This window comes from Blautia sp. NSJ-175 (assembly GCF_022867815.1).
Lineage (GTDB): Bacteria > Bacillota > Clostridia > Lachnospirales > Lachnospiraceae > Blautia > Blautia celeris.
In genome coordinates, this window is the sequence record NZ_JALIFQ010000018.1 from 1 (window position 1) to 57,671 (window position 57,671).

Genomic DNA, 57,671 nt, shown 5'->3' on the forward strand with positions numbered 1-57,671 from the left:
TGTTTAATAATCAGGGAGCAATTAGTGTGATTGTCCAGCTTTAGGGAAGCACCTGGAAGAGGCGTCTAAAATGAAGGGACTACACTAATTCGATTGTCCACTGTTATGGGTACATTATAATTCGGGAGAAAAAGGTGGAAATTGGACGGGGTGGGGGGCATAGGATAGGTAATAAGGGTGAATTTTGGTGGGATTATGCGGGTTTGTGATTTGAGGCAGAAGGAAGTTATTAATATCTGTACTTGTAAGAGTCTGGGGTGTCCTTTGGATGTGGAGTTTGATCCTAAGACGGGGTGTCTGACGGCGATCATTGTGCCGGTGCCGGGGAAGCTTTGCGGACTGTTTGGGCCGGCCAGTGAGTATGTGATTCCATGGCAGTGTATTAAGCAGATTGGGGAGGATATCATTCTGGTGGAGATCAAGGAGGATAAGTTTCTAAAGAAAGAATAAGAATTTACGCGGAGGTGGTTCCTTGACACGCTTTTTCTGTTGAAGTATGATAGAGGGCAGTAATAAGGAGGGGAACCAATGAAGGGATTTTTGGTGAAGTATAAGAGAGCGTTTCTGTTCTCACTGGTGTTTTCTCTTGTTTGTTTTGGGTTTATGCTGACGCATTTTACCATAACGATCGATGAGGAGACTTGGATTCTGGCAAATCAGCCGTCGCTTTTGTGGCTTTTGCAGGGGAGATTTTCAGTCTGGCTGTTTGATCTGGTTTTTACAAGGGAAGGGAATTTTGCTCCGTTTCTCTGGGATTTCCTTTCGGTGGTGTGCTGGCATTTTTCAGGGGTTGTATTTGTCTATGCGCTGCTGGGTAAGGAAAAGGTCAAAGAGTGGCAGATGTTTATCTTTACGGCCTATTATGCTTCACTGCCGTTTGTGGTGGGAGAGATTCTTTCTTTTTCCATGTTCAATCTGCAGGTGTGTACAGCAATGGTGGCTGTGGCTTTTGGGTTTGTGTACAGTATCCGGTTTGTGGAGGGCAGGGGGAAAAAGGATGCAGGTCTTGCATTTTTGCTGCTGCTGTACAGTTTTGCTATTTATCAGGCATTGATCTGTGTGTATGTGACAGGGGTGGTGGCTTATTGTCTTCTAAAATTTGTGAAGAGGGAAGAGAAGGGGCTGCTGCGGTTTATTGTGACCTGTGCGGTGCTCTGCGCTGCGGCTGCTGCGGTATATTATGGGATTGATATGATCATCTGGCATTTTTCAGGGACTGCCGGGTATCTGGAGGAGAATTATATCGGCTGGTTCAGTGAGAACTGGAAGGCAATGTTCGCGGCTTCCGTTTTCAATGTGGGCAGGGTCTCTTTTTCCATTCCCTATGAGGGAGAATATATTTACGGCGGAGAGGTGATCCGCTGTGTGACAGTGCTCTTTGTAATCTATGCTGTCTGGCTGCTTTTTAGGCGCAGAGGGGCAAAGGATAAGCTTGGGGTATTTTTCTATACGGTTGCTCTTTGTATTGCACCCTTTGTTATGTATCTGCTTTTGGCAACCTACAAGACCCATGGCAGGATGCTTCTGGCAATTCCCCTGGCGGGTGCTGTGCAGATTTATCTTATATTCAGTGCGATCAGGAGAAATGTGGTAAAGAAGGCCATGATTGTGCTTGTGTCTTATCTGCTGTTTCTGAACGCGCGGAATATGAATATGATCTATTATTATGGAAGTATTGCCTATCAGAGGGATGTGACCACAGCGTCCCAGCTCATGTATGACATCCAGAGAGCAGGCATGGACTACCACGCAAAGCCCATAGCTTTTGTGGGGATGGTACAGCCGGACGAGCTGCCTGTTCAGAAGTCGGATACACTGGGCGGCTCCATTTTCGCCTGGGATGAGGGAAATGTATCCAGAATGAAGGACTTTCTCCGAACACAGGGGTACGCAGTGACAGCGGCATCTGCAGAGATGATCGGAAGAGCCGCAGCGGAGGCGGAATCCATGACCTCATGGCCGCAGGAGGGCAGTATCCGGGAAGTGGATGACATGATCATTGTAAAATTCTCACAGCCCACGGAAAAATGGTACAGTGTAAATAATGTAGTGACAGAATAATGCGGATGACCGCAGTGTGAAGAACAAACGCACTGCGGTCATTTTTTTCGGAAATGATTAAAAAACAAATTGTATTGAAGTGCATACAAGTGATACTCTATAGGTAAGAACTTTACGAGGAAAAGGAGCATTCAGGATGACAAAACTGGTGATTAACCCAAAGGTAAAAAAAAGTAAAATACATAAGGAGATTTACGGACATTTCTCTGAACATCTGGGAAGGTGTATCTATGAGGGGCTGTATGTGGGAGAGGACTCCCCCATCCCAAATGTGAACGGTATGCGGACGGATGTAGTGGAAGCCCTGAAGGAAATGAAGATTCCGGTGCTGCGCTGGCCGGGAGGATGTTTTGCGGATGAGTATCACTGGAAGGACGGAATCGGGCCGAAAGAGAGCAGAAAGAAAATAATCAATACCCACTGGGGCGGTGTTGTGGAGGACAACAGCTTTGGAACCCATGAGTTTTTTGAACTATGCCGCCAGCTTGGCTGTGAAGCCTATGTAAACGGAAATGTGGGGAGCGGGACTGTGCAGGAAATGTCAGAGTGGGTGGAGTATATGACCTTTGACGGTGTTTCTCCCATGGCAGACCTGAGAAAGGAAAACGGACATGAGGAGTCCTGGGACGTGGCGTTCTTCGGTGTGGGAAATGAAAACTGGGGCTGCGGCGGAAATATGACGCCGGAGTATTACGGCAATGAATACCGCCGTTACCAGACTTATGTGAGGGATTATAAGGCAGATAAAAAGATTTACAAAATTGCCTGCGGAGCAAATGTGGATGATTATGAGTGGACAGAGGGTGTGATGCATACCTGTTTCCGCCACAGCCAGCCTTTCCAGCATGGATTTATGGATGGCCTTTCCCTGCATTATTACACGCATCCGGAGGGATGGGACATCAAGGGAAGCGCTACGGATTTTGACGATAAGGCGTGGTACAAGACGCTGAGCAAAACACTTTATATGGAAGAGCTGATCAACCGTCACGGTGCCATTATGGACAAGTATGACCCGGAGAAGAAGATTGGAATGATCGTGGATGAGTGGGGGACCTGGTTTACCGTGGAGCCCGGCACAAATCCGGGATTCCTTTACCAGCAGAACACCATGAGGGATGCGCTGGTGGCAGGCATCAACCTGAATATTTTCAACAAACACAGTGACCGTGTCCATATGGCAAATCTGGCCCAGCTTGTGAATGTTCTCCAGTCTGTGATCCTGACAGAAGGGGAGAAGATGCTGCTGACACCGACCTACCATGTATTTCATATGTATAAATACCATCAGGATGCGGATCTTCTGGAAAGCCGTATCGACACAAAGACCATAGGAGCGGAGGCGGAGTATCAGGTGCCGAACCTGACAGAGTCCGTATCAGTGGATGCGGAGGGAGTGATGCATATAACAATCACAAACCTTTCCCTGGATGAGGATTACGATGTGGATGCACTGATCCTGGAAAAACCTGTGACAGAGGTTAGAGGAGAGATCCTGGCGGAAGAGATGCATGCCATGAATACTTTTGAGGAGCCGGAAACTGTTAAGGTGAAAGAGTTTAGAGATGTGAAGATCACGGACAAAGGAATTGCGTTTACCATACCTGCGTGCAGCGTGCTGCATCTGGCAGTAAAATAAGAGAAAAACAGGGCGTTTTCCATGGGGAAAGCGCCCTGTCTGCGTCATCCAAGGAAGGCAAAATAGAGGATGACGATCATGCCGAGTATGATACGGTAGACACCGAATATTTTAAAGTCATGTTTTCTGATGTAGCCCAGAAGCATGCGGATGGCAAAAATGGATACGATAAAGGAGACAAAGGTTCCGATTATCAGGAGAATCCATTCTTCACCGGAAAACATGCCTGTTTTCAGGAAATATTTCAGCAGCTTCAGACCGCTGGCGCCGGCCATGACCGGTATGGCAAGAAAGAAGGAAAATTCACTGGCTACATAACGGGAGCAGCCCAGAATGACAGCGCCCAGGATGGTTGCGCCGCTTCTGGAGGTTCCGGGAATTGCCGCCAGCACCTGGAAACAGCCGATGAAAAAGGCTGCCTGATAGGTAAGTGCCTCCAGAGAATCCATTGTCGGCTGTTTTTTTCTGCTCTCAATGACAAGAAAGGCAATACCGTACAGGATCAGGGTTGCAGCGATTATGTATACACTGGACAGATAGTCCTCCAGAACCGTATCAAGGGGCAGTCCCGCAATCACGATGGGAATACATCCCACAGCCACCTTTTTCCACAGTGTGTAGGTCTCCTGTTTTTCAGCGGTACTTTTCTTTGGAGAAAAGGGGTTCAGCTTATGGAAAAACAGGACCAGAACAGCCAGTATGGAGCCGAACTGGATCACCACTTTGAAGACTTCAAAAAATTCCGGTGTGGAGGTCATGGGCCAGATATTGTCAAACAAGATCAAATGCCCTGTGCTGCTGATGGGCAGCCATTCTGTGATACCCTGTATGATACCGAGAATGACCGCCTTTAAGATTTCAATAAAATCCATGAATATTTTTCCTTTCTGTGATGCCCGTCGTGAGTCGTGAGATTACTGGTTGTTTGGTGTTTCGATGCGGCGGATTTCCTTTGTGCGGATTTCCTTGCAGAGAGCATCAATGAAATCATCCAGGGATTTCTGGCCTTCATCACCAAGGAAACGGCTTCTGACTGCCACTTTTCCTTCTGCTTCTTCCTTTTCGCCCACAACGATCATGTAAGGAACTTTTGCGAGCCTTGCCTCACGGATCTTGTAGCCAATCTTTTCGGAACGCTCGTCTATGGTGCAGAGGATACCGTTTTTCTTTAACTCGCTTTCTACTCTGACCGCGTAATCCTGGTATTTTTCAGAGATGGGAAGGATGCGGACCTGTTCCGGGCAGAGCCAGGTGGGGAACATGCCGGCATATTTTTCAATGAGCCATGCCAGAGTCCTCTCATAGCAGCCGATGGAGGTTCTGTGGATAATGTACGGGCGGACTTTTTCTCCGTTCTGGTCAATATAGTACATGTCAAACTGTTCAGCCAGCAGTGCATCCCACTGTATGGTGATCATGGTATCCTCTTTGCCGTATACATTTTTGGCATTGATATCTACCTTGGGGCCGTAGAAGGCGGCTTCTCCCACATCCTCCACAAATGGAACATCCAGTTCCACTAAAATGCTGCGGATATGCTGTTCCGTCTGTTCCCATACCTCGGCATCGCCGATATACTTTTCTGTATTTTCCGGGTCCCATTTGGATAAATGATAAGTCACATCATCCTGAAGGCCCAGTGTGGTCAGGCATTTCTTGGCAAGCGCCAGACAGCCTTTGAATTCTTCCACCATCTGATCCGGGCGGACGATCAGGTGGCCCTCCGAGATGGTGAACTGGCGGACACGTGTCAGGCCGTGCATTTCGCCGGAATCCTCGTTTCTGAACAGTGTGGAGGTCTCGCTGTAGCGAAGAGGCAGGTCGCGGTAGGAGCGCTGTCTGGATTTATATACATAATACTGGAAGGGGCAGGTCATGGGACGCAGAGCAAACACTTCTTTGTCCGTCTCCTCATCTCCCAGAACAAACATGCCGTCTTTGTAGTGGTCCCAGTGACCGGATATCTTGTATAAGTCACTTTTGGCCATGAGGGGTGTCTTGGTACGGATATAGCCCCAATTGTTGTCCTCCTCATCCTCGATCCATCTCTGGAGTGTCTGGATGATCTTAGCGCCTTTTGGCATCAGCAGGGGAAGGCCCTGTCCGATCACATCAACGGTGGTGAATAATTCCATTTCACGTCCAAGCTTGTTGTGGTCACGTTTTTTGATCTCTTCCAAGTGCTGGAGATATTCGTTCAGCTCATCCTTTGTGGAAAAGGCGCTGCCGTATATTCTCTGCAGCATGGGTTTGCTGGAATCCCCTCTCCAGTAAGCACCTGAGGAGGAGGTCAGTTTAAACGCTTTGATGCCTTTTGTGTTCATAAGATGAGGTCCTGCGCACAGATCAACGAAATCTCCCTGGGAGTAGAAGGAAATCTCAGCATCTGCGGGAAGGTCTGTGATCAGTTCCACTTTGTAGGGTTCTTCTTTTTCTGTCATGAGGCGGATGGCCTCCTCTCTTGGGAGAGTGAAGCGTTCAAGTTTGTTTCCTTTCTTGATGATCCGTTTCATCTCTTTTTCCAGTTGGTCAAGGTCCTCTCTGGAAAATGGTTCTGCCTCAAAGTCATAGTAGAAGCCGGTGTCGATTGCCGGCCCGATTGCCAGTTTGGCATTGGGAAACAGATGTCTGACAGCTTCAGCCAGTACATGAGAGCAGGTATGGCGGACAACACGAAGTCCTTCCGGATCTCTGGCTGTGAGAATGTTCAGGCTGCAGTCCTTGTGGATGACAGTTCTTAAATCCACAATCTGACCGTCCACCTGGCCTGCGCAGGCAGCCCGTGCCAGTCCTTCGCTTATGTCAAAGGCAATGTCAATGACTGATTTGGACTCCGTATATTCTTTTACGGAGCCGTCTTTTAATGTGATCTTCATTCTTTTTTCCTCCATGAGTAATTGATTAAATAAAAAAACCCTGAACAATCCTAAGACTGTTCAGGGACGATAAACAAGATACCGCGGTTCCACCCTTTTTGCAAATACCACTCATTCAGACGATAACGGTGTCGGCCGGACTTTATTAAAGCCGCTCCAGGGTGGTCTTCAAATGTTTCCCCATAGAATGCTCACACCGTATGCATTCCTCTCTGCATGGATAGACATTTTACTCTTCCTGTCTACGCGTTGGATCATATGGCAGAATGCAGCGGCAGACCTGTTGAAAGGCTGCGGATACATTCTGAATTGGTGTTTAGCATATCATCTATGGGCGTGAATGTCAAGTCAGGAGCGTGAGGATTTTCAGGGACGGAGATAGTTTTTCATGTTTTTCAGCGCGTGCTTTTCCAGACGGCTGACCTGAGCCTGGGAGATGCCGATTTCCCGGGCAACCTCCATCTGGGTTTTTCCTTCGTAGAAACGCATTTCGATAATGTGTTTTTCCCTGTCATCCAGGCGTTTCATGGCCTCCTTCAGGGACAGATCCTCAATCCAGTTTTCCTCTCTGTTCTTTTTATCACTGATCTGATCCATAACATACAGGGTATCCCCGCCCTCTGTGTATACAGGTTCGTAGAGGCTGACCGGGCTTTGGATGGCATCCAGGGCATAGACAATGTCTTCTTTTTCAATGCCAATCTCCTCGGCAATCTCATTGATGGTAGGCTCTTTGAGATTTTTCTTGACGTAATTTTCTTTGGCATAGATGGCTTTGTACGCTGTGTCCCGGAGAGAACGGCTGACCCGGATAGAGTTGTTGTCGCGCAGATACCTGCGGATCTCACCGATGATCATGGGAACCGCATAAGTAGAAAATTTCACGTTCAGTGTCGTGTCGAAATTGTCAATGGCCTTCATCAGCCCAATGCAGCCAATCTGGAAGAGATCATCTACATTTTCGTTGCTGGCGGAGAAGCGTTTGATGATACTGAGCACCAGCCTCAAATTTCCCTTGATATATAATTCTCTGGCTTCCGTATCTCCCTTTTTGATCCGCTCGAACAGAATGTCTTTCTCTTCATTGGTAAGTACAGGGAGTTTGGAAGTGTTCACACCGCATATTTCAACTTTATTAAGTGCCATTGCAAGAATCCTCCTGGAAATTTTAATGTCTAGTAAAATGATTCTCACCTGGTGCGGACAATATACGACAACCTGGAAAATTTAATAAAGTTTTAGCCCTTGACAATTCAGAAAAACAGATATAAAAACCCCTTGTTTTCAACAAAATTGTTTGGAAAACAAGGGGTTTGGGTTATGGTTAAAGCTGTTCAAACCGGGGAATGGTAATCACTTCCCCGCCTTTCATGGCGGATTCATGTGCACAGATTCCGGTGCCGGTCCAGTAGGCGCCCATGATATCATCGATGGCGGGTTTTCGGTCTTCCAGGATGGAACGGACGAATTCATGTACCAGGTGGGGGTGAGAACCACCGTGTCCGCCGCCTTGCTTAAAAGAGAGGTGTGTATTTTCATTGTTGTAAACCGTATTGGTGGTGAAGGATGCAATCTCATCAGGTAGAAGGTGAGCATAATCAGGTATCCTGACCCGTTCCTCCAGAATTTCTCCGCCTCTGCTGGATTCTTCTTTTTCTTCATTCAGGATATCCACTTTCTGCAGTGCTCCTGTTCTGGTGTAGATGACAGGATCTTCCTCTGCAAGCTGCTGCCACTCAAAGCTTTTATTCTCCCCATATACACGGAAACACTCAGAATAACTTCTGGCAACTCCGTATAAAAAGCGCTCCATCTCAATTGTGATATCACTGTCCTGAAGGGTGATAAAGGCTGCTTCAAAAGCGTAAGGGCATCCATACGGTTCTTCCAGTTCGCGGCGGACTTTACCTGAACCTCTGGCGTATACTTTTTCCGGCAGATGTCCCGCAAGCATCAGACACGGTGCAACCGCATGGGTGGGATGCATAAGGGGAGGAAAACCTTTCCAGTAATCAGGCCAGCCTTCCATATCCTGATAGTGGGCGCATGTCATGTACTGCAGACGACCAAGTTCCCCTTTCTCATACAGTTCTTTCAGATAGAGAAATTCCCTCTGGAAGATGGTGGTTTCCATGAACATATAATTCTTGCCTGCGGCCTTTCTTGCGGCAATAACCTGTTTTAATTCCTCCAGGCTCATGCCCATGGGGATTGTGCAGCCGCAGTGTTTTCCTGCATTCAGCACCCGTACAGAAAACGGTGCGTGTGTGGAAGGCGGCGTCACCAGATGGACGGCATCGATCTCGGGTATATCCAGTACATCCTGCAAGTCAGTGAAGCACTGGCTTTGGGGGATGCTGTACCGTTCTCTGGCAAGGTCCAGAAGTTTTTGATTTTTGTCTACAACATAGACCTTATCCACATCGGGATGCCTGCAGTAGATGGCAACGAATTCCAGTCCAAAGCTCAGCCCAACCAGGGCTACATTTAATTTTTTCATATTCAAAGTCCTCCTTTTCTTCTGTACATAAGATTTTAGTCCAGATACACGTATCAGGGAATGAAGATAACTTTTGAATCAGAGCGAAATAATCGAAAAAACAGACAGGTTTTTTTGCGGATCAGTACATATTTTATTTTTAAGCCGTAAAAAACTTAAAAATACAACAGGTGGAAAAAAGATAAGGAATTTGAAAATTTTTTAAGAAGGAACGGTAAAAAGTCAAATAATATATTTATTCTAAAAATAACAGGGATATGTTTTAATGTGTTTATAGCAATTCCGAAACAGCCGGCGTTTTGAAAATGCAAAGAAGGGTACAGTAAACCGTTAAAAAATTGTAAGGAAAAGAAGGTATGAAGGTATGAAAAGAAAAAAAGTGACAGCCGTACTGATGGCGGCAGCAATGATATTAGGGACCACAGCGTGCGGTAGTTCCGACAGTGGTCAGGAGAACAAGAAAGAAGAAAGCACCGAGAATGAAAAAAAGGAAGACAGCCGGGAGAACAGTGATAAGGGAGATTCTGCAGAGATTACACTTCTTATGACAAATGACTGGGTTGATGAATCCACGGACCTTGGCGGGGAGTTTACAAAGACTATCAGGTATTATGAGGAGGAACATCCCGGTACAAAAATCACGCTGCAGGGAGCTTCCCAGCAGGATATTAAGGAATCTTTTCAGACAGCGGCCCTGGCAGGCGGCGGTGCAGATATTGTGATTATGGATAATTCAGGACATGCCATTGATTTGGCGGCAATGGGTCTTCTATATCCTTTGAGTGAACTGGCCACGCCGGAGGATCTGGTTTCCCAGTATCAGGAAGGGCCGCTGAATTCCGGTAAGTTCCAGGGAGAATATTACTCGGTTCCCTGGTACATGGACTGCTGCGGTCTGTACTATAACAAGGAACGTCTGGATGAACTGGGACTCTCAGTTCCCACAAACTGGGAAGAGCTTTCCGATGCCCTTGAAAAAGTGAAGGAGGCCGGATACGGCGGAATCATCACCTATCAGAGTGCATATGCGTTTTATTCCTTCTTCTATCAGAATGAATGCCCGGTCATTGATACCAGCGGTGAGACACCATCTGTGGTGATCGATAATGAACAGGGGAAAGAAGCCTGGGACTATATCTGCAGCATGATTGAAAACGGAGGGCTGGTAGAATCATTTAAAGAGGCCACAACATGGGATAAGGTTTATGAAAGCTTTGCCAATGGAGAGGCCACCTTCCTTCTGGGCGGGGACTGGTGTGCAAACGGTGTTGACGGCATCAATCCTGATCTGGATTATGGGATCACCACCATGGTGGAAGGAAAGACACAGGCAACCGTACTGGGAGGCTGGACCTGGAATATCAACGCTAACAGTAAGAACCCGGAATTGGCATATGATCTGATCCAGTACATCAATTCCGAAAAAGGAGATCCGATTCTGGCAGTCCAGGGAAAGATTTCCGCACGTAAGGATTTTGATTATGCAAAAGCGCTGGAGGGAAAAGAACGCCTGAAGGTATTTACAGATGAGTTCCCATATACCTGTGCCCGTCCGGCTGTTATCAATGAAAAGGCCATCGACGAACTGATCACCAATGCAATCCTGGAGGTGGATTACGGAAAGGCAACAGCAGAGGAAGCGCTTAAGTCCCTGACGCAGAAATTAAACGAGAACATTGCATCTAACTATAAGTAGACAAGAAAGCGGGTTATCGTCTCTCCGGCGCAGCCGGGGAGAGCTGCCCGTCCTGAGGTGGGATTATGGGAAGAAAACAAAAAAGGGCGGGACTGGAACTGAAGAAAAACTGGCCTGGGTATCTGCTTCTGGCACCGGCAGTTGCGGCAGTCCTGACCCTCTCAATCTATCCGCTGTTCCGCGGTATTTATCTTAGTTTTGTCAATTACAATCTGGTTCGTCCAAAGGACAGTATCTTCAATACCTTTGCAGGACTGGAAAATTATAAGAATATATTTGCCAACAAGATTTTTCTGCAGTCTATCGGAAATACAGTAAAATGGACACTGGTGAATCTTGTGATACAGCTTGTGGCAGCCATGCTGCTGGCGCTGGCACTGAATATGAAACTGAAAGGAAGGTCTGTATACCGCACTTTGATTCTGGTGCCCTGGGCTGTTCCGCACGCGATTGCGGCAATGACATTTACCTTTTTATATAATGCAAATGTGGGAATCATCAACATACTTGCCGTAAAGTTAGGAGCTATCACGGAATCCATCTCCTGGCTTGGAAATATCGGCTCTGCCTTCTGGTGTGTGGTTCTTGTGGCAATCTGGAAGGGGATTCCGTTTCAGATGATATTTATTCTGGCTGCGCTGCAGGGCATTCCCGGTGATGTATATGAGAGCGCTGAAATTGACGGGGCCAGCCGTTTCCAATGCTTTTGGAGAATCACGCTGCCTATCATCAAGGAACCGCTGGCAATAGCCACAATCCTGAATCTTATAGGTATTGTGTCCTGCTTTAACACCATCTGGCTGATGACCGGCGGCGGCCCCCTGTACAGTACGGAGATACTTTACACCTTTGCCTACCGTGAGGCCTTCATCAACCATAACTTCGGTACAGCAGCGGCGGCGTCTGTGATCTTATTTATTTTCATGGCAGTATTTTCCGGGATATATCTGCGCATGGTAAGTGAGAAAGAGTAGAGGAGGGGCAAATGCTGAATAAAAAACAGAAAAAGAATATCAGAATGGCAGGTGCTTATATCTTTACAGTTCTGATGGTATTTATTGCTGTGGCGCCGTTTGTGTACGTTGTGCTGACAGCGCTGAAAACACAGGAGCAGATATATGATCCAAAGCAGATTATTCCTACATATGTGACATTTGAAAATTTCCGCCATGTGATTTTTGAATCAAATTTTGTCAGATATTTTATGAACAGTATATTTATTACGGCAGTGACAACGGTTATTTGTATGGTATTGTCTGTCATGGCTGCATATGGGCTGACAAGGTACCGCATTTTGGGCGCCGGGAAAATCAAGATGGCAGTACTGATGACGAGAATGTTTCCGGGAATCCTGCTGTGTATACCGTATTATATTATCATGAAACATTTTCAGCTCATTGACAGTTATGTGGGGCTGATACTGATGTACTGTTCCTTTACTCTTCCTTTTGCCATCTGGAATACCTGTGCATTTTTTTCCACGATTCCGTGGGAACTGGAGGAGTCAGCCATGATCGACGGATGCAGCAGATTACGTTCCTTTTTCTCCGTTATCTTTTACGTGGCAAAACCGGGACTGTTTGTGACAGCGCTTTTCTGTTTCATGTCATCCTGGGATGAATATATGTATGCATCCATTTTCATCAATACAACACTAAAAAAGACCATTCAGGTGGGAATGCAGGATTTTATCGGACAATACTCTGTGGACTGGGGATTATTGATGTCAGCAGTGGTTATCAGCCTTGTTCCCATATTGCTGTTCTTCGCATTAGTGCAGAAGAACCTTGTGGAAGGACTGTCTGCCGGAGCTGTGAAGGGGTAGCTTTAAGGGTTGGCGCACAAAATGTGCGGCAGCCCTGTTTTGCTGAGTAGGAATTGCGGAGAACGCCATATAGCTCAGACAAGCTTCGCGATGGGCCGGACTGGAAAGTAATGGGAACACAAGGCGAAAAGTTGACAAAAAGATTTAAGATATTAGAATGAAGGATAAAAGAGGGCGGATACCGTATGGAGAGGGAAAGAAGCAGACATTTCAGTCTGAAAAACAAAAGTATCAGGACACAGCTCATTGTGTACATGGGGTGTTTTGTGGTCCTGCCGTTGTGTCTGGCACTTATGTTTCTGAACATTTATTTACAGAGGGTTACAACAGAAAATATGACCAGTTATGATTCAACACTTCTGTCTCAGATCAAAGCAAACGGAGATCAGATGATTGAAGTGACCAACTACTCTACCAGTATGATGATGACCAGCAAAAGTGTATTGGAGAATCTGCGCACGATGGCTCGTTCCGGGGACAGTTATGATCTGTATCGGGCTAAGACGGAGCTGTCAGCAAGGCTGTCCGAGATGGAAAGCTCAGTTCTGAATGCAGTGGGGGGCAAAATTGCCATTTTGACAAACTCCGGATATCTGATCGGTGCACACAATCTGAGCCGTACTTCCGTAGATTATGAAGGACAGGACTGGTATCAGCAGATTGTATCCAATGGACGAAAAACCACTTTCTGCACAGAACTGCAGGATTTTTTTGCAGAGATGACCACATATCCTATACGGGAATACCGCTATCTCTACATCGGCAGAAGTGTGTTGGATTATTCCGGCGAGAAGCTGGGGGTTCTTCTCATTCAGCTCTCCGGTACAAAAATATGGGGGAAATTCACGCAGGCCATGGTGCCCCTGGACGAGGGGACTTTTTATATTTTTGACGGCAGCAGGGAAATGCAGATGGAATATAATGGGGAAAAAGATGGGCTGGTGCAGTTACTCATAAAAGAGGAACCTGTGTGGAGGAAAGAAGCTGATACCATTATCCAGGGAGTTTTGAAAAATGGTTATAAGTACATGGCAGTTTCTATGGAGCACGGCGGGAATACTTTGGTGTACGCCGTTCCGGGCAGGGTCTATCTGGAGGGAAATCTTAGGATTTCCAGAAATATTCTCGGAATGGTTCTGCTTTTAATTGCCGCCACCATAATCACCATGATTTATTTTTCCAGGAAACTGTCAAGGCCACTTACGAATCTGGTGGAGAATCTGGAAAACTCTGAGAACGGAATCCTGAAGATTCAGGAGCCGGAACAGTCATTTCTGGAAATACATAAATTTATTGCAAGCTACAACAGGGCGGGACTGAGGATAGAAGAACTGATTGAAAAGGTGAAGACAGAAAGCCATCTGAAAGAGAAGGCTCATTATGAGATGTTGATGTCGCAGATCTCTCCGCATTTTATATTCAACACCGTGAATTCTATCCGAATCATGGCCAGGGAGGAGCAGGATGTGAGGACCTCCCGTGCATTGGAATCCCTGGGGGAGATCCTGCACGGTGTCTATGACAACAGAAACGGCATGACAACAGTGGGACAGGAGACAGCGCTTTTAGAGGCCTATGTGGATATTATGAAATTCAGATTCGGAAATTCTTTTCAGTATTATAATGTGATCCCCACGGATTTATATTTCTATGAGATCCCTGCATTTACCATGCAGCCTATTGTGGAAAATGCTATTCTGCACGGCGTAAAAGATGTGACGGCGGGGCAGATCATTGTCTCAGCAGTGGAATATGAGCATGATTTTCTGATTTCCATATTTAACAACGGAAATTCTGCAGATAAGGATATGGTGGAGGAGATGCTGAAAAGTCCGCACAGGAATCAAAGGACATTTACCGGTATGGGGCTTTACAATGTGAACTCCCGTTTAAAAATGCTGTACGGGGACAATTATGGGCTGATATTCAATGAACAGGTAAAAGCGGGATTTGAAATATGGATTCGGATTCCAAAGAAAACGGAATTTCAGGCACATTCACGGGCAGAAAGGAAAGGGTATGAAGAATAAGGTATTGATCATAGAAGATGAGATATTGGCCAGAGTCGGCCTGCATCAGCTCCTTGATTGGGAGGCTCTTGGATTTATTCTGCTGGAGGATGCAAAGGATGGACAGGAAGCAATCCAATCCATAGAAAATAATCATCCGGACATTCTGCTTCTTGACCTGAATATACCGAAAGTGAACGGACTGCAGATTCTGGAATATTTAAATAAAAATAATCTGGACTGTAAAGTTATTGTTATAAGCTGTAATGAAGAATTTGAGATGGTAAAAGAGGCTATGAAGCTGGGGGCATATGATTATCTGCGGAAACTGAATCTCTCTTCCCAGGAGCTGAAGGAAATTCTTTTGAAATGCAGGGCAGAAAAGCAGCCGTTTTTCCGTGTCCGGGAAATACGGTATGAGGAGATTATCAGCCACACAGGAAAAGACATCTTTCAGGATGTGGGGACTTACCGGACGCTTCTGTGTATTCTGCCCCATAAAGAAAAACAGGATGGGATATTTTCTGTTACCGAGCAGTGCAGAGCGTGGTTTCAGAAGCGCGGGCAGGAATATCTGCAGATTCACAAAGGGGCGCAGTGCTGTTATTTTGTGTTTGACAGCCGGTTTCCGGGAGAATTTTATGAGGAGCTTTACCAGATATTGATGCAGCGCTGTCTGATAAAGTTATATTTGGGAATCTATGAGGGTGTCATGAAGGAAGAGACGGACATTAACCGGGCCATTGCCCTTGCAGAGCAGATTCAGATGATGAGCTATTATGATGAAGAGCAGAGAATACATTATTTTACAGAAAAAATACCGGCGAAAGAACATAGTCCAAATAGAATGACGCATATGCAGGCAGAGCTGAAGAAGGCGGTAAGTGAATTGGACAGGGAGGAGATAAAAAAGACTATAACACATATTTTCACGGCTGTATATGAAGAACGGTATATAAATATGAATGTGCTGCGGCGTATTTTTATGGATATGCTTGGGGTATTCTCTATGACTGCCCAGGGATTAAACGGGGCTATTGAGGAAATTGAAGTGCGCGGTGATAATTGTCATTATCAGTCACTGATGATGAGCAGCAGTTTGTCAGAAATAGAAAAATGGTTTTTGAAATTTACAGATGCTTTTTATGAGCGGTTTTTGATTGATTATAAATGCAGCCGTTCTGAGATTCTCTGCAGTGTTTTTCGTTATATTGATACGCATCTGCGGACACAGATACATCAGTCAGAAGCAGCCAGAGAAATCGGTGTTTCCAGTGCCTATCTGAGTACAGTATTTAAAAAGGAGATGGGGCAGAATTTTATTGAATATGTGAATATGAGGAAGGTGGAGCTGGCAAAGGAAATGTTGGAGAAGGGTTATCTCGTATATGAAATTTCTGACGTATTGGGATTTGAGAACTGTACATATTTTTCAAAAGTGTTCAAAAAATATACGGAAATGTCGCCGGATACGTTCAGGAAAGAGAGAGGAAATAAAAAGTTGTAAATGACAATATATAGATTGCAAATGCAAAATGAATATGATATCATAAAAATTGAGGAACAACCGTGTGAAAGGGTGGCTTGACCTTCATTCTATAGAGAATGGAGGTGGTGCACATGAAGAACAAATTCAGTTTTAATGATCTGATGCAGTTCGGAATTTTTCTGATCGCACTACTGACTTTCATTTACTTGATGAGTCATTAGTTTACATAGAAAAACCACCCTTAAACTTTGACGAGCGGGGGTGGATTTTCTACTTTTGCATAGGTCAAACCACTTTGGACGGTTGTTCCTTTTCTATTTACAATATATCATATTAGCAGGTGAAATTCAATAGGTTTTGAAAATTTAATTCATGAATAAAACGATTAAATAATTTGTTTATATCAAGATATAGATTGCAAATATAAATATAGGTATACAAAACAGACCACAGACAAGCATAAATAATAAGCGGTCATGTCCTGTCAATGAATGCATGGATCAATACAGGAAGTTTGCAGTAAACAGTATTGCTAGGGGTAAAAATACAAGAATGTATTATAAGATTTGTGTAAAGTGTCTTAGAACGGCGGGTGGGTCAAATATGCAAAATCGCAAAAGGGAATATAGAACTATGATTTAAGATTAAAAACGGAAAACCCGTTGATAAATTTAAAATGAGGTGATATACTACAATTATCTGAAAAAATATAAACACCAAAATCGTGTATAAATTTGGAGGTAATTATGAAGCTTCTTCGTATTACAGCGGAAGGATTACCGCTTTTTAAGGAAAAATTGGATTTGAGCTTTTATGCACAGCAGAGAGTTGTAGAAGAACATAAGAACATTTTGTGTCCATTATTTTCAAATATTTATTTGAATTCTGCAAATGGATTCATTGGTATTAATGCCTCAGGAAAGACTTCTGTACTGAAGGTGATTTTGCTTGTATTGGAAATGATCAATAATGAACCAATCAACCACATTGAGACCAGAGATATTTTGGGGGATGCACAAGAAGTTAAATTGAATTCGTATTTCTTTTCGAGAAAGACTAAAGAGATTTGTCGATTGGAAACGATTATTACGTCTCGTAAGAGCAAGTCGGAAGGGGCAAGTTACAGTATTGTTTCAGAGTCTTTATGGACAAAGAATGTAGATGAGGTAACTACCCGTAAAGCAATGTTAGATTTTGATGGAAGAGAGCCGGCAATAATCAGAAGTGGTCAGGAGGCATTTTTATCTGATGATGTAAGTATAATGATTGCCAAAAATAAAAAGACAAAGGAACATGTGCGTATTGTCAATCTCTTGAAATATACGAATGTGAATGTGCTTCCGTTCTCGGAAGATATACCTGCAGAGGTTATCACGTTCCTAGATCCAACAATTGAGAGCCTGCATTTTGATGAAAAGGACCAAAAGCCCTTAATCCATCTGAAATTTAAGGGAAAAGAAGAAATCCTGTTTCATAACCCTGTAGAATTGAACAACTACCTTTCCTCTGGTACTGTAAAAGGAATGATAACTTTTACCTTGGCTCAGGAAGTACTGCAAAACGGTGGATATATTGTTGTAGATGAAATTGAGAATCATTTTAACAAAGAAATTGTTACAACGCTGATGCGTTTCTTTATGGATAGCAAGCTGAATAAGAATGGTGGTACACTTGTTTTTTCTACACATTATCCGGAACTACTGGATGAATATGATCGCAATGACAGCATATTTATTACCAGAAATCGCAATGGTATTACGGTAGAGAATTTATCTAATATACTGAAACGAAATGATATCAAGAAGAGTGATGCATACCAGAGCGGTTTCCTTGAAGGTACAACTCCAACATATGAGGCTTATATGCAGCTAAAGAAAAGTATAGCAGCAGCCCTTATATAGGAGGTGCCTATGGAATTAGCAGAATATAAGGCGTGTATCTGTGAGGGTTCAGCTGAAAATGCAATCATGGATATACTCTTGGATCATGAACTTTTAATCTTTTCCAGAGAAGAGATGATTGAAGAGGAAGTGATCCGTTGCAGAGAAGGCAAGAAGTTTGAGGAAAAGTACTTGAGAAAAGGATTTATGAATAAGATTTCTGTTATAAGGATTCTTGACTCAAGGCGTGAAAACTTTAAGCTTAGTAAGGCATATGCCAATAAGGTGGATGTCATAAATGTGATTACGGCTCCGGAAATTGAAATGCTAATCATTTTTAATGAGGATAAGTACAAGGAATTTAAGAAATCCGGGAAGAAACCAAGTGGTTTTTGTAAAGAAGATTTGAAGATGGCAGAGGTAAAGTCCTATGATTTTGTGAAGGATTACTTCAGCAATCCGACAGTTCTTGTGGCAGCTATAAAAAAGTATCATGAATTGTCGAAAGTTCAAAAGGGTGAATATACTTTATTGGACTTGTTGCGATAGTAATAATCAAAATGTTGAAAGGCGCTTGCAGAGGTGCAGGCGCTTTTCTTATGCTAAAAATCAGGAAGGAGGGATCCCGATGGCAGTAAGCATCAAAGAGCCGGTTCCGGCAAAGGGAATGCCCGATTGCCCGGAATGGATTTTAAAGGAGTTACAGATTGTTTCCGAACATCCCCCTATGCTATAATCTATTTGTAAGACATTATACAGTAAGACTAAGGTAACTGACAACGATGTTTGTAATAAACAGGCAGGGGGAAAAAATATGGAGAAAAATTGTATATCTAAAATAAAAAACGAACCAAAGATCAAGAATAAACTCATCCAGGCTGTCAGAGGACAGCTTGAACAGCGTGCAGCGTGGCTGTATCTTCTTTGTGATGAAGCCGGAAAAAGAGGGCTTGACTGGGAAGATTTCGGAAGCGCGGCAATCCGCCGCTGTGGCCTGGGGCAGGGGGCGGAGTTAGTAAAACAAGGAGGGACCAATAGTCTGAAAGGTCTCAGAAAACAGTTATTTACAAAACCTGCCCAGTGGGTATTTGAAATGAAGATCAGAAAAAGCACAGACAAAGAGCTGGCTATTGATTTTCATTACTGTCCGTTAGTAAAAGCCTGGCAGAAAGCCGGCTGTACAGACGAAGAAATATCGAAACTCTGTGACATAGCCATGTGCGGCGACCACGGCATTGGAGAGGCTTACGGCGGCCGTCTGAAACTTCTGAGATCCATAGCCAAAGGTGATGATGTATGCCGTTTATATTATCATAAAAAGTAATACCTGTGACGGTTCACAGTCCTGCCTTGGGGCAGCAAGGTGAACCGCAGTCATGCCGCACCGTATCAAACATAAGGAGAATACATGAATATTGTCAATTTTACACGTGAACATATTGCAAACGCAAAGAAACTTGCCCTGTCATGCTACCAAGAGGAGCAGAACAGGGTACCGGATCTTCCGGGTGCCAAGGAACTAACCGACTTAACATATTTTGCTGACAACGGCCTGGGAGCAGCAGCATACGAAGGCAATACGATGACAGGCTTTCTGTGCTGTACAGAACCGTTTGACCATGCGTTTGGATCAACAGATGCCAAAGGGATATTCTCTCCTATGGGCACTCATGCAGCAGTGAGGCAGAACAGAGCAGACATATACGCTGCCATGTACCGGTTTGCCGCACGGAAATGGGTCAGAGCCGGTGCGGTCAGCCACGGCATCTGCTTATATGCTCACGATGAAACGGCGCAGCAGCAGTTTTTTCGCTATGGTTTTGGCATGCGGTGTATCGATGCTGTCCGAACCATGGAGCCGATAACCTGTATCCGAAATGAAAACTATGAAATCGAGGAGCTTACCCCGGAAACAATTTCTCTGGCGTATCCGCTGGAACTTATGCTGATGCGTCACTATTACAGCAGCCCGTTTTTCATGAACCGTGCCGCAGCGGCACAGGAAGACTTCTGCAGCACATTTACAGCAGAAGAAGAACGATGTTTTATATCCAGGTATAAAGGTCAGCCATGCGCATACCTGAAAATTTCCCAGTCCGGTGAAACCTGTATTACCGAAATTCCGGAGTATCTGCACATAACAGCAGCATACTGCCTTTCGGAACACCGGGGCAAAGGCGTATTTCAGAACCTTCTTAATTATGCGGTTGATTTATTAAAAAAAGAAGGCTATGCGTATCTGGGTGTAGACTATGAGAGTCTTAACCCGACCGCATATGCCTTCTGGCAGAAATATTTTTCAGCGTATACCCACGGTCTTGTCCGTCGTATTGATGAACATATTCTGCAGGTATCAGAGCGTATCTAAGCTCTTTATGTAGTAATCGGACTGAAAAGCGCAGATTCGGGGTTATCCAAGATATCCTTTCAGCAGTAAAAAGGTATTTTTCATTCCCTCCACGTGGCTTCTCTCATATCCATGGGAAGCATATACGCCTGCGCCGATCAGTCCATGCCGCACGTCATATCCCGCGGTCAGCGCCACATCCGCATCTGACCCGTAATGGGGATACACATCCACCGCATAAGCAAGTCCCATATCCCGGGCGGTCTTCACTAAAGATGTAACCAGGTCATAGTGATAAGGCCCCCTGCTGTCCTTGGCACAGATGGATACCTGCCGTTCCGTACAGCTAAGGCTGTTGCCGACACATCCCATATCTACGGAGATCACATCCTTTACCCCATCCGGGACAGAAGCGGCCCCGCCGTGGCCAACTTCCTCAAAGACGGTCATGTGCTGATAGACCCTGTTTTTCAGGGAGACATTTTCATCTTTTACATATTTTGCGTACCCCAGCAAAATGGCAGCGCTGAGTTTGTCATCCAGAAAACGGCTCTTGATATATCCTGATCTTGTTATCACAGTCCTGGGTTCAAAACATACATAATCCCCTGTAGAAATACCAAGCGCAGCCACGGACTCTTTATCGGTGACCGGTTCGTCCAGCACAATTTCCACAGTATCGAATGATCTTCCGGTCTTGTCATATTCCCCGTTTACATGAATGGAAGCATTGACAAGCTGACAGGTGCCCTCATAAATGCCGTCAAAGCGTGTGACGATCCGGCAGTTTTCCGCTTCCGCGTTATTAGCATTCATCCCGCCGATGGGTGTAATCTTCAGCCGTCCGTTTTCCTTGATCTCAGAGACCATGGCCCCAAGCGTGTCCACATGTGCCTCCAGGAGAACACCGTGTTTTACGTCGCCGCTTTCCAGATCCACCAGCACACCGCCCTTGAAGGTTTTCTGCGGATGGTATCCCAGCCGTTCATACTCTGCCATCAGGTAATTGGCAGCCTTTTGGGTGTATCCGGAGGGACTGTCAATTGCCAGCAGATTTTTCATTTGCTCCAGAATATAATCCAGATATTTGTCCATAATGATATCCCTTTTCTTTTTTTGTCACATTTCCATCTTTTTTATGTTTTATCCGCCGGGCCATATATACAAACGGTGTATCAAGCAGACTGGTAAATACAAAAATCACATAACTGGATACACAGATGCGCAGAAGCACCGGAAACTGATACATGCCCCAAAACGCGCCAAAAGTATACAGAACAGTATTTAAAAGCTGTGACACCAATGTGGAACCATTGTTGCGGAGCCATAAAAATCCCTCTGCGTTTCCAAAACGTTTTGTTGTAAATGCCCACCATTTATGGTAAGCCCAGACATCAAATTTCTGGGAGACCGCATAGACCAGCAGACTTGCAAACAGCAGGCGCGGCGTATTGGAAAATATGGTATGGAACGCAGGACTTGCCCAGTCACTGGCAGAGGGGGTGTATAAAAGCCACATCTGGGAGATCAATATAAAACAGCAGGAAGTACAGATTCCCAGATTGACCGCCTTCTGGGCCTGCTTCTTGCCGCCAATCTCACTGATGATGTCCGTCACAAGAAAAGACGAGGCAAAGAGCACGTTTCCAAGCGTCTGCTCCATGCCAAAAGCACGCACCATGAGCAAGACCTCAATATTGGCTGTGATAGTACAAAAAACAGTCCATCCATACAGACCGGAAATATCAAAAAAGTAATACGCCAGCAGTACAAAACTATAAATCAGTACCAGGGATAAAATCAATAAAATCTCATTGCTCATACTTGTCACCTACCCCGAATTCCGTATTTTCCATTAAGATATCCACCCGGTCATTTCCTATATAAACAGGATAGAGATTTTCGGCAAAAAGCCGGATCACATCCCGGTCCGGTTTCATTTTCGTGGAATTTTCCACCATAATATTGATACAGACCCTCTCAAACAAAGCCAGGCCGGTCTCAATATCTTTTTTCATGGAATCGAGCGTCTGACCTGTCAGCCCGAACAAAAGACACACCTCATCCGCATACTTTGCAATCTCCTGTGGTGATTCGGCAGTAATGCCCTTTTTGAGCCCTTTTTCGCGAAAATCAAAATCAAAGGTTTCCACTCCCATTTTAATCTTCAGGCGGATACCCTTCTCAGCAAAAAACTCCCGTGCCTTTGGAATCTCATCCTTGTGCATCCAGTGACATTCAAAATGCAGTTCATGGATTTCTTTTTCCTCGCAGACACAGCGTATCCGTTCCAGAGTCTTTTTATCCAGGTCACAAAAACTTCCCGAATTGATCACTTCCAGTTTCTTAAAACATCCTGTGACTTTTGCAAGCTCCCTTTCGTTTAAAAGGAAATTGGCCTCCTCATCCCTGGAAAAATCCAGATGATAGTCACAGAAGGAGCAGCGGCGCCATTTGCACCCGTTTCCCCGAAGGAGTAAAATCTCCCTGGGATTTTTTTCCCGTATCACACTGTAACGGTTACTTGGTTCTTGAATACTCATTTTTTCCTCCTTAGTTTTATTTATAGACAGGATGGTTACGAACTGTCTTTGGCAGTTCAGCTTATCTGAACTGTTGCCATTCTAGCAGAAAACATACAAAAATACAAGTGAAAATCATTGACGTAAGACGTCCATATGTACTATACTTACCCATAGGTAACTTTACATAACATAAGTTCAAGGAGGACCTTTACATGAAATGTCCATTTTGCAATCAAGACAACACCCGCGTCATAGATTCCAGACCGGTTCCAGATAATAATTCCATCCGAAGGAGAAGACAGTGTGACGAGTGCGGCAAGCGCTTTACCACTTACGAGAAAATAGAGACGATCCCACTGGTTGTTATCAAAAAAGACCAGAGCCGCGAACAATACGACCGCACCAAGATCCAGGACGGCATCATGCGTGCCTGCTACAAACGCCCCATCTCCGTAGAGCAGATTGAAAAAATTATAGATGAGATCGAAACCGAGATCTTCAACAAAGAAGACCGCGAAATCCCCAGCACCGAAATCGGCGAAATCGTCATGGACAAACTAAAAGACCTTGACGCCGTAACCTACGTCCGCTTCGCCTCCGTCTATCGTGAGTTCAAAGACGTAAACACCTTCATGGACGAATTGAAAAAAATCCTGAATTGATAGGTTTCGTGGAGCGGCGGGCAGATCCAGCCTTGGCCATGTCTCCAAAATAATACTTGCAATCCCCCCACCATTCCGCTACAATAACCATGACAATTAAATAATGAGGGAACTTCAAATGTTTAAAGGAGAAACCATGAAAAGAGCAAGATTAATACCAACACTTCTCTTTGCACTTACCCTGACTATTGTACTCGGCGGCTGCCAAGACAAAAAGGAAAGCGGTAAAGAGTCCAAAAACAACGAAAGTTCCACAGAAACAAAAGCGGAACCAACCATGGGAGGTTCCATTGTAGTAGGAATTCCTCAGGATATTGAGGATAGTCTTGACCCACACAAATCGGTAGCGGCAGGAACAAAAGAAGTCCTATTCAACATTTATGAAGGCTTAGTAAAGCCTGATGAAAAAGGCAATTACATCGATGCAGTAGCCCAGTCGCATACCATTTCAGAGGACGGCAAGACTTACACCTTTACACTTCGTGAGGGCGTAAAATTCCACAATGGAGCGGACGTTACCGTAGACGATGTGAAATATTCGATCGAGCGATGCGCCGGTATCACGGAAGGAACAGAACCGTTGATAGCGGCGTTTTCTAATGTGGAAAACGTCGAAACCCCCGATGACAAAACCATTGTCATCCATTTAAAAGAAGCTGACACAGAATTTCTGGCCTACCTCATTGTGGCTGTCATTCCCAAAGATGCCCAGGATCTGGCGACCAACCCTGTGGGCACAGGTCCCTTTATGTATGCATCCCGGTCTCCCCAGGAGAATATTAAGATCAAAAAATTCGCAGACTACTGGGATACGGAAAACCAGGCATATCTGGATGAGGTCACCTTCAAGGTGGTAAGTGACAGCAATGCTATTGTGACCGGATTAAAGGGCGGCTCTCTGGATATGGTAGCACGCATTGATTCCAACCAGTCTGCCCAGCTTAAAGGTGAGGATTTTACCATCTATGAAGGCGGCATGAATCTGGTGCAGGCATTATACCTGAACAATGGAGAGGCACCCTTTGACAACGTAAAAGTACGTCAGGCACTCTGCTATGCAGTGAACCGCCAGGATGTGCTTGATATGATCGCGGACGGAAAGGGAACCATAATCGGCAGCAGCATGTTCCCTGCATTTGACAAATACTACATGCCGGAGCTGGCAGACAAATATCCGCAGGATGCAGGTAAAGCCAAAGCCCTGCTTGCGGAAGCCGGATACCCGGACGGATTTGACATGACGATCACAGTGCCATCCAACTATCAGCAGCATGTGGACACTGCCCAGATACTGGTGGAGCAGTTAAAACAGATTGGTGTCAATGCCAAGATCCAGCTTGTGGAATGGGACAGCTGGCTCAGCGATGTTTACGGCGACAGGAAATTCCAGTCTACAGTAGTCGGTGTGGACGCAGCTTATTTAAGCGGCCGTGCTCTGCTGGAGCGTTTTACCTCTGATTCTTCTAAAAATTTCATTAACTTTCATAATGAAGAGTATGATAAACTCTATCAGCAGGTAAAGAAAAGCACAGACGATAAAGAACAGACAGAACTCTACAAGAAGATGGAAACCATTCTTGCAGATGACGCGGCAAATGTCTACATTCAGGATATGGCTTCAGAGGTTGCTCTCAGAAAGTCATACAGTGGTTTTGAATTCTATCCGCTGTACGTTCTGGATCTGGCAAAAATCTACAAAGTAAAATAAAGCCCGGCCGGATGTACCGGGGAAACATACACGGAAAAGGAGAAAGACAGAATGAAATATATTGTGAAAAAAACAGGAACTCTCATTATAACATTGTTAATTGTCTCTTTTCTGTCCTTTATGGCTTTTTCCGTGATCCCTGGTGATGCGGCTAAATCAAAACTGGGAACAGAGGCCACAAAGGAACAGGTAGAGGCACTGCAGCATGAGATGGGCCTGGATAAACCGGTTCTGGTCCGCTACGGCCTGTGGCTGAAAGATTTTGTAACAGGAGACATGGGTGAGTCCTACAGTTATTCCATGCCGGTGCAGGAGATGATCGCGGATAAAATACCTGTCAATCTTACCATGGTACTCATGGGATTTTTTATCATCCTGCTGTTTTCCATACCTCTCGGCATTTTTACTGCCAGCCATGAGGGCGGGATGCTTGACCGTTTTCTCATGACCTGTAATCAGGTGGTCATGTCGGTTCCCGGGTTTTTTCTGGGTATTTTGATCACATATGTATTCGGACTGGTGCTTAAATGGTTTACACCTGGAGCCTATGTCTCCCCATCCGAAAATTTTGGCGGATTTTTGTCCTACCTCATAGCGCCCAGCATAGCCATCGCTCTTCCAAAAAGTGCAATGGCGGTGAAAATGCTGCGCAGTTCCGTGATCACCCAGCTTCATATGGATTATGTGCGCACTGCTTACAGCCGCGGAAACAGGACAGGGCGTGTCCTCGGCAGGCATGTGCTGAAAAATGCACTGATTCCGGTGCTCACGTTCTGGGCTATGACCATTGCGGATATTATGGCAAACAGCATTATTCTGGAGCAGGTGTTTACCATTCCCGGCATGGGCAGCCTGCTGATCACCTCCATTTCCAACAGGGATTATCCTGTCGTTCAGGGAATCATTGTGCTGATCGCAGCAATGGTGGTGCTCATCAATTTTACGGTTGACATTTTATACGGAAAAATAGACCCGCGGATACGCATGGATGCTTAGACAGGAGGAGAGAAGATGAGAAAAGACAGAAAAAACAAGTCGGTCAATCTGATCATCGGTGCCTCTCTGGCAGGATTCATGCTGTTATTTCTGCTGATTGGCCTTTTGTACACGCCTTATGATCCTGACGCCATGAGCGGCGGCGCTAAATTCGCGGCACCTTCCCTGGCGCACTTATTTGGATGCGATCAGTTTGGGCGTGATATTTTAAGCCGTGTCATGAAAGGAACAGGTACCACCTTTTTTGTGGGCGCAGCGACCGTTATGATCGGGGGCGGAATCGGCCTTTTGGTGGGGGCGTTTACCGGATATTTTGGTGGATGGCTGGATGAGATTCTTATGCGTTTTAATGATGCGGTTGTCTCTTTTCCAAGTATTTTGCTGGCCCTGGTATTCATCAGTATCTTAGGACCTGGAAAATACAATGTGATCCTGGCCCTTGGTGTTGTGTTCATTCCCAGCTTTGCCAGGATGACGAGAAGTGAATTTATATCCCAGAGGGAAATGGATTATGTGAAAAGTGCAAGGCTTATGGGAGCTTCTCATCTGCGGATCATGTTTATACACATCCTTCCCAATACCCTGCCAACTGTTCTGGCTACGGCTGCCATTGGATTTAACAACGCGGTGCTGGCTGAGGCGGGTATGAGTTATCTGGGAATCGGTGTGCAGCCTCCGGATGCCAGTCTTGGAAGAATGCTGTCTGAGTCCCAGGCATATCTGGCAACAGCGCCCTGGTGCGCTCTTTTTCCCGGAGTGGCGGTTATCCTCCTGGCACTGGGATTTTCCCTGTTAAGTGACGGGCTGCAGAAGAAAGGCGGGAAGTAATATGGCATTACTGGAAATAAAAAATCTGGCAATTGAATTTCATGATACCGTACCGCCCACAAAAATTGTGGAGAACATTTCTTTTTCCATGGAGGAAGGGGAAATACTGGGAATCGTAGGGGAATCCGGTTCAGGCAAAACGCAGACGGCCCTTTCTGTCATGGGTCTTTTGGGCGAACATGCCAAAATGCCCAGAGGAGAGATTTTGTTTCAGGGCAGAGATATTCTGAAGATGCAAAAAGAAGAGTTGTGGAAAATACGGGGCAGAGAGATCGGCATTATTTTCCAGGAACCCATGACATCCCTGAATCCGGTCATGACAATCGGAGAGCAGGTGGAGGAAGCCATGCGGATTCACAGCCATTTCAGTGCCCGGGAACGAAAAGAAAAGGCACTGCAGATGATGAAAAACGTGGAGCTTCCCAATCCGGAGCTTCTGTATGACAAATATCCCCATCAGCTCTCAGGCGGCATGCGTCAGCGTGTCATGATCGCGGCAGCTCTTGTGATGGGGCCCAAGCTTCTGATTGCGGATGAGCCCACCACAGCACTGGATGTGACCATACAGGCCCAGATCTTAAAGCTCCTTCAGAAAATCAACAGGGAACAGGGAACCGCAATTCTCTTTATCTCCCATGACCTGGGTGTTATCCGTCATCTATGCAGCCGTGTTATTGTCATGAACCGGGGAAAAGCTGTGGAACAGGGAAGTGTGCAGGAGATATTTGAGCATCCTTCCATGGAATATACAAAAAAACTCCTGGCAGCCATACCAACCAGAAGAACTTCTTTCAGAAGGCGGTCAGCAGCAAAACAGGAAAGGGGCGGGGCATAATGGAACCTGTACTGGAAGTAAAACACGTAAGTGCATCTTACCGTGAAGGCAAAAAAGAACAGCAGGTGCTGAAGGACATTGATTTTACGGTCCATAAAAACGAGATCCTGGGTCTGGTCGGAGAGAGCGGATGCGGAAAAACCACACTCTCCAAAGCAATCCTGGGATTTGTAAAAGTGCAGGATGGTGAGATCATACATCACACCGGGAATCCCCAGATGATCTTCCAGGACCCCTATTCCTCCCTCAACCCTTCAAAACGTGTGGCATGGATCCTGGAGGAGCCGCTGCGCATGCAGAAAATACCAAAAGAGGAGCGGCGCAGGAAAGTCCTTGCCATGGCAGAAAAGACAGGGCTTTCCAAAGAACACCTGAAACGCCGTCCCCGGGAATTATCCGGCGGCCAGCGGCAGAGAGTGAGTATCGCGGTTTCTCTTCTCCAGGGATCACAGTTCATCATTGCGGATGAGCCGGTGTCAGCCCTGGATGTTACCATTCAGCGGCAGATCATGGAACTGATCATAAAACTACAGGAAGAGATGAAGTTTTCCGTTCTTTTCATCTCTCATGATCTGAATGTGATCTATCAGATGTGTGACAGGGTTATGGTGATGAGAGATGGCAAGATTGTGGAAGAAGGGAATGTGGAGGAGGTATTTGCCAGTCCGAAGGCTGATTATACAAAGGAGCTGATGGCGGCAACATTGGATGTGGAGGTATAACGGCATTTGGCGGACGCCGGGTCTGGTCATAAGCTTCCCTGTACGGACGGGAGCAGAGAACTTCCGAGCTAACACGCAACCCGCACTAAGTTCATCGCCTTAGGGCTCTTCACTAAGTGCTTGCTAGCGTGTGGATCTCGTAAGATTCTCTAAGCGCTCCTAAACGTCCGTACAGGGAAGCTTATGACCAGACCCGCCTGTTTTTCAATATGGGAATATACCTCCAGAATAACTGTGCCACGAAATAGATTATAAACTGCATGAAAAAGAAATTTCCTGTATTTACCTATAAGTTCAATAGAAATATCAGGGCTATATGTAATAATAAAGAGGTTTTGACAAGAATTATAATAATTTACCCATAATTTTTGTCTTAAGTAAAAAAATCATATGCAATATCTGGAATTACATTTTAAAAGTCTCTTATATTTACCTATAATTTCTTAAATGATAAACTCATTTATTTGTAGCAGCTTAAATTCGCCATTAAAATGATTCCGAATTTACATACCATATCATATCGAAATACCAAACTTATATGAAGTCATAAAAAAGAATGAGCATTATTCTGTCCTGTTATCAGGAATTTATCCGGCAGGATCTCCAATGCAGTTCGCAACATTTTTCGTGTTCCAATTATTTCCCACTTATCAACTGTTCCACATACAAAGTCAGCCGAACCTGGCCGCAGGCTTCCCCGCACGGGCGTTTAGGAGCGTCCAGAGAAGCTTACAAGATCCATGCGTTAGCAAGCACTTAGTGAAGAGCCCTAAGGCGATGAACTTAGTGCGGCTTACGCATTAGCTTGTAAGTTCTCTGCTCCCGTCCGTGCGGGGAAGCCTGCGGCCAGGTTCGGCGTCCGGGTATATATCCTCTCCAACCAGAAGTTAACACAGCACTATTTACCACATAAAAAGCATCATGCCGCTTGCGTTTTCCACGGCGAAGTGATAAAATTTTCAACAATAACATCTGCAGTGCAATATAACATAAATCACGATCCCACTGGAATAGAATGGGAAAAGCGGAGAGGAGAATAACATGAGAACTTTTGATAAATCTTCAAAATTAGACAACGTCTGCTATGATGTCCGGGGACCGGTGCTGGATGAGGCCAACCGGATGCAGGAGAGCGGCATTGATGTGCTGAAATTAAACATAGGAAATCCGGCACCCTTTGGTTTCAAAGCACCGGAGGAAGTGATACTGGATATGATCTACACACTCCGGGACTCTCAGGGATATTCAGATTCCCATGGGATATTTGCTGCCAGAAAAGCGATCATGCAGTACTGTCAGATTAAGAACATAAAAGACGTGGCCCTGGAAGACATCTATACAGGGAATGGTGTCAGCGAGCTTATCAACATGGTGACTCAGGGGCTTATTGATGACGGGGATGAGATTCTGGTACCTTCCCCGGATTACCCGCTGTGGACCGGCTGTGTGACGCTGGCAGGAGGAAAGGCTGTGCATTATATCTGTGATGAACAGGCAGACTGGTATCCGGATATTGAGGATATGCGCAGCAAGATTACGGATAAGACAAAAGCCATTGTGATCATCAATCCAAACAATCCGACGGGAGCTGTCTATCCCAAGGAAGTGCTGGAGGAGATCGCTGCGCTGGCAAGAGAGCATGATCTGATGATTTTCTCTGATGAAATCTATGACCGCCTGACCATGGACGGGGTGGTGCATCATTCCATCGCTGCCCTGGCACCGGACGTGTTCTGTGTTACCATGAACGGCCTTTCAAAATCCCACATGGTGGCCGGATTCCGCTGCGGCTGGATGGTCTTAAGCGGGCCGAAAGAGAGGGCAAAGGGATATATCGAAGGGCTGAATATGCTGTCCAACATGCGTCTCTGCTCCAATGTTCCGGCACAGTCCATTGTACAGACAGCCCTGGGCGGTTTTCAGAGTGTACAGGAATACCTGCAGCCGGGAGGGCGCATCTATGAGCAGAGGGAATATATTTACAAGGCAGTCAATGATATTCCCGGTCTGTCGGCTGTGAAGCCAAAAGCGGCTTTCTATATTTTCCCAAAAATAGATACAAAGCGTTTTCATATTCTGGATGATGAGAAGTTTGTCCTGGACTTTTTGAAAGAGAAGAAGGTGCTTCTGACTCATGGAAAAGGATTTAACTGGGGAGAGCCGGATCATTTCCGTATTGTGTATCTGCCGAATCTGGAACAACTGAAAAGTGCAGCCAATAAACTGGCTGATTTCCTGGACGGTTATCATCAGAAACTCTGAAAGAGGCAGATAGAATGAAACAGAGACAAAAGGGAATTCTCTGCATTCTCATGGCAGCCTTCTGTTTTGCGCTGATGAACACCTTTGTGCGTCTGTCAGGGGACCTGCCGTCTGTGCAGAAGAGTTTTTTCAGGAATCTGGTGGCAGCAGCCTTTGCAGGTTCCATACTGATAAAAAATAAAGCCTGGTATTCAGGAAAAAAAGGAAATATGAAATATCTGCTGTGCCGTGCGGTTTTCGGCACAGCAGGTATTTTATGTAATTTTTACGCGGTGGATCATCTGGTGCTGGCAGATGCCTCCATGCTCAATAAGATGTCCCCGTTTTTTGCCATAATCTTCAGTCTGTTCCTGCTGAAAGAAAAACCGAATAAACTGCAGGTGGGAGCTGTGATCCTGGCCTTTGCGGGAAGTCTTATGATCGTTAAGCCTACGGGGACGGGAATGAGCTTTCTGCCTGCCCTTATTGGACTTGCAGGGGGAATGGCGGCAGGGTTGGCTTATACTATGGTGCGCGTGCTGGGAGGCAGGGGAGAGAAAGGGCCGTTTATTGTGTTTTTCTTTTCCTGTTTTTCCTGTCTGGTGACGCTTCCGTATCTGCTTTTCTTCTACCATCCCATGAGCCATATGCAGCTTTTGTATCTGCTTCTGGCGGGAGCAGCGGCGGCAGGGGGGCAGTTCTCCATTACAGCCGCTTATTGTTTTGCGCCTGCCAAGGAGATTTCGGTTTATGATTATTCTCAGGTTATTTTTTCGGCAGTTCTGGGCTTTATCCTGTTTTCACAGGTGCCGGACGTGCTCAGTATCCTGGGATATTTGATCATCTGTGCCATGGCAGTCTGGATGTATCTGTATAATACGGGAAAGCTGGGAAACGCAGGGGCTATGGGCCGTTCCCGGTGAAAGGAAGTGTAGGAAAGAATGCAATGGATAAAAAAACTGCATGAGGCACATAATGAGGAGCATGATTTTTCCCGGGGCAGTATCCCCGGGAATATTTTAAGACTTTCTCTGCCGCTTATGGTGGGGCAGTTCATCAACGTGCTCTATAGTATTGTAGACCGAATGTACATAGGACGTATCCCGGGGGCGGATTCCTCGGCGCTGACCGGTGTGGGGGTTTCCTTTCCGATCATTACGGTTGTCATGGCATTTGCCTTTCTGATCGGAACCGGCGGGCCGCCGCTCTGCTCCATTGCGAGAGGAAAACAGGAGGATGACAAAGCGGAAGTGATCATGGGCAATGCGTTTGCCCTGGTGGTCATTGCCGGTATCCTTATTATTATCCTGGGGCTTGCGGTAAAACGGCCTCTTCTATATGCGCTGGGCGCAAGTGAGGCTACTTTCCCATATGCGGACGATTACATCAGTATATATCTGCTGGGCAGTGTATTTGTCATGATCAGTATGGGGATGAATGGATTTATCAACTGTCAGGGATTTGCCAGGATCGGTATGCTGACCGTGCTGATCGGCGCTGTGATCAATATTGTGCTGGACCCTGTGTTCATTTTTTTATTCCACATGGGCGTGCGCGGGGCGGCAATCGCCACGGTCATCTCCCAGGCGGTGTCAGCTCTGTGGATCGTTCGTTTCCTGACCGGACCAAGGACACTTCTTCGTCTCAGGGCAGGATGTATGAGACTGAAATTGTCCTATGTAAAGGACATTCTGGCTCTTGGGCTGTCCGGCTTTATCATGCAGGCTACCAACTGTATGGTGCAGATCGTCTGCAATGTCACCCTGCAGAATTTTGGCGGGGATATCTATGTTGGAGTTATGACCATTATCAATTCCGTGAGGGAGGTCTTAAGCGTCCCGGTCAATGGATTTACCCAGGGGGCTCAGCCCGTAATAGGCTTTAATTACGGCGCGGGAAAATACAGCCGGGTGAAGCAGGGAATCAAATTCATGTCCGTGATCTGTATCGGCTATACCACGGTGGTCTGGATCCTCACCATGCTGGTGCCCGGCGCCTTTATTGCTATTTTCAATGGAAGCGGGGAGCTGATGGAGGCAGGTGTCCATGCCATGAGGATTTATTTCTTTGGATTCTGCTTCATGTCCCTGCAGTTTTCCGGTCAGACTGTCTTTACCGGGCTTGGAAAGGCAAAGCAGGCAATCTTCTTTTCCCTGCTCAGGAAGGCAGTGATCGTGGTGCCCCTCACCCTCATTCTGCCCCACGTGGCAGACCTTGGGGTGAACGGTGTATTTTTAGCGGAACCCATCTCTAATTTTATCGGCGGTACTGCCTGTTTTGTTACTATGCTGTGTATTATGTGGCCTGCGCTTTCCAGAGAAAAAGCATGACGAAGAAAAGAGTGGCATTTACAAAAGTGCATCGTGCGATTGACGAAAAAGTCATCCGCACGGTGCCTTTTTTCGGCTTTTTTTAATTCTCCGGTGTAACAAAAAGATTAGCCGGCTAATAAAATAAGATAAAGAAATTATAAAAAAAGGATAAAATATAAAGCTTTATATTGAAAAATGATAAATGTTGGGATAAACTAAGTTAGTCGACTAACTAATGAGAAGGGAGGCGGAAGAAATGATGTGTGGTAATGAAGACAGCCTGCAGAGTCTGTTTATAAAAACAACCCATATGTATTTTGGCAGGGCCTATGAGGCGCTGCGGGAGATGGATGTGCATCCCAGGCAGGTGCCGATGCTTCATCTGCTGGGAAAAAAAGAAGGATTGAGCCAGCGGCAGATTTCGGAGGAGATGAAGATAAAACCTCCGACTGTGGCAGTCTCCATTAAAAGGATGGAGAAGTCAGGGCTTATTATCCGCAGGGCGGATGAGAAGGACCAGCGCATGAGCCGCATTTATCTCAGCCCCAAGGGACGTGAACTCAATGAAAATGTTCAGAAAATGGTGGAAGACAGCGAAAATGCCATTTTCCGCGGCTTTTCAGAGAGCGAGATTTGTCTTATGAAACGGTTTTTCAAGCAGATGATCGAGAATCTGGAACAAACCAAATAAACTAAAAGGAGTGACACCATGATAAAAATGTTTCATTACATGAAAGAGCGCTGGTACTATATTGTGCTGATCATTGCTCTTTTATTCCTTCAGGCGAATTGTGACCTGGCTCTGCCGGATTACACATCTAAGATCGTCAACATAGGTATCCAGCAGAAGGGAATTGAAGACGGCGTTCCGGAAAAAATCCGGGAGGAGTCCATGGATAAACTCTTTCTGTTCATGGAAGAGAAAGATGTGGAGACAGTCAAAGATGCCTATACCTTAAAAGGTGATATTTACGAATTAAAAGAAATTGACGCAGATAAGAGAGAAAAGCTGAACAGCATTTTCGGTATGCCCATGATGGCTGTGGAAGGTCTGGAAGAGGGCGGGGACCAGGTAAAGCAGATCAGGGAAAAAATGCAGCTTCCCGAGGATGCGGACCTGTTCCAGGTATTTTCGCAGATGCCGAAAGAACAGCTTCTGAAAATGATGGATGCCATGACCTCAGGTATGAAAGATATGCCGGATTCCATTGTGACACAGGCGGCTGTACAGTATGTAGAACTGGAGTACGAAGGCCAGGGAATCGATGTGGACCAGATGCAGATCCGCTACATTCTGATGTCAGGCCTTAAAATGCTGGGGCTGGCGCTTGTCATAATGATAGCTGCCATTTCCGTTACATTTTTGTCAGCCAGGGTGGCGGCAATACTGGGACGGAATTTGAGAAACGGTGTGTACCGCAAGGTCATATCCTTTTCCGGTGAGGAGCTGAATCATTTCTCCACAGCTTCTCTGATCACCAGAAGTACAAACGATATACAGCAGGTGCAGCAGGTGTTTGCTATGATATTCAGGATCGTACTCTATGCGCCGATCTTGGGCATCGGCGGTGTGTTAAAGGTACTGCAGACAGACGCATCCATGACCTGGATCCTCGGTGTGGCAGTAGCGGCGATCATGGTTCTGGTGGGGCTGCTCTTTAAGATCGCTATGCCAAAGTTTACAAAACTGCAGTATCTGATCGATGAGCTGAACCTGGTTTCCAGGGAAATCCTGACAGGTATTCCGGTTATCCGGGCCTTCAGCCGTGAGAAACACGAGGAGGAGCGTTTTGAAAAGGCCAATGACAGGCTTACGAAGACAAACCTGTTTGTCAATCGCTGTATGACATTTATGATGCCTGCCATGATGCTTATTATGAACGGTATCACCATTCTCATTGTCTATAACGGAGCCCATGCGGTGGACAACGGAACCATGCAGGTGGGAAATATGATGGCGTTTATGCAGTATGCCATGCAGATCATCATGTCATTCCTGATGATCACCATGATGTCCATTATGCTGCCAAGGGCAAGCGTTGCGGCAAAACGTATCAATGAGGTGATGGACACCAAGGTTTCCATCCTGGACGGCGATGCAGGAGCACTGCCGGACAAAGGGGCAAAAGGTGAGGTGCGTTTCGAGCATGTGGGATTCTCATATCCGGGTGCTGATGAGGAGACGCTTACTGATATTGATTTTTCAGCCCATAAGGGGGAAACAGTGGCATTTATCGGAAGTACAGGAAGCGGCAAGAGTACGCTGGTGAACCTCATACCGCGATTCTTTGACGTGACATCAGGCCGGATTCTGGTGGATGGCGTGGATGTGCGTGATATGAAACTCACAGAGCTGCGTGACCGCATCGGTTATGTGCCGCAGAAGGGTGTGCTCTTCTCAGGTACCATTGATTCCAACATCCGCTACGGAAAAGAGGATGCTTCGGAAGCAGAGGTTCAGCGTGCAGCAGAAGTGGCTCAGGCTTGGGATTTCATACAGGAAAAAGAGGAGAAGATGGAATCAGAGATTGCCCAGGGCGGTACCAATGTATCCGGCGGACAGAAACAGCGTCTCTCCATTGCCAGGGCCATTGCCAAACGGCCGGAGATTTACATTTTTGACGACAGTTTTTCTGCCCTTGACTATAAGACCGATGTGGTGCTTCGACGCGCACTGAAGAAAGAGACAAAAGATGCCACGACTCTCATCGTTGCACAGCGTATCAGTACCATTTTACATGCAGACCGGATCCTCGTTCTGGATGAGGGACGCGTGGTCGGTCAGGGAACCCATAAAGAGCTTTTGAAATCCTGTGAGGTATATCGTCAGATTGCCATGTCACAGCTGTCGGAGGAGGAATTGGCTAATGAGTAATACTGCGAGAAGACCGAGAGGGCCGATGGGTGGTCACGGAAAAGGAATGCCGGGCGAGAAGGCAAAAGATTTTAAAGGCGCCATGAAACGCCTGGTGAAATACATGGAGCGGTATAAGTTCCGCCTGATGCTGATGATCCTGTTTGCTGTGGGCGGTACGGTATTTAATATTGTGGGGCCGAAGATTTTAGGAAAGGCTACCACGGAACTGTTTAACGGACTGGTGTCCAAGATAAACGGCGGCAGCGGAATTAATTTCGATAAAATTGTCCAGATCCTTTTGGGATGTCTCTGCCTGTACCTGGTAAGTGCCCTGTTGTCCTTTATCCAGGGATTTATTATGACGGGAATCTCAAATGATGTAACTTATAACCTGAGAAAAGATATTTCCGAGAAGATCAACAGAATTCCCATGAAATATTTTGAGAGCAGGACCCACGGAGAGATCCTTTCCAGGATCACCAACGATGTGGATACCCTGCAGATGGGTATCAACCAGAGCGTGACCCAGCTCATCACGTCCTGCACCACCTTGGTCGGTGTGCTGGTGATGATGCTGAGCATCAATGTGTGGATGACGCTGGCAGCCCTGCTGATCCTGCCTGTTTCCATGGCGATCATCAGCAAGGTCATGAAACATTCACAGAAATATTTCCAGGCGCAGCAGAAGTACCTGGGTGAAGTAAACGGGCAGGTGGAGGAGATCTACGGCGGACATAACGTTGTGAAAGCCTTCAACAAAGAGGAATCCGTGATCAATGAATTTGAGAAGACCAATGAGAAGCTGTACAGCTCTGCATGGCGCTCCCAGTTTTTCTCCGGCATGATGATGCCTATCATGCAGTTTGTGGGAAATCTGGGATATGTGATGGTTGCCCTTTTGGGCGGATTCATGGTTATTAAGAACAGGATTGAAGTGGGCGATGTGCAGGCATTTTTCCAGTACATCAGAAACTTTACCCAGCCCATCCAGCAGATTGCCCAGGTGACGAATATGCTGCAGTCTTCAGCCGCCGCATCCGAGAGGGTCTTTGAATTTCTGGATGTCCCGGAGGAAGAGCAGATTGTGGAAAACCCTGCAGATGTAAGCCATATTGACGGCAATGTGGAAATCTGCCACACTTCCTTTGGATATGATCCGAACAAAATCATTATCCATGATTTCTCCGCATCTGTAAAAGCGGGGCAGAAGGTGGCAATCGTCGGCCCGACAGGTGCCGGCAAGACGACCATGATCAAACTGCTGATGCGGTTCTACGACGTCAATTCCGGTGAGATCCTGATCGACGGCCATAATATCAAAGACTTTAACAGAAGTGAACTGCGGGAACTGTTCGGCATGGTGCTGCAGGATACCTGGCTGTTCCACGGAACGATCATGGAAAATATCCGTTACGGCAGGCTGGACGCCACGGATGAGGAGGTTATCGCTGCGGCGAAAGCGGCGCATGCCCACCACTTCATCATGTCACAGCCCGGCGGCTACCAGATGGTGCTGAATGAGGAGACAAACAACATTTCCCAGGGACAGAAGCAGCTTCTGACCATAGCAAGGGCAATTCTGGCGGACAACCGGATACTGATCCTGGATGAGGCTACATCCTCTGTGGATACCAGGACAGAGGAGCGTATACAGAAGGCTATGGATAACCTGATGAAGGGCAGAACCAGCTTTGTGATCGCGCACCGGCTTTCTACCATACGTGACGCGGATTTGATCCTTGTGATGAAAGACGGAGATATCATTGAGCAGGGAACCCATGAATCGCTGCTGGCAGCAGACGGATTTTATGCGAATCTGTACAACAGCCAGTTTGAGAGAGCTGAGGCAATGTAAAACGCTGATTTTTATGAGCGGTCCCGGCGGTGGGAGGACTCCTGGCAGGAACGGAAAGAGCCGTTCCCTGCCAGGGGTTCTTTTATTTTCGGGCTGCGCTTGCAATTTAAACCGTTACACTTTAAATTGATAAAATAATCTGATATAAAATGATTGACAAAGCAGCCGCCGGGTAGTATTATTGGGAATAACAAAGTGAGATAGAGGTTTTATTATGACAGCAGAAATGAACGTTTGGACAAAAGCATATTATTTTGGCTTTCTGGGTTATTTTTATAACGCAGGTTCATTTTGCTACGGTAAAACATCTGTTTCATAAAGTCTTTTAAAATATTGAAAGATAGTGGAATCAGACCGGTGTTTGCGCGTAGCAGACATCGGTTTTTTGTGTTCATTGGGAAATGATTTTCCGGAACAGGAGTCAGATATCTGAAGAGAAGAAATGGAGGAAATGCATTATGATCATTGTACTGAAAAAGGGCGCGGACGAGAGAAAGGTGGAGGAGCTGAAGAAAAACCTCCTTGATAGAGGACTGAAGCTTCACATGTCCGAAGGGCTGGATACCACACTGATCGGCCTGATCGGTGATACCACAGAACTGCAGGAGGACCAGTTTCAGGCGCTGGAAGTGGTGGAGTCGGTAAAAAGAATTAAGGAGCCGTACAAGAAAGCCAACAGAAGCATGCACCCGGATGACACGGTGATCGATGTGTGCGGAAGAAAGATTGGCAGCGGGAATTTCCAGGTCATTGCAGGGCCGTGTTCTGTGGAAACCAGGGAGCAGATGATCGAGGTGGCCGAGGATGTGAAAAAATCAGGTGCAGGACTCTTAAGAGGCGGCGCATTTAAGCCCAGAACCTCCCCCTACTCTTTCCAGGGACTGGGAGACGAGGGATTGAGGCTGCTTTTAGAAGCCAAGAAACAGACCGGACTTCCCATTGTCACGGAGATCATGCGTCTGGGCCATCTGGAATTATTTGAGGATGTGGATGTGATCCAGGTGGGCACCAGAAATATGCAGAACTTTGAGCTTCTGAAAGAGCTCGGAAAGTTGAAAAAGCCCATTCTCCTCAAACGCGGCATGGCGAATACCCTGGATGAACTGCTCATGAGCGCAGAATACATTATGGCAGGAGGCAATGAGAATGTGATTCTCTGTGAGAGAGGTATCCGCACATTCGAGACTTCCATGAGAAATACCCTGGATATTTCCGCGATTCCCATGCTGAAGAAAAAGACGCATCTGCCGGTCATCATAGACCCAAGCCATGCGGCGGGAATCCGTTTCATGGTAGAGCCCCTTACCATGGCAGCGATTGCGGCGGGAGCCGACGGCGTCATGATCGAAGTACACAATAATCCGGAAAAAGCGCTGTGTGACGGTATGCAGTCTTTGACACCAGCCATGTTTGACGATATAATGCAGAAAGTGAAGAAGACAACAGAATTTTTTGGAAAGGTAATGTAATTTCATGAAATCATTAGTTTTAGCAGAAAAACCGTCCGTCGCCCGGGATATTGCCAGGGTGCTGAAATGCGGGAAAAAGTTAAACGGCGCCATGGAGGGTGACAAATACATTGTGACCTGGGCCCTAGGCCACCTGGTCACTTTAGACGACCCGGAAGGCTATGACAAAAAGTACAGGGAGTGGAAAATGGAGCATCTCCCCATGATTCCAAAGAAAATGGAGCTTGTGGTGATCAAACAGACAGCCAAACAGTACAATGCAGTGAAAACACAGCTTTACAGAAACGACGTGGGAGAGATCATCATTGCCACCGATGCGGGGCGTGAGGGCGAGCTGGTTGCCAGATGGATCCTGGAAAAAGCAAACTGCCGAAAACCCATCAAACGTCTGTGGATATCCTCTGTCACAGACAAGGCGATCCGTGACGGCTTTGCCCATTTAAGAGACGGCAGGGACTACAATAATCTGTACGCAGCAGCAGTTTCCCGTGCGGAGGCTGACTGGCTGGTGGGAATCAATGCCACAAGAGCCCTGACCTGCAAATACAATGCCCAGCTTTCCTGCGGACGTGTCCAGACGCCGACCCTTGCCATGATAGCAAAACGCGAGGAGGAGATCAGAAACTTCAAACCCGTGGATTACTACGGCATGACTGTACTTGCCGGAGGCGTTCATTTTACCTGGCAGGACAAAAAGAGCGGTTCCTGCCGTTCCTTCCAGCAGGAGAAGATGGAAACCCTGTTAAAACAGGTCAAGGCAGGCTCCCTTACCATAGAATCCGTAGACAAGACTGCAAAAAAGACCTTTGCGCCGGGCCTTTACGATCTGACTGAGCTTCAGAGAGATGCAAATAAAAAATTCGGCCTCTCCGCAAAAGAGACTCTGAATATTATGCAGCGCCTGTATGAGAACCACAAAGTCCTCACGTATCCGAGAACAGATTCCCGCTACATCGGAAGCGACGTGGTCGGAACCCTGAAAGAAAGGCTGAAAGCCTGTGCAGTAGGTCCCTACCGCAAACTTGCGGGCAGCCTCTCCATGAAACCCATAAAAGCCAGCAAATCCTTTGTGGATGACAAAAAGGTAAGCGACCATCATGCCATCATCCCCACAGAACAATTTGTCCAGTTAGATCACATGACAAACGAAGAGCGCAAAATCTATGACCTGGTGGTGCGCCGTTTTCTAAGTGTACTCATGCCGCCTTTTGAATACGAGCAGACAACCGTGAAAGCCCAGGCCGCAGGGGAGTGTTTTCTCGCAAAAGGCAAAATAGTAAAAAGTCCGGGCTGGAAAGAAGCCTATGAAAGCGGCTGGTCCGATGAGGATGACGAGGAGGAATACACGGGAAGCCAGGAACCGTCCCTGAAAGACCAAACTCTCCCAACCGTGAAAAAAGGTGACACCTTCCCAGCATCCAAAGCGGAGCTGACCACAGGAAAAACAAAACCCCCGGCTCATTTCAACGAGGCAACCCTGCTCTCCGCCATGGAAAATCCCATTAAATTCATGGAAAGCCATGACGCTAAAGCAGCCAAAACACTGGGCGAGACAGGCGGCCTTGGAACCGTAGCCACCCGTGCGGATATCATTGATAAACTTTTCAACACCTTCCTGATGGAAAAACGAGGCAAAGACATATACATCACCTCCAAGGCAAAACAGCTTCTGGAGCTGGTACCTGAGGACCTGAAAAAACCGGAGCTGACAGCAGACTGGGAGATGAAACTTTCCAGGATCGCAGACGGCAGGCTGAAAAAAGACGCCTTCCTCTCCGACATCAAAGACTATACCCAGGACATCATCCGGGAGATCAAGACAGGAGACGGCACCTTCCGCCATGATAACCTGACCAACACCAAATGTCCTGTCTGCGGCAAACGCATGCTCTCCGTAAACGGCAAAAACAGCAGACTCCTGGTCTGCCAGGACCGTGAGTGCGGCCACCGTGAAACCATTTCCCGTACCACCAATGCCCGCTGCCCCAAATGCCACAAACGCATGGAGCTCTATGTAAAAGGCAAGGAGGAGACCTTTATCTGCCCCTGCGGCTACAAAGAAAAACTCTCCTCCTTCCAATCCCGCCGTGAAAAAGAAGGCGCCGGCGTCTCCAAAAAAGATGTCCAGAAATACCTCACCAAGCAAAAAAAAGAAGCCTCCGAACCCCTAAACAACGCCTTCGCCGATGCCTTCGCCAAACTAAAACTATAATCATACAACCGGCGGTATCCCCTGCCTGCAAACAAGCAGCCGGGATACCGCCAGTTTCATATAGTTACTCATTTATATTCCCACTTTTCCACAGCTCCCGCCAACAGCAGCCTTCACCAATATCCGCCCTCGCAGTCAGATACACCCCTACTCCTGCACATGCTCCAACCCCTGACTAAGTATAGTCTCCACATGCGCATCCGCCAAAGAATAATAAACCGTCTTCCCCTCCCTCCGGAATTTTACCAGCTTAATCTGCTTCAACACCCGAAGCTGATGCGAAATCGCACTCTGCGTCATATTCAGCACCGAAGCAATATCACAGACACACAATTCCCCGGCCGACAAAGCATACAAAATCCGAATCCTGGTAGGATCCCCGAAAACCTTGAACAGATCCGCCAGCCCATACAATGTAGTCTCGTCCGGTATTACTTTTTTTTGTATATGATCATGCTTATGCACGCAATCACACACATCTACAGTTTCATCCATTTTCATAAGCGAACCATTCCTTTCATTCCTTTAGTTTAAAGGAAAAAATCCTTTTCTGCAAGTATACAATGCAAAAACATAGTTATGCCGGAACAGTTACTGTCTGATAAATTTATAGAATGTTTAGAAAAATTTTTCTTGTTACTGACCTTTTCTTATGGTAAAATATCGTTATGCTAAAGCGATGAAGATAAAAGAACAAGGGGGAATCTAAAATGGGATTTAATATGAAAGTAACACCTGAAATCGAAGCCCTTACAAAGATTTGCGAGGATCACAGCAAGATGGATGTGTCCCTCTATGCGAAGTATGATGTAAAGCGAGGCCTGCGTGATATCAACGGAAAAGGCGTTCTTGCCGGACTGACACAGATATCCAATATAGTCTCCAGCAAAGAAGAGGATGGAAAATCAGTTCCCTGCGAAGGTGAGCTGTACTACAGAGGAATCAACATTGAAGAATTGACCAAAGGATTTCTCCAGGAGAAACGCTTTGGATTTGAAGAAGCTACATACCTGCTGTTATTCGGAACACTGCCGACACAGCAGCAGTTAGATGATTTCTGCAAGATACTGGGCGACCAGAGATGTCTGCCACGGAATTTTGTCCGTGATGTTATCATGAAAGCTCCCAGCAGGGACATGATGAATACCCTTTCAAGGAGTGTTCTAACCTTATATTCCTACGATACGAACCCGGAGGACATATCACTTCCCAATGTACTCCGTCAATGCATCAATCTTATCAGTATTTTCCCGATGCTGTCCGTTTACGGATATCAGGCGCACCGCCATTATAACCAGAACAAGAGTTTATATATACATCATCCGAAAAAGGAACTGTCCACAGCAGAGAACATTCTTTTAATGCTGCGTCCGGATAAGAAGTATACGCCGTTTGAAGCAACCATTCTGGATTTGGCCCTGGTGCTGCATATGGAGCACGGCGGCGGTAATAACTCTACCTTTACCACGCATGTGGTTTCCTCCTCGGGAACAGATACCTATTCTGCCATTGCGGCGGCTCTCGGTTCCTTAAAAGGTCCGAAACACGGCGGAGCCAACATTAAAGTTGTACGCATGTTTGACGATATGAAGAAGCATGTAAAGGACTGGAAGGACGAGGAAGAGGTTTCCGAATACCTCAGAAAACTGCTCCATAAAGAAGCCTTTGACAAGAGAGGTCTGATTTATGGAATGGGTCATGCGGTATATTCCATATCCGATCCGCGTGCCCAGATTTTCAAGAAGTTTGTAAAACAGCTTGCAGAAGAAAAGGGAAGACAAAAAGATTACCAGCTTTACGAGATGGTAGAGCGTCTGGCACCTCAGATCATCGGACAGGAGCGTCATATCTACAAAGGTGTCAGTGCCAATGTGGACTTCTACAGCGGATTTGTTTACAGCATGCTGGAGCTTCCGCTTGAATTATATACACCGATGTTTGCCATTGCCAGGATCGTGGGATGGAGTGCGCACCGCATGGAAGAGCTGATCAACACAGACAAGATCATTCGTCCGGCCTATAAAAATGTACTGGAGACACAGCAGTATACAGTCCTGACAGAAAGATAACTGAAAAGTGACAGTTCAGACAGGTCTGCAGATTTACTGCGCTGCCTGCCTCAGGATTTTATATCTTCGGTTTAAAAACACCTGGCGGGACAGAGAAGCGCGAACAACGGCACAGTCGGGCAAAACGAACTTGAAATAATACAAAAAGAATTGACAAACACCCGGGAAAACTGTTACCATCACGGTATACTATATGCGGCACATTTGCTGTGCCTTCAGGTACGGGGTGCCATCTATGGCATGCCACAGTATCTAAAAAGTATGCCGTGAAGAATACAAGAATTTTTGGATGCGCGGCAGGGTATAATAAGCCATGCCGCGTTTTATTTTGCTTACAGATGGGAGAGAATCGACAATGTTTCGCACTTTTTTTCCGGATGAATATCTGGATTCCACATATGTCATAGACTTTGAAAAATTATATGCGCAGGGATACAGGGGTCTGATCTTCGACATTGACAATACCCTGGTGCCTCACGGGGAGCCTGCAGATGAACGGGCAAAGGCGCTTTTTGTACGGCTTAAAGAGATTGGATTTCAGTGCTGCCTGCTGTCAAATAACCAGTATGAAAGAGTTTCTTCTTTTAACAGGGATGTACAGGTACATTTTATTGAGAATGCGCATAAGCCATCCCGGAAGAATTACAGAAGGGCTATGGAGCTGATGGGAACAGATCTGCAGACCACGGTGTTTATCGGTGACCAGCTTTTTACGGATGTGTACGGTGCAAAGAGAACAGGGATGCACAATATTCTTGTGAAACCGATTCATCCCAAAGAGGAGATTCAGATAGTTTTAAAGCGGAAATTGGAAAAAATCGTCCTTTATTTTTACAGGAAAGACCAAAGAAAGCGAAAAAACAGTTGAAAAATCGGATGAGGTATTATACAATGGAGTACAGTGGAAAAAGAGATGCTTTTCCAATGGAAGAATTTAAGGAGGAATATTCATTATGATATCAGCAGGAGATTTTAAAAATGGTCTCACTCTGGAAATTGATGGCAATGTAGTGCAGATTATGGAATTCCAGCACGTAAAACCTGGAAAGGGTGCTGCTTTCGTAAGAACAAAATTAAAAAATGTTATCAACGGCGGAGTTGTAGAGAAGACATTCAGACCTACTGAGAAATTCCCGCAGGCACGTATTGACCGTGTGGACATGCAGTATTTATACAATGATGGTGATTTATATTACTTTATGAACAATGAGACATATGACCAGATTGCCATTGACAATCAGACTGTAGGCGATGCTCTGAAGTTCGTAAAAGAGAACGAGACGGTAAAGGTATGTTCCTACAACGGAAATGTTTTCGCTATCGAAGCTCCGTTATTTGTAGAACTGGATATCACCGATACAGAACCTGGATTCAAAGGAGATACTGCTCAGGGAGCTACCAAACCGGCTACTGTTGAGACTGGCGCAGTTGTGTATGTTCCTTTATTTGTAGACCAGGGTGATAAGATCAAGATTGATACAAGAACAGGAGAATACCTGTCCAGAGTATAATGCTTCTGGTAAAAGAAAAGCCTGGAAACCTGGATTTCCAGGCTTTTATCATGTCTGAAATTATTCTGTCAAACTGTTTTGAAATTCATACAGCCGGCAGTCCTCTCCCTGTACCAGATAGTCATCCAAATGATTCTCCTGCAGAAAGGAGAGCTTCTGCTCGTACTGCTTCATCTGCTGCTTTTGTCTGCGCTGCTGCCTGCGCAGACGGCGGAGGAAACTCCGGTGGAAGTCGTTAAGCGGAAATAACCAGTCATCCAGCTCCCGGTCTGCTTTTAACGTGCATCTCTGCTCCCAGGTGTTATATTCCTGTACCGCTTTGTTGGAGGCCGCATAAGAAAGCCCGAACCGCAGGTGGATGTCCTCTGCATTTTTGCAGCCATAATGGCGGATCGCAACCCGGGGAGCCAGTATATTACCGGAAAAACAGTCTGCAATTTCCTCGTTTTCCGGATCTTCGCCGGTGTGTTCAAAGACACAGTGTGCCAGTTCGTGCATGAGAGAGAAACGTATACGGCCTAAAACCGCTTTTTCATTGTAAGCGATGATGCGGTTTCTCTGGTCACAGAAAGCGTCGTTGGAGGCAGTGACGCAGAGTGTGTAAATCTCAGGATTTAATTCTTTCAATCTTGAATATGTAATCGTCCTGAATTCATAATGCCTCAGGATATCAAGGCAGGGAATGGGGAAATCTTTAATGCCGCACTCCCTGTAGACTTTCAGAATCATATCTGCTATATAAATATACTCCAAAATAAATCGCTCCGAAATTACTCATCTATTTCGGACAACAGTTGTATCAGGCGAAGTTTCTGTTCTTTTGACATTTTTTTTCCGTTTCTGGCTATGAGAAGCTCCACGTCGTCGTATGTGGGGACGGGTTTCTCCGGCTCTCTGCTCACATCATCAAAATCATCCAGGGTAAGTCCAAGAACCCGGGCGATGGCTTTCAGGGTTTCCAGTTTAGGATCTCTGGTCACGCCGCTTAATATTTTGTCAAGCGTTCCTTTCGGAACACCGGATTTCTCAGAAAGCTCTGCAGTAGTCATTCCCAGCCTCTTTTTGTATTCTTCGATTTTTTCAAGACCCATTTCAGTATCCTCCTGTTACTGAAAGTTTACAGCCGCCAGCGGAAAAAATCAACAAAAATCAACTTGAGAATAGATAATAAATACTACTTGACGGAAAAAAATGGAAGAAAAATAGTTGACTATAGTAATTAACGGTGATATTATATAAATGTAATAACCGTTAACGGAAACAAATGCCAAATACAAACATATGTTCGATAAAATGAGTATACTTTATTATCTCAGCAATGTCAATAAGGATTGGAGGAAGAATATAAAAATACTGCATAAACCGTTACATATTACAGGCTATAGTTCCGGGAGATGTTTTCTAAAGATGGATGCTGCGCGATGCGAAGCAAGATACCCGCCAGCAGGCATCAAAAAGCTATTTATTGTTTTGGTACTCTAAAGGACAGAACTGTGCATCGCGAAGCGCGTTACTGGTCACAAAGTGGACAAAAGCCATAAGCTTTATAAAAGGAGGGTCGGATACACGGTCCGGCAGTATGGGTAAAACAGGAAAAGATTTTTGAAACTACACAGATACGGCAAAGAATTTGAGAAGGAATAGGAGAGATGACGGTTTTGGAATATTTAAAAAATATTGGTGTGGATAAGCAGCAAATGGGCATTAAGATCCATGACCTGCCAAACTACATAGAACACCCTGTATGGGACAGCAGAACGGAACAGTGGCTGATCATCAAATCTGTTGTATACGAGCGCGATACCGCGAAAGTTTACGCCACAGACGGAAGCTGCCGTGAAGTACCGGTAGGGATGGAGGATACCTGGCTTTGGAGGACAGAGGGGCAGTGACAGCCCCTGCCTCCGGGTTTAAAAGAATGAGAGATTCAAAAAAGAAATATTATCGTAAAATGTACTTGAAATATCCCTTGCATTCCTGTATAATGATATTTACATTTTTACAATGTATAGCAGTCAAATATCTATCAGCATTCTTGCACATTCGTGCAGTGTTTTCCAATTACAGCAAAAAGAATATTTACGGACTGTCAATGGAAACCATATGTCCATTTGCAGCCCTTAAATATAGGACAGTATTTTTACTGTCTGAGATCCTATACGGCAAAATTCCGGTAGGCAGTAAAAAAAGAAAGAGAGGTTCACAGATGGACTACAACACATTTACACAGGAGATACTCAGCAGCCTGAAAAAAGAAGCGGGGGAACAGAGGGTCACACTTCACAGGATTGAGAAAAACAACGGGAAGATTCTGGATGCTGTCACGATTATGGAGAGCGGTGCCCATATTGCGCCTACCATATATCTGGCTGATTTCTATGATTTCTTCAGACATGGAATGTCTCTGGAGGAAGTGACGCTTAAGATCCTGGAGCTCAACGCAGAAAGGCAGGTGGAGGAGGAAGAGTTTCAAAATGCCGGGTTTGAAGATTACAAAAGAGCCAGAAGCCATATCTGCTACAAACTGATCAATTTTGAGATGAACCGAAAACTTTTGAACAATGTCCCTTATATTCCGTATCTTGACCTGGCTGTGGTGTTTTATTACCGGTTGGATGAGGAGATTTTAAACGGAGCAAATTTTCTGGTACATAACTGTCATCTGGAAACCTGGGGGGTCAAGCTGAAGGAAATATATGAGGATGCACATAAAAATACCAGCCGCAGACTGCCCTTTACGTTTCAGGGGATGGAGGAGCTGATCCGGGAGATGTCCGGGGAGGATGATTTTCTGTCCCTTGGTTTTCAGAAGCGGGAGCCGATGTATATCCTTACCAATGAAGAAAAGTATTTCGGCGCCGCGGTGCTTTTGTATCCCCATGTACTTTCCCATATCAGCAGACTTCTGCACTGCAATTACTTTGTGCTGCCCAGCAGCATTCATGAATGTATTCTTGTGCCCGATTCCGGGCAGTTTTCCAAAAAGGAGCTGGAGACTATGGTCAGAGAGGTCAATGAGACCCAGGTGGTGGACGAGGAGGTTCTGTCCCATAATGTATACTATTATGACAGGAAAAAGGATGCACTAATCCTGTAAAAGTGGGGGATAGCCGCCGAAATCTGCCGGTTTTCGGCGGCGCATGCCCAAATTTCTGCGTAAGGCTTTACAATTTCAAAAATATGTGGTAATATACTAAGGATGTCATTTCTAGGAAGACATATGCACTCGTAGCTCAGGGGATAGAGCAGTGGTTTCCGGTACCACGTGTCGGGGGTTCGAATCCCTCCGGGTGTGTTTGGTGCTTTGGGGAAAAGCATTGGAATAAGGGAATGAAGGGTAACAGTCTTGAAGGAGGACAAGGATGTTAGACAATTTCAGAGAATGGCTTTCAGACAATCTGAGGTATATTCTTCTGGGTCTGGCTATTTTGGTCGTTCTGGTGGTTCTGTTTTTCGGCATTAGAGCCCTGACGGGCGGTTCTTCAAAAGAAGAAAAGAAGCCGGACGCACAGACAGAGCAGCAGAAAGGGTCTGACGATACCAAGAAGTCGAAAGATTCTGATGCTGATGCAAAAGCACAGGACGAGAAAAAAGAGGATGAAAACTCTTTGGAGAAAAATGCATACCCTGAAGTAAATTCTTTGATTGATGCATTTTATACAGCCTGGGGAGAGAAAAATGTTGACCGTATGAAAGAACTTGCGGACAGCTTTGATGCCACAGACGAAGCAAAAGTATTAAATGCCACTTATATTGAAAGTTACAGCAATATCAATGTATATACGAAAAAAGGTCTCACAGATGACAGCTATGTAGTATTTGTTTCTTATGACCTGAAGTTTACCGATGTAAATACACCGGCTCCGGGGCTGGCACAGCTTTATGTGGTAAAAAAGGATGACAAATACATGATCCATAATGACAAGAATGATACGGAGGTCAATGAATACATTGACAAGACCAATCAGGATGAGGATGTCAGGAAGCTGATCAGTGAGGTGGAGACCAACCTGAACAAGGCGATGGAGTCAGATGCTGATTTGAAAACTTTTGAAGAACAGCTTGGACAGGAAACCAGTATGGCTTCCATGGCGGACAACGGTTCTGAACTGACAACTCAGGATGTCTGTAATATGCGTTCCGAGGCAGGAACAGACGGAGATATTCTCCAGGAGCTGCAGGCCGGAACAAAAGTGACCAAGGTTGACAATGCAGACGGTAATTGGATTAAAGTAGAATACAATGGACAGACCGGATACATTTTCGGAGATTTGTTACAGTAAAATAAAACTGGTGTACAGTGAAATTCATCACTGTACACCAGTTTTTTCAGTTTATCTGATAGCGCCGTATGCAATGCCGTCTCCAAGGGATATTCCTTTGGCGGCTGCCAGTTCACTGACAGTTACCATCTGGAAGCCTTTGGCTTTCAGCGCCGGTACGATCATATCCACCGCGTCTGCCGTAGGGCCGTGAATATCATGCATAAGAATCACATCTCCGTCCTTGGCGGCCATGACTGCGTCATAAGTGCTCTGTGCATTTCGAGTTTCCCAGTCCAGCGTATCTACAGACCAAAGAATCATAGGAAGCCCTACATTGGCCTTAGTAGTAGAGTTATAAGCGCCGTAAGGCGGGCGTACTAAGGTAGCTCCGTGTCCTACGATCGCTGCAATTTTGCTGTTGGTGGATTCCACCTCATTCTGTACGCCGGAGGCATCCAGGGAATCCAGGCTTGTGTGGTCATAAGTGTGGTTGGCCAGTTCGCATCCCATACTGTCCATTTTTCTGACTGCGTCCGGATAACTGGGGACATTTTGGCCGAGCATGAAGAACGTTGCTTTTGCTCCGTTTGCCTGCAGTGTGTCCAGAATCCGATCCGTGTATTTTCCGGGACCGTCGTCAAAAGTCAGGGCAACCATAGGGCCGGAACCCGCAGCGGCAGTCTTTGCCGCTGCTTTGCTGTCCCAGACACCATTGTCTTTCAGGAAATAAGCCTTGCCGTCAACCGTGATCCATCCGGTAGCCATACTGCCGTCTTTGTTCAGATAGTACCAGTCTTTTCCAATCTGGAGCCATCCGGTCTTGGCAGTACCGTCACTCTTCAGGTAGTACCATTTTCCGTCATCTTTGATCCAGCCTTTTCCTGCCAGAGTACCGTCATCTTTCAGATAATACCTCTTGCCGTCCACAGTTACCCATCCGGTCTGAGGCTTGCCGTCATCACCCAGGTAATACTTTTTGCCGTCTTTTTCTTCCCAGGAGTTGGTGACCATTTTGCCCTCGCTGTCCAGTAAGAAATTCGTGCCGTCAGAGGTGATCCAGCCAATCATCATGGCGCCGTCCTCATCACGGAAGTAATACCAGGAATCCTCGATTTCCTTCCACCCGGTACTTATGGTTCCGCTGCTGTCCAGATAATAGCGGTTGCCGTCACGCTCCACCCATCCGGAGGCCATGGAACCGTCATCCTGCAGATAATAGCTCTTACCATCCACGTCTATCCATCCGGTAGCCATGGTTCCGTCATCCTTCAGATAGTACCACTTTTCGTCATTTTTGACCCAGCCCGTTGTGGGAACTCCGCTTTCATCCAGATAATACCAGGATTCACCTTCCGGCTGTACCCAGCCGGATGCGGGAGTGCCGTTTTCCTTCAGGTAATACCGCTTACCCTTATCGGTAACCCATCCGGTTTTTACATACCCTTCATCATCGAAATAGTAGCGGGTTCCGCCCACTTCACGCCAGGTGTTCTTGATAACAACACCGTCGTGGTAGACGAATTTCCTGCCGGAGTCATTATAGACCCAGTGGTCTTCCTTCATGGCTTCCTTCTTGTTGCTGTAGGTATCCATGCTGGTCTTGACCGCAGAAAAAATATACTTAGGCACAAAAATCAGCACGGCACCCAGAATACAGGTCAGCAGAAGGATGCCCGCGGTTTTCTTTTTGTTTTTCATTACATTAACCCCTTTGTAATTGATATGTCCGGTCATATCTGACCGGGCACATTCATAAGTACACGTTATCATTATACTATCGCAGTGGAAGGATTGGCAAGGCGCAAACCGAAAAAATGTCGAAATAACTGCTTAAGATATCTTAAAGGCATGGGAAAGCGAGCGCTTTACTTGCGGGCAGAACTTGTGATATACTCTTTATCATAATACGTAAAGGAGCGCACAAAACATGCGTTTAAATAAATATCTGAGTGACGCCGGCATCTGTTCCAGGCGGGAAGCGGACCGTCTTGTGCAGGACGGTAAAGTTACGGTGGACGGGAAAACGGCTGTTCTCGGCATGCAGATCGAGGTGGGACAGGAGATTTGGGTGAACGGAAAAGAGGTTCGCCGTGAAGAAAAAAAGGTCCTTCTTCTCTTTCACAAGCCAAGAGGAATTGAATGTACAGCCAATCCAAAAGTAAAAAATAATGTAATCTCTTATATAGATTACCCAATTCGGATATATTATATAGGCAGGCTTGATAAAGATTCAGAAGGACTTCTGCTTCTGACGAACCAGGGTGAACTGGTCAATAAAATGATGCGGGCCGGCAATTGTCATGAGAAAGAGTATCTGGTGACTGTGGATAAGCCTGTGACAGATGATTTCATCAGAAAAATGTCATGCGGTGTCCCGATTTTGGGAACGGTGACGAGAAAATGCCATGTGGAAAAGACAGGTGAAAAGTCATTCCGCATTATACTGACCCAGGGTTTGAACCGTCAGATTCGGCGGATGTGTGAATATCTGGGATATAGAGTAAAACGTCTGAAACGGGTTCGCGTCATGAACCTGGAGCTGGGCAGCCTGCCGGCAGGACAGTACCGGGAGGCTACAAAAAAGGAACTGGAGGAGCTGAAAAGTCTCATCCGGGATTCTTCGGAGACAACTGTCATAAGGAAAAATGAACGGAGGAAAAGGTAACATGGACAAGACAGCGAGGATGAAAGAACTGATTCCTCTTCTAAATGAGGCGGCTAAGGCATATTACCAGGAGGACAGGGAGATTATGAGTAATTTCGATTACGATAAGCTCTATGATGAACTGGTTTTGCTGGAGCGTGAGACGGGGATCACTCTGACAGGAAGCCCAACGGCCATGGTGGGATATGAAGCATTGGACGAACTGCAGAAGGAAGCCCATGAAAGTCCCATGCTCTCCCTGGACAAGACAAAGGATGTGGAAACCCTGCGGGAGTTTATCGGGGACCAGAAGACTCTGCTCTCCTGGAAACTGGACGGACTTACCATTGTACTTACTTACCGGGACGGCAGTCTTTCAAAGGCAGTTACCAGGGGAAACGGTGTGGTGGGTGAAGTTATCACCAACAACGCCAGGGTTTTCAAGAACATTCCCCTTCAAATCGCCCACAAAGGTGAGCTGATCCTTCGCGGGGAGGCCATTATCACCTATTCTGACTTTGAAAAGATCAACGAACAGATCGAGGATGTGGATGCCCGTTACAAAAATCCCAGGAACCTTTGCAGCGGTTCCGTGCGCCAGCTCAACAACGAGATCACAGCAAAACGGAATGTGCAGTTTTACGCATTCTCCCTGGTCCGGGCAGAGGGCGTGGATTTTGAGAACTCCAGGCAGAAACAATTTGAATGGCTGGCAGGCCAGGGATTTGATGTGGTGGAATACAGGATGGTGACAGCGGATACCCTGGATGATGCCATTGCCTATTTTTCAGACAAGATCACCCGCAATGATTTTCCCTCAGACGGTCTGGTAGCCCTCTATGACGATATCGCTTACGGTGATTCTCTGGGCAGCACTGCAAAATTTCCCAGGAATGCATTTGCCTTCAAATGGAAGGATGAGATCCGGGAGACTACTTTGAAAGAAATAGAGTGGAGCCCGTCAAGGACCGGACTGATCAATCCTGTGGCAGTCTTTGAGCCGGTGGAACTGGAAGGAACTACCGTGAGCAGAGCCAGTGTGCATAATATCAGTATCTTAAAAGAGCTGGAGCTGGGAATCGGAGATAAGATTCAGGTTTATAAAGCCAATATGATCATTCCCCAGATTGCGGAGAATCTCACAAGGAGCGGAAATCTGGAGATTCCCCAGGTCTGTCCCGTCTGCGGGCAGGAAGCCAGGGTGGTCAAAACCAATGATGTGGAATCCCTGTACTGCATGAACACAGAATGTCAGGCAAAGAGAATAAAATCTTTCACCCTGTTTGTCAGCAGGGATGCCATGAATATAGACGGCCTGTCAGAGGCAACCCTGGAAAAATTCATATTAAAAGGGTTTATCAAGGACTTCGGCGATATTTTTGAGATCGAGAAGTACAGAGATGAGATTGTTTCCATGGAAGGGTTTGGACAGAAATCCTATGACAATCTGATCGCCAGCATAGAAAAGGCGTCCCACACCACCCTTCCGAGACTCCTATACAGCCTGGGAATCTCCAATGTGGGGATTGCCAATGCGAAGATGATCTGCAAAGAGTTCCGCTATGACCTGGGGAAGATCATACATGCCACACCGGAGGAGATCAGCAGCATTGAGGGAATCGGACCGGTGATCGCGGGAACCTTTACGGAATATTTTGCGGATGAGGACAATATGAAAAGGCTGGAGCACCTGCTGTCCCACCTGACCTTTGAGGAGGTAAAGACAGAGAGCACCCAGAGCCTGGAGGGAAAACAGTTTGTTATCACCGGAAGCGTGGAGCATTTTGCAAACAGATCGCAGTTAAAAGAATATATAGAGGAAAGAGGCGGAAAGGTTACGGGAAGTGTAACTTCCAAGACCGATTACCTGATCAACAATGATACCACATCCTCCTCCTCTAAGAATAAGAAGGCCAAGGATTTGGGGATCCCCATTTTATCAGAGGAGGATTTCCTGAAGCTTTCAGGGGAAGGATGACAGAAAGAAGGTAGGAAATGCAGTCCGAAGAGATGAAGAAGAAAGGGCTGAAGGGCGTTAAGACTATTATTTTCGGCAGGACCCTGATTGTGGTCTTTGCCTTCCTGGTCCAGTTTGCCCTGATCATCGCCAGTTTTATCTGGCTGAGGGATTACAGCTTTTATATTTATGCCGGATTTGTAGTTTTGGGAGTTCTGGTACTGCTGCATCTGTTCAACAGCAGAGGAAATCCGGATTTTAAGCTGGTCTGGATGATTCCGGTGACGGTGGTACCCGTATTCGGAGCGCTGTTTTATCTCTATATCAACAGCCAGCCGGGAACCAGGATGATCTACCAGAGACTTCAGTATCTGGGAAAATTCACAAAACAGTATGTGACCCAGAAGGAAAAAGTGAAAAAAGATCTGGAACAGAAAAGCCCCCAGATGGGGCATCTGGCCTCTTATCTAATGGAGTACGGCACCTGTCCGGTCTATGAGCATACCCTTGTGACTTATTTTCCGCTGGGTGATGAGCAGTTTCCGGCCATGTTAAAGGAATTGGAGAAGGCCGAGAAATTTATCTTTATGGAATATTTCATCCTGGAAGAGGGGTATATGTGGAATACGGTGCTGGAACTTTTGAAAAAGAAGGTCAGAGAAGGCGTAGAAGTCAGGGTCATGTATGACGGAATGTGTGTGCTGGCGCTGCTCCCCTCCTTTTATCCGAAAATCTTGGAGAAAGAGGGAATCCAGTGCAAAATGTTTGCCCCCATCAAACCGTTTTTCTCACCCCATTACAATAACAGGGACCACAGAAAGATACTTGTGATTGACGGCAGGGTGGCGTTTACCGGAGGAACGAACCTGGCAGATGAGTATATTAATAAGAAGGAACGTTTTGGCCACTGGAAGGACACGGCAGTCATGCTGAAGGGCGAGGCAGTGGAACGCTTTACCTTCATGTTTCTGGAAATGTGGGGTGTGTCAGAGCGTGGAGATCTGGAATATGAGCCATACCGGACGCCAAAGGATATGCAGATGCCAAATGACGGATATGTGATTCCCTATGATGTGATGCCTTATGGATATGAGCGCACAGGGAAACAGGTATATCTGGATATATTAAATACCGCACAGCGTTATGTACATATTATGACGCCGTATTTGATTCTGGACCATGAGATGATCATGGCACTGACTTATGCGGCAAAGCGCGGTGTGGAGATCTGCATCATCATGCCGCATATTCCGGATAAAAAGACTGCCTTTGCCCTTGCGAAGACGTACTACAATGAATTGCTGGAGGCAGGTGTGGAAATCTATGAGTATACACCCGGATTTGTCCATGCGAAAGTATTTACCTCAGATGATGAAAAGGCCATTGTAGGTACTGTGAATATGGATTACAGGAGTTTTTACCATCATTTTGAAGATGGGGTACTCTTTTACCGGAATTCCCAGATTTCCCATGTGGAGCGGGATTTCCAGGCTACGAAAAAAAAATGTGTGAAAATATCAGTGGCAGATTACAAGCGGCTCAGCATTTTTAACAGAATCATGGGTAAAGTGCTCCGTATATTTGCGCCGCTGATGTAAAAATAAAGCAGCGGTTCGGTCTGCCAAATAGCTGCAAAAACAGTAACTGTTCAGTCAGGTCTGCGCATTTACTGCGCTGACCGTGCAAAAGAGTAGTGGCGGCAGGTATTCGCCCCATCGCGAAGCGATTTTTAATGGGCGAATACCCGTAACTATTTAGCTGGCTGAATAGTTACCAAAAACAATACATAAGGAAAGAAGGAATAGTACATGCCGATTAAAATACAAAGTGACCTGCCTGTTAAGGAAATACTGGAAAAAGAAAATATATTTGTCATGGATGAGGGGCGTGCGGTCCATCAGGATATCCGGCCGATCCGTATCCTGATCCTGAATCTTATGCCGCTCAAAGAAGAGACAGAGCTGCAGCTTCTGCGCTCACTGTCCAATACTCCTCTGCAGGTGGATGTATCTTTCATGATGGTTGCGACCCACGAGTCAAAAAATACGGCGACCAGCCATTTGAACAAATTCTATGAGACCTTTGACCAGGTAAAAGCCCATAAGTATGACGGAATGATCATTACAGGCGCACCGGTGGAGCAGATGGAATTTGAGGAAGTGGATTACTGGGAAGAGTTAAAGGAGATCATGGAGTGGACAAAGACAAATGTGACCTCCACCATTTACCTGTGCTGGGCTGCCCAGGCGGGGCTTTACTATCACTATGGCCTGAAGAAGAAAATGATGGACCACAAGGTGTTCGGCCTCTTCCGCCACAGGGTAAAAAACCGCAGGGTGCCCCTTGTGCGCGGATTCGACGATGAATTTTTAGCGCCCCATTCCCGTCATACAGAGGTAGCAGCAGAGGACATCCATGCCTGTGATGCGCTGACGATCCTGGCGGAATCAGAGGAAGCCGGAGTATTTTTATGCATGGCTATGGACGGCCGCCAGATCTTTGTCATGGGACATCCGGAGTATGATCGTGTGACTTTGGACGGAGAGTATAAGAGAGATAAAGGGAAAGGGCTGGATATAAAGCTTCCCGAGAATTACTATCCTGAGGATGATCCGGATAATAAGCCGCTTCTGCTGTGGAGGGCACATGCGAATAATCTGTATACGAACTGGCTCAATTATTACGTTTATCAGGCTACTCCTTATGATTTGGATGGGACACCATTCTGATTATGCGAATGCCATTTTGAAAGGAGAAGTATGCCAGAGTTTGAATTTTATTTGACCGGCAGTCTGGAAAAAATATTTCCGGATACTGAGCCAAAGGCAATGGGCGAGGCACACAGAATCTCAATTCTGAGAGGAGAAGTGCCTGCGGTACAGATTGCCTACAGGAGAAAATGCGGTGGGGAGAACCTTCCATATAAATACCGTTTTCAATGTAAAGTGACAGGAATACCGGCTAGCGCGCGTTTCCGTGATGTGGAGTTGGTACCATCCGCCTTTCCCTGTTATGAGGTTACGGATGAGAATTATCTGACAACCCGGCCGGGGCTGTTTCCGGACCTGCTGAAACCCAAAAAAGAGAATATTATCACGCCAATGCCCGGGCAGTTTCGGGCATTGTGGATTGATTTTCCGGATACAAAAACGCTGGATGCCGGGGTATATCAGGCGGCGGTTGAGCTGACCATGCTGCCGGAAGTATACATGGGAGATGGTACACTTAAAAAGCCGGAACACATGGAATGTGAAAGAGCGGTGTTTCCTTTTGAGCTGGAAGTGGCGGAGGCGCAGTGGAGACCGCAGTCTCTCATACATACAGAGTGGTTTCATGCTGACTGCCTGGCAGATTTCTATCGGACGGAAGTATTCAGCGAAATGCACTGGAAAGTCATAGAAAAGCAGATTGCCCTTGCAGGGAGAGAGCTGGGGGTCAATATGATCTTGACGCCTGTGTTTACACCGCCCCTGGACACTGCGATTGGAGGAGAGCGCACAACGGTTCAATTGGTTGAGGCAGAATTGAAAGAGGACGGTTATCTTTTTGATTTTACAAAGCTGAAAAGGTGGTGTGATATCTGCAGACGGTCAGGGATTGAGAATCTTGAGATTGCCCATCTCTTCACCCAGTGGGGGGCAAAGGCGACGCCGAAGATATATGTCACAGAGAATGGCCTTA

48 protein-coding genes, 1 tRNA gene and 1 other annotated feature (1 of these 50 running past the window's edge) are annotated in these 57,671 nt (G+C 46.2%); of the genes, 38 read left to right on the plus strand and 11 right to left on the minus strand.

The window, feature by feature from the left end; all coding sequences use genetic code 11:
- Positions 1–195: 195 nt before the first annotated feature.
- The 3 genes from MUB35_RS22430 (at position 196) to MUB35_RS22440 (ending at position 3,700) form a co-directional block, all read left to right on the plus strand.
- Positions 196–450, plus strand: a complete 255-nt coding sequence (locus MUB35_RS22430) for a YlmC/YmxH family sporulation protein (RefSeq protein WP_018598391.1) — start codon at positions 196–198, stop codon at positions 448–450.
- A gap of 78 nt (positions 451–528) precedes the next feature.
- Entirely contained in the window at positions 529–2,061 is a 1,533-nt protein-coding gene (locus MUB35_RS22435; protein ID WP_244806886.1) for a glucosyltransferase domain-containing protein, read from the plus strand.
- A 136-nt stretch (positions 2,062–2,197) separates the two neighbouring features.
- Positions 2,198–3,700, plus strand: a complete 1,503-nt coding sequence (locus MUB35_RS22440) for an alpha-N-arabinofuranosidase (protein WP_244806887.1) — start codon at positions 2,198–2,200, stop codon at positions 3,698–3,700.
- Positions 3,701–3,744: 44 nt separating this feature from the next.
- Here MUB35_RS22440 and MUB35_RS22445 read toward each other — a convergent pair whose 3' ends face one another.
- The 4 genes from MUB35_RS22445 to MUB35_RS22460 form a co-directional block, all read right to left on the minus strand.
- On the minus strand, positions 3,745–4,572 hold the full coding sequence (locus MUB35_RS22445; RefSeq protein ID WP_244806888.1) for an undecaprenyl-diphosphate phosphatase: 828 nt from the start codon (positions 4,570–4,572) through the stop codon (positions 3,745–3,747).
- A gap of 42 nt (positions 4,573–4,614) precedes the next feature.
- A complete protein-coding gene (gene thrS / locus MUB35_RS22450) occupies positions 4,615–6,576 on the minus strand; it encodes a threonine--tRNA ligase (RefSeq protein ID WP_033142664.1) in 1,962 nt (653 codons plus the stop codon).
- A 59-nt stretch (positions 6,577–6,635) separates the two neighbouring features.
- Positions 6,636–6,830 (minus strand) — a binding site (T-box leader).
- 112 nt (positions 6,831–6,942) lie between these two features.
- Complete coding sequence (gene sigG / locus MUB35_RS22455; RefSeq protein WP_033142663.1) at positions 6,943–7,722, minus strand: RNA polymerase sporulation sigma factor SigG; 780 nt, start codon at positions 7,720–7,722, stop codon at positions 6,943–6,945.
- Between the two features lie 178 nt (positions 7,723–7,900).
- On the minus strand, positions 7,901–9,076 hold the full coding sequence (locus tag MUB35_RS22460; protein WP_054352294.1) for a Gfo/Idh/MocA family protein: 1,176 nt from the start codon (positions 9,074–9,076) through the stop codon (positions 7,901–7,903).
- Positions 9,077–9,440: 364 nt separating this feature from the next.
- Between MUB35_RS22460 and MUB35_RS22465 the strand changes: the two genes are divergently transcribed.
- From MUB35_RS22465 to MUB35_RS22505, 9 genes are all read left to right on the plus strand, one after another.
- A complete protein-coding gene (locus MUB35_RS22465) occupies positions 9,441–10,772 on the plus strand; it encodes a sugar ABC transporter substrate-binding protein (RefSeq protein WP_103731714.1) in 1,332 nt (443 codons plus the stop codon).
- Positions 10,773–10,837: 65 nt separating this feature from the next.
- Complete coding sequence (locus tag MUB35_RS22470; protein WP_103731715.1) at positions 10,838–11,746, plus strand: carbohydrate ABC transporter permease; 909 nt, start codon at positions 10,838–10,840, stop codon at positions 11,744–11,746.
- An 11-nt stretch (positions 11,747–11,757) separates the two neighbouring features.
- Complete coding sequence (locus tag MUB35_RS22475; RefSeq protein WP_103731716.1) at positions 11,758–12,597, plus strand: carbohydrate ABC transporter permease; 840 nt, start codon at positions 11,758–11,760, stop codon at positions 12,595–12,597.
- 185 nt (positions 12,598–12,782) lie between these two features.
- Complete coding sequence (locus MUB35_RS22480; RefSeq protein WP_103731717.1) at positions 12,783–14,627, plus strand: cache domain-containing sensor histidine kinase; 1,845 nt, start codon at positions 12,783–12,785, stop codon at positions 14,625–14,627.
- Positions 14,617–16,113, plus strand: a complete 1,497-nt coding sequence (locus MUB35_RS22485) for a response regulator transcription factor (protein ID WP_103731718.1) — start codon at positions 14,617–14,619, stop codon at positions 16,111–16,113. The genes MUB35_RS22480 and MUB35_RS22485 overlap by 11 nt, the downstream gene beginning before the upstream one ends.
- Before the next feature lie 728 nt (positions 16,114–16,841).
- Positions 16,842–17,996 (plus strand): AAA family ATPase, encoded by a 1,155-nt coding sequence (locus tag MUB35_RS22490; protein WP_118593807.1) that lies wholly within the window; start codon positions 16,842–16,844, stop codon positions 17,994–17,996.
- Between the two features lie 9 nt (positions 17,997–18,005).
- On the plus strand, positions 18,006–18,524 hold the full coding sequence (locus MUB35_RS22495; protein ID WP_054352296.1) for a hypothetical protein: 519 nt from the start codon (positions 18,006–18,008) through the stop codon (positions 18,522–18,524).
- 265 nt (positions 18,525–18,789) lie between these two features.
- Positions 18,790–19,299: an L-2-amino-thiazoline-4-carboxylic acid hydrolase gene (locus tag MUB35_RS22500; RefSeq protein WP_187370656.1), complete on the plus strand. Its 510-nt coding sequence runs from the start codon at positions 18,790–18,792 to the stop codon at positions 19,297–19,299.
- 84 nt (positions 19,300–19,383) lie between these two features.
- Positions 19,384–20,343: a GNAT family N-acetyltransferase gene (locus MUB35_RS22505; protein WP_103732789.1), complete on the plus strand. Its 960-nt coding sequence runs from the start codon at positions 19,384–19,386 to the stop codon at positions 20,341–20,343.
- 42 nt (positions 20,344–20,385) lie between these two features.
- On the opposite strand, the gene MUB35_RS22510 is transcribed toward MUB35_RS22505, so the two are convergent.
- The 3 genes from MUB35_RS22510 to MUB35_RS22520 are packed head-to-tail and all read right to left on the minus strand — an operon-like array spanning position 20,386 to position 22,865.
- Positions 20,386–21,417 (minus strand): M42 family metallopeptidase, encoded by a 1,032-nt coding sequence (locus tag MUB35_RS22510; protein ID WP_244806889.1) that lies wholly within the window; start codon positions 21,415–21,417, stop codon positions 20,386–20,388.
- Complete coding sequence (locus tag MUB35_RS22515; RefSeq protein WP_225305274.1) at positions 21,362–22,144, minus strand: queuosine precursor transporter; 783 nt, start codon at positions 22,142–22,144, stop codon at positions 21,362–21,364. The genes MUB35_RS22510 and MUB35_RS22515 overlap by 56 nt, the downstream gene beginning before the upstream one ends.
- Entirely contained in the window at positions 22,134–22,865 is a 732-nt protein-coding gene (locus tag MUB35_RS22520) for a radical SAM protein (RefSeq protein WP_244806890.1), read from the minus strand. The genes MUB35_RS22515 and MUB35_RS22520 overlap by 11 nt, the downstream gene beginning before the upstream one ends.
- Before the next feature lie 194 nt (positions 22,866–23,059).
- On the opposite strand from MUB35_RS22520, the gene nrdR reads away from it, so the two are divergent.
- The 14 genes from nrdR to MUB35_RS22590 all read left to right on the plus strand — a co-directional run bounded on the left by nrdR (position 23,060) and on the right by MUB35_RS22590 (position 41,544).
- Positions 23,060–23,509, plus strand: a complete 450-nt coding sequence (gene nrdR / locus MUB35_RS22525; RefSeq protein ID WP_033142657.1) for a transcriptional regulator NrdR — start codon at positions 23,060–23,062, stop codon at positions 23,507–23,509.
- Between the two features lie 136 nt (positions 23,510–23,645).
- Positions 23,646–25,217: an ABC transporter substrate-binding protein gene (locus MUB35_RS22530; RefSeq protein WP_033142675.1), complete on the plus strand. Its 1,572-nt coding sequence runs from the start codon at positions 23,646–23,648 to the stop codon at positions 25,215–25,217.
- A 51-nt stretch (positions 25,218–25,268) separates the two neighbouring features.
- A complete protein-coding gene (locus tag MUB35_RS22535; RefSeq protein ID WP_227211044.1) occupies positions 25,269–26,213 on the plus strand; it encodes an ABC transporter permease in 945 nt (314 codons plus the stop codon).
- A 15-nt stretch (positions 26,214–26,228) separates the two neighbouring features.
- Positions 26,229–27,041: an ABC transporter permease gene (locus tag MUB35_RS22540; RefSeq protein ID WP_033142655.1), complete on the plus strand. Its 813-nt coding sequence runs from the start codon at positions 26,229–26,231 to the stop codon at positions 27,039–27,041.
- Between the two features lies 1 nt (position 27,042).
- Positions 27,043–27,876: an ABC transporter ATP-binding protein gene (locus tag MUB35_RS22545; RefSeq protein ID WP_244806891.1), complete on the plus strand. Its 834-nt coding sequence runs from the start codon at positions 27,043–27,045 to the stop codon at positions 27,874–27,876.
- On the plus strand, positions 27,876–28,598 hold the full coding sequence (locus MUB35_RS22550) for an ABC transporter ATP-binding protein (protein ID WP_033142654.1): 723 nt from the start codon (positions 27,876–27,878) through the stop codon (positions 28,596–28,598). Before MUB35_RS22545 ends, MUB35_RS22550 begins: the two co-directional genes overlap by 1 nt.
- Before the next feature lie 1,041 nt (positions 28,599–29,639).
- Positions 29,640–30,860, plus strand: coding sequence for an aminotransferase class I/II-fold pyridoxal phosphate-dependent enzyme (locus MUB35_RS22555; RefSeq protein WP_033142653.1), 1,221 nt, complete (start codon positions 29,640–29,642; stop codon positions 30,858–30,860).
- 14 nt (positions 30,861–30,874) lie between these two features.
- Positions 30,875–31,762 (plus strand): DMT family transporter, encoded by an 888-nt coding sequence (locus tag MUB35_RS22560; protein WP_103733034.1) that lies wholly within the window; start codon positions 30,875–30,877, stop codon positions 31,760–31,762.
- Positions 31,763–31,780: 18 nt separating this feature from the next.
- Complete coding sequence (locus MUB35_RS22565; protein ID WP_103733035.1) at positions 31,781–33,169, plus strand: MATE family efflux transporter; 1,389 nt, start codon at positions 31,781–31,783, stop codon at positions 33,167–33,169.
- A 238-nt stretch (positions 33,170–33,407) separates the two neighbouring features.
- Positions 33,408–33,842 carry a MarR family winged helix-turn-helix transcriptional regulator gene (locus tag MUB35_RS22570; RefSeq protein ID WP_033142651.1) on the plus strand — a complete coding sequence of 145 codons (435 nt, stop codon included), beginning with the start codon at positions 33,408–33,410 and terminating at the stop codon, positions 33,840–33,842.
- 18 nt (positions 33,843–33,860) lie between these two features.
- Entirely contained in the window at positions 33,861–36,026 is a 2,166-nt protein-coding gene (locus MUB35_RS22575) for an ABC transporter ATP-binding protein (RefSeq protein ID WP_033142650.1), read from the plus strand.
- A complete protein-coding gene (locus MUB35_RS22580; RefSeq protein ID WP_298078008.1) occupies positions 36,019–37,863 on the plus strand; it encodes an ABC transporter ATP-binding protein in 1,845 nt (614 codons plus the stop codon). The genes MUB35_RS22575 and MUB35_RS22580 overlap by 8 nt, the downstream gene beginning before the upstream one ends.
- 458 nt (positions 37,864–38,321) lie before the next feature.
- A complete protein-coding gene (gene aroF, locus MUB35_RS22585) occupies positions 38,322–39,332 on the plus strand; it encodes a 3-deoxy-7-phosphoheptulonate synthase (protein WP_033142649.1) in 1,011 nt (336 codons plus the stop codon).
- A gap of 4 nt (positions 39,333–39,336) precedes the next feature.
- Positions 39,337–41,544 (plus strand): DNA topoisomerase III, encoded by a 2,208-nt coding sequence (locus MUB35_RS22590; protein ID WP_148393302.1) that lies wholly within the window; start codon positions 39,337–39,339, stop codon positions 41,542–41,544.
- Between the two features lie 147 nt (positions 41,545–41,691).
- Here MUB35_RS22590 and MUB35_RS22595 read toward each other — a convergent pair whose 3' ends face one another.
- Positions 41,692–42,045 (minus strand): ArsR/SmtB family transcription factor, encoded by a 354-nt coding sequence (locus MUB35_RS22595; RefSeq protein WP_033142647.1) that lies wholly within the window; start codon positions 42,043–42,045, stop codon positions 41,692–41,694.
- A gap of 209 nt (positions 42,046–42,254) precedes the next feature.
- Between MUB35_RS22595 and MUB35_RS22600 the strand changes: the two genes are divergently transcribed.
- The 3 genes from MUB35_RS22600 to efp all read left to right on the plus strand — a co-directional run bounded on the left by MUB35_RS22600 (position 42,255) and on the right by efp (position 45,124).
- A complete protein-coding gene (locus MUB35_RS22600; RefSeq protein WP_033142646.1) occupies positions 42,255–43,613 on the plus strand; it encodes a citrate/2-methylcitrate synthase in 1,359 nt (452 codons plus the stop codon).
- Between the two features lie 355 nt (positions 43,614–43,968).
- Positions 43,969–44,481: a YqeG family HAD IIIA-type phosphatase gene (locus MUB35_RS22605; RefSeq protein ID WP_033142645.1), complete on the plus strand. Its 513-nt coding sequence runs from the start codon at positions 43,969–43,971 to the stop codon at positions 44,479–44,481.
- Between the two features lie 85 nt (positions 44,482–44,566).
- Complete coding sequence (efp, locus tag MUB35_RS22610) at positions 44,567–45,124, plus strand: elongation factor P (RefSeq protein WP_033142644.1); 558 nt, start codon at positions 44,567–44,569, stop codon at positions 45,122–45,124.
- Between the two features lie 60 nt (positions 45,125–45,184).
- Here the strand turns inward: efp and MUB35_RS22615 are convergent, their stop codons facing one another.
- Together MUB35_RS22615 and MUB35_RS22620 are read right to left on the minus strand one after the other, a co-directional pair.
- Entirely contained in the window at positions 45,185–45,877 is a 693-nt protein-coding gene (locus tag MUB35_RS22615) for an ImmA/IrrE family metallo-endopeptidase (protein ID WP_148393301.1), read from the minus strand.
- Positions 45,878–45,894: 17 nt separating this feature from the next.
- Positions 45,895–46,215, minus strand: a complete 321-nt coding sequence (locus tag MUB35_RS22620) for a helix-turn-helix domain-containing protein (RefSeq protein ID WP_033142643.1) — start codon at positions 46,213–46,215, stop codon at positions 45,895–45,897.
- A 567-nt stretch (positions 46,216–46,782) separates the two neighbouring features.
- On the opposite strand from MUB35_RS22620, the gene MUB35_RS22625 reads away from it, so the two are divergent.
- The 4 genes from MUB35_RS22625 (at position 46,783) to MUB35_RS22640 (ending at position 49,407) form a co-directional block, all read left to right on the plus strand.
- Positions 46,783–47,016, plus strand: a complete 234-nt coding sequence (locus MUB35_RS22625) for a hypothetical protein (protein ID WP_146051714.1) — start codon at positions 46,783–46,785, stop codon at positions 47,014–47,016.
- A 314-nt stretch (positions 47,017–47,330) separates the two neighbouring features.
- Positions 47,331–48,221: a DUF5688 family protein gene (locus tag MUB35_RS22630; RefSeq protein ID WP_033142640.1), complete on the plus strand. Its 891-nt coding sequence runs from the start codon at positions 47,331–47,333 to the stop codon at positions 48,219–48,221.
- Positions 48,222–48,346: 125 nt separating this feature from the next.
- Positions 48,347–48,419, plus strand: a tRNA-Arg gene (locus MUB35_RS22635).
- A 67-nt stretch (positions 48,420–48,486) separates the two neighbouring features.
- On the plus strand, positions 48,487–49,407 hold the full coding sequence (locus MUB35_RS22640; protein ID WP_244806892.1) for an SH3 domain-containing protein: 921 nt from the start codon (positions 48,487–48,489) through the stop codon (positions 49,405–49,407).
- A 51-nt stretch (positions 49,408–49,458) separates the two neighbouring features.
- Here MUB35_RS22640 and MUB35_RS22645 read toward each other — a convergent pair whose 3' ends face one another.
- Positions 49,459–51,087 carry a polysaccharide deacetylase family protein gene (locus tag MUB35_RS22645; RefSeq protein WP_052099618.1) on the minus strand — a complete coding sequence of 543 codons (1,629 nt, stop codon included), beginning with the start codon at positions 51,085–51,087 and terminating at the stop codon, positions 49,459–49,461.
- Positions 51,088–51,316: 229 nt separating this feature from the next.
- Here MUB35_RS22645 and rluF point away from each other — a divergent pair, with 229 nt between their 5' ends.
- The 5 genes from rluF to MUB35_RS22670 all read left to right on the plus strand — a co-directional run.
- Positions 51,317–52,054, plus strand: coding sequence for a 23S rRNA pseudouridine(2604) synthase RluF (gene rluF / locus MUB35_RS22650; RefSeq protein WP_033142638.1), 738 nt, complete (start codon positions 51,317–51,319; stop codon positions 52,052–52,054).
- A gap of 1 nt (position 52,055) precedes the next feature.
- Positions 52,056–54,011 (plus strand): NAD-dependent DNA ligase LigA, encoded by a 1,956-nt coding sequence (gene ligA / locus MUB35_RS22655; protein WP_033142637.1) that lies wholly within the window; start codon positions 52,056–52,058, stop codon positions 54,009–54,011.
- A 17-nt stretch (positions 54,012–54,028) separates the two neighbouring features.
- Positions 54,029–55,588, plus strand: a complete 1,560-nt coding sequence (gene cls, locus MUB35_RS22660) for a cardiolipin synthase (RefSeq protein WP_330425165.1) — start codon at positions 54,029–54,031, stop codon at positions 55,586–55,588.
- 210 nt (positions 55,589–55,798) lie between these two features.
- Complete coding sequence (gene metA / locus MUB35_RS22665) at positions 55,799–56,719, plus strand: homoserine O-acetyltransferase MetA (RefSeq protein WP_054353482.1); 921 nt, start codon at positions 55,799–55,801, stop codon at positions 56,717–56,719.
- 30 nt (positions 56,720–56,749) lie between these two features.
- Positions 56,750–57,671 carry the 5' portion of a DUF4091 domain-containing protein gene (locus MUB35_RS22670; RefSeq protein ID WP_033143774.1) on the plus strand. Its footprint extends 797 nt past the window's final position, so the window shows 922 of its 1,719 coding nt (coding positions 1–922); it begins with the start codon at positions 56,750–56,752; the stop codon falls past the right edge of the window.

Coding starts and splice junctions, on each gene's coding strand:
- MUB35_RS22475 (WP_103731716.1), top strand. CDS start 11,758: ATGCTGAATAAAAAACAGAAAAAGAATATCAGAATGGCAGGTGCTTAT.
- MUB35_RS22600 (WP_033142646.1), top strand. CDS start 42,255: ATGGGATTTAATATGAAAGTAACACCTGAAATCGAAGCCCTTACAAAG.
- rluF (WP_033142638.1), top strand. CDS start 51,317: ATGCGTTTAAATAAATATCTGAGTGACGCCGGCATCTGTTCCAGGCGG.
- nrdR (WP_033142657.1), top strand. CDS start 23,060: ATGAAATGTCCATTTTGCAATCAAGACAACACCCGCGTCATAGATTCC.
- MUB35_RS22630 (WP_033142640.1), top strand. CDS start 47,331: ATGGACTACAACACATTTACACAGGAGATACTCAGCAGCCTGAAAAAA.
- aroF (WP_033142649.1), top strand. CDS start 38,322: ATGATCATTGTACTGAAAAAGGGCGCGGACGAGAGAAAGGTGGAGGAG.
- MUB35_RS22445 (WP_244806888.1), bottom strand. CDS start 4,572: ATGGATTTTATTGAAATCTTAAAGGCGGTCATTCTCGGTATCATACAG.
- MUB35_RS22515 (WP_225305274.1), bottom strand. CDS start 22,144: ATGAGCAATGAGATTTTATTGATTTTATCCCTGGTACTGATTTATAGT.
- metA (WP_054353482.1), top strand. CDS start 55,799: ATGCCGATTAAAATACAAAGTGACCTGCCTGTTAAGGAAATACTGGAA.
- MUB35_RS22545 (WP_244806891.1), top strand. CDS start 27,043: ATGGCATTACTGGAAATAAAAAATCTGGCAATTGAATTTCATGATACC.
- MUB35_RS22460 (WP_054352294.1), bottom strand. CDS start 9,076: ATGAAAAAATTAAATGTAGCCCTGGTTGGGCTGAGCTTTGGACTGGAA.
- MUB35_RS22505 (WP_103732789.1), top strand. CDS start 19,384: ATGAATATTGTCAATTTTACACGTGAACATATTGCAAACGCAAAGAAA.
- MUB35_RS22485 (WP_103731718.1), top strand. CDS start 14,617: ATGAAGAATAAGGTATTGATCATAGAAGATGAGATATTGGCCAGAGTC.
- MUB35_RS22440 (WP_244806887.1), top strand. CDS start 2,198: ATGACAAAACTGGTGATTAACCCAAAGGTAAAAAAAAGTAAAATACAT.
- ligA (WP_033142637.1), top strand. CDS start 52,056: ATGGACAAGACAGCGAGGATGAAAGAACTGATTCCTCTTCTAAATGAG.
- cls (WP_330425165.1), top strand. CDS start 54,029: ATGCAGTCCGAAGAGATGAAGAAGAAAGGGCTGAAGGGCGTTAAGACT.
- MUB35_RS22470 (WP_103731715.1), top strand. CDS start 10,838: ATGGGAAGAAAACAAAAAAGGGCGGGACTGGAACTGAAGAAAAACTGG.
- MUB35_RS22435 (WP_244806886.1), top strand. CDS start 529: ATGAAGGGATTTTTGGTGAAGTATAAGAGAGCGTTTCTGTTCTCACTG.
- efp (WP_033142644.1), top strand. CDS start 44,567: ATGATATCAGCAGGAGATTTTAAAAATGGTCTCACTCTGGAAATTGAT.
- MUB35_RS22605 (WP_033142645.1), top strand. CDS start 43,969: ATGTTTCGCACTTTTTTTCCGGATGAATATCTGGATTCCACATATGTC.
- MUB35_RS22540 (WP_033142655.1), top strand. CDS start 26,229: ATGAGAAAAGACAGAAAAAACAAGTCGGTCAATCTGATCATCGGTGCC.
- MUB35_RS22535 (WP_227211044.1), top strand. CDS start 25,269: ATGAAATATATTGTGAAAAAAACAGGAACTCTCATTATAACATTGTTA.
- thrS (WP_033142664.1), bottom strand. CDS start 6,576: ATGAAGATCACATTAAAAGACGGCTCCGTAAAAGAATATACGGAGTCC.
- MUB35_RS22500 (WP_187370656.1), top strand. CDS start 18,790: ATGGAGAAAAATTGTATATCTAAAATAAAAAACGAACCAAAGATCAAG.
- MUB35_RS22590 (WP_148393302.1), top strand. CDS start 39,337: ATGAAATCATTAGTTTTAGCAGAAAAACCGTCCGTCGCCCGGGATATT.
- MUB35_RS22570 (WP_033142651.1), top strand. CDS start 33,408: ATGATGTGTGGTAATGAAGACAGCCTGCAGAGTCTGTTTATAAAAACA.
- MUB35_RS22575 (WP_033142650.1), top strand. CDS start 33,861: ATGATAAAAATGTTTCATTACATGAAAGAGCGCTGGTACTATATTGTG.
- MUB35_RS22490 (WP_118593807.1), top strand. CDS start 16,842: ATGAAGCTTCTTCGTATTACAGCGGAAGGATTACCGCTTTTTAAGGAA.
- MUB35_RS22555 (WP_033142653.1), top strand. CDS start 29,640: ATGAGAACTTTTGATAAATCTTCAAAATTAGACAACGTCTGCTATGAT.
- MUB35_RS22530 (WP_033142675.1), top strand. CDS start 23,646: ATGAAAAGAGCAAGATTAATACCAACACTTCTCTTTGCACTTACCCTG.
- MUB35_RS22465 (WP_103731714.1), top strand. CDS start 9,441: ATGAAAAGAAAAAAAGTGACAGCCGTACTGATGGCGGCAGCAATGATA.
- MUB35_RS22430 (WP_018598391.1), top strand. CDS start 196: ATGCGGGTTTGTGATTTGAGGCAGAAGGAAGTTATTAATATCTGTACT.
- MUB35_RS22580 (WP_298078008.1), top strand. CDS start 36,019: ATGAGTAATACTGCGAGAAGACCGAGAGGGCCGATGGGTGGTCACGGA.
- MUB35_RS22595 (WP_033142647.1), bottom strand. CDS start 42,045: ATGAAAATGGATGAAACTGTAGATGTGTGTGATTGCGTGCATAAGCAT.
- MUB35_RS22495 (WP_054352296.1), top strand. CDS start 18,006: ATGGAATTAGCAGAATATAAGGCGTGTATCTGTGAGGGTTCAGCTGAA.
- MUB35_RS22550 (WP_033142654.1), top strand. CDS start 27,876: ATGGAACCTGTACTGGAAGTAAAACACGTAAGTGCATCTTACCGTGAA.
- MUB35_RS22480 (WP_103731717.1), top strand. CDS start 12,783: ATGGAGAGGGAAAGAAGCAGACATTTCAGTCTGAAAAACAAAAGTATC.
- MUB35_RS22520 (WP_244806890.1), bottom strand. CDS start 22,865: ATGAGTATTCAAGAACCAAGTAACCGTTACAGTGTGATACGGGAAAAA.
- MUB35_RS22640 (WP_244806892.1), top strand. CDS start 48,487: ATGTTAGACAATTTCAGAGAATGGCTTTCAGACAATCTGAGGTATATT.
- sigG (WP_033142663.1), bottom strand. CDS start 7,722: ATGGCACTTAATAAAGTTGAAATATGCGGTGTGAACACTTCCAAACTC.
- MUB35_RS22510 (WP_244806889.1), bottom strand. CDS start 21,417: ATGGACAAATATCTGGATTATATTCTGGAGCAAATGAAAAATCTGCTG.
- MUB35_RS22560 (WP_103733034.1), top strand. CDS start 30,875: ATGAAACAGAGACAAAAGGGAATTCTCTGCATTCTCATGGCAGCCTTC.
- MUB35_RS22620 (WP_033142643.1), bottom strand. CDS start 46,215: ATGGGTCTTGAAAAAATCGAAGAATACAAAAAGAGGCTGGGAATGACT.
- MUB35_RS22565 (WP_103733035.1), top strand. CDS start 31,781: ATGCAATGGATAAAAAAACTGCATGAGGCACATAATGAGGAGCATGAT.
- MUB35_RS22645 (WP_052099618.1), bottom strand. CDS start 51,087: ATGAAAAACAAAAAGAAAACCGCGGGCATCCTTCTGCTGACCTGTATT.